This is a genomic window from Flavobacterium sp. LC2016-13, from assembly GCF_009707955.1.
Taxonomy (GTDB): Bacteria; Bacteroidota; Bacteroidia; order Flavobacteriales; family Flavobacteriaceae; genus Flavobacterium.
On record NZ_WMDQ01000007.1, the window covers coordinates 1 to 57,671 of the forward strand.

Genomic DNA, 57,671 nt, shown 5'->3' on the forward strand with positions numbered 1-57,671 from the left:
CATGATTTAACCCAAAGTGATTATAAATTCACGACCGCTGTGGGAACTTTCGCCGATCGTCTGGTATTGCGTTACACTAACAAAACACTTGGAACAGGTGATTTCGAGAATATCGAAAACGGATTATTGGTTACGGTTAAGGAGAAAACCATCAAAGTATTGTCTTCAAAAGAAAATATTAAGGAAGTAACTGTTTATGACGTGTCAGGCAAACTGCTTTACAACAAAAAGAAAGTAGCCAACACGGAATTGCAAATCCAGAACCTACAATCATCCAATCAGGTATTGCTGGTAAAAGTTACCCTTGAGAACAACTTTACAACAACTAAAAAAATTATATTTAACTAAACTTAAATAAGTTAGTTTTTAAAAAGACGCACAATAGTGCGTCTTTTTTTTGCTTTTATCTTTTTTTAATTGGTTTACATTTTATTGAAATATCACGGAAAGTGGGTATTGCATGAATTCAAAGCGAATCATAATTTTAACCAAATTCTTACAAATTAAAAATTGATATAAAGCTGATTTATTTTGATAAAAAAAATACTCTTTTCACTGGTTCTATTTCTAAGCATTACAACTTTAAAACTTTCTGCACAACAAGGCAAAGTTGATGTTACTTTTAACACACTTGACGACGGACTAAACGGAGACGGTTTCGATAATACAGTTCGAACTTTATCTTTACAAGCAGATCAAAATCTTATTGTTGGCGGTGATTATTTAAATCTTAACGGAATTTCTTCTCCATATCTAACCCGTTTAAATCCGGATGGAAATATTGATTCAACTTTCGATACCGGAACTGGATTTAATGGCAAAGTTTATTCTTCGCACATACAATCAGATGGGAAAATTATTGTTGGAGGAAGTTTTACCTCTTATAATGGAATTAATGCAGGAAGACTTATTAGATTAAATACAGATGGTTCGAATGATCCTTCATTTAATACTTCTACCGCAGCTACAACCGGAATTATTTACGCTATAGAAGAACAAGTTGATGGCAAAATTATAATAGTTGGCAGTTTTACAAAATACAATGGTATTACAGTAAATAGAATTGCCCGTATTTTACCAAACGGTGCTTTAGATCCTTCTTTTAATACAGGCACAGGTTCAACTTTAAATATTACAAATATTGTTATCCTGGCAGACGGAAAAATTTTATTGTCCGGTAATTTTACTTCATTTAATGGAACTGCAAGTAATAGACTAGTTCGATTATACCCTGACGGAAAAGTTGATACCAGTTTTAATATCGGAACAGGGTTCGACGATGATGTAAGCGCAATGGTTATGCAACCAGATGGCAAAATTATTCTTGGCGGAAAATTTACAACGTATAATGGAATGGTTGCCAATAGAATTATTCGAATTAATGAGGACGAAAGTAAAGACAATAGTTTTTTATCCGGCTCAGGAATTAATTCAGGCGCCGTTCAAACGATTAAACTAAGTTCTTCAGGTGATATTATGGTTGGAGGTTCCTTTACCGGTAATTATAATGGAACCGATATTAATAGAGTATTTCTTTTAAATCGCGATGGAATTATAAAAACAAATGTTGATTTTGGTTCCGGACCGGGATCGGCTCCCGTTTTGGCTTTAGAAAATGATTCAGAAGGATCTTGGTATATTGGAGGCTCATTTTCTATTTTTGATGGATTAAATCAAGGGAGACTGGCAAAAATTGATGCAGAAGGAGAATATGATACAGCATATTTATCGGCTGGAATTGGTTTTGATAATTCGGTTTATAAAGTTCTTCCATTAGAAAATAAAAAGACAATGGTCTTTGGGAACTTTAAAAAGTTTAATGGTGAATTTGCTTCAAAAATTGCCAGACTTTCAGAAGATGGATCATTAGATACAAGTTTTAATTCGGAACAAACTGGAGCTAATAATTACATAAAAACAGCGGTATTGCAAGCTGATGGGAAAATCATTTTTGGCGGAAACTTTACAAATTACAACGGAATAAATTCTAATCGTCTCATTAGGATTTTACCGGACGGATCAGTTGATACTACATTTAATATTGGTTTTGGATTTACTTCTTATGTATACACAATGGCGATCCAGCCAGATCAGAAAATAATTGTAGCAGGTAGTTTTACCAGTTATAATAAAGATTCATCTCTAATGCGTATCGTAAGATTATTGCCCGACGGAACGCGGGATACCAGTTTTAATATTGGTCGAAGTGCTGATGGCATTATTGAAACCGTTTTGATTCAACCTGATGGAAAAATTCTTTTAGGAGGACAATTTAATAATTTTGATGGACATTCATTTGCAAAATTAATTCGGTTAAATTCTGATGGAAGCATCGATTCAGGTTTTAATGTCGGATCTGGTTTTGATAAAAACGTGTATGCAATCGCATTGCAATCAGATGGAAAAATCATTGTTGGAGGAGCATTTTTAAACTACAACGGATCATCTCAAAAACGAATTCTCAGATTAAATAGTAACGGAAGTCTAGATACATCTTTTGATTCCGGAACAGGTTTTAGCAAAGGAGATGTTCGTAGTATTATAATACAACCGGATGATCGTATTTTGGTTGGCGGAACTTTTTCCGGAACCTATAAAAACCATGCATCTTTGCGACTAATTCGGTTATTGAAAACCGGTGATTATGATCTTGGTTTTGAAGCACGTTTAAATAATAAGCTTTTTTCAATGGGCTTTACATCAGATTACAGATTGATTATTGCAGGCGATTTTAATTCAATTTCAGGAATTTCAAAACATAGAATTGCGCGTTTAAAACTTTGTTTAGATTCAACAACCTGGAATGGCATTACCTGGTCTAATGGTTTTCCGTCAGGTGGAAAGCAAGTTTTTTTTAAAGACAATTATTCAGCTTTAACATCCGCAAATGTTTGTAATTGTTCTATTGATGAAGGTAAAACGGTTACTGTCTTAAATGGAAATACTTTAGGAATTGAATTTGATTACTCAGGTCTAGGAACTTTGATTTTAGAAGATACTGCAAGCTTATATCAAAGTGATGATGAAACAGTAAATACCGGAATCATTCATGTAAAAAGAAAGTCATCTCCAATATTAAAATTCGATTATACATATTGGTCATCGCCTGTAGAAAATCAAAAATTGATTGGCATTTCACCCTATACATCATTAGATAAATTTTTCTCCTACAGTATCGATTCAGATAGTTGGAAACAAGAAAACCCATCAGACAAAATGGTTTCCGGCAGAGGTTATATTATTCGGGGACCTCAATATTTTTCACCATCAGAACCCGAAAAATTTGAAGTTATATTTAAAGGAATTCCATTTAATGGAAAAGTTAGTTTAAGTTTTCAGAAAGCAGACGGATTTAATTTGGTTGGAAATCCCTATCCGTCAGCTTTGAATGCAGATATTTTTTTAACCAAAAACACATCAAATATCCAAGGAACCCTTTATTTCTGGACACACAATACACCATTTACTAATAATAAATACGGATCAGATGATTATGCAGTTTATAATTTATTAGGAGGAGTTGGAACTCACGGAGCATTATCTTCGGGAATAAACGAAAATATTCCTGATGGAACGATTGCATCCGGACAGGCTTTTTTTGTGAATAGCAAAAGATCACAAATTATTGATTTTGATGATACGATGCGTATTTCAGGAAAAAATACTACTTTTTTTAAACCACTTAAAACAAAAGAAAATTTTCCTGAAAAACATAGAATCTGGTTAAATCTTAAAAATAACGAAGGAATATTTAAGCAGATTTTATTAGGATATATAAACGGTGCAACCAATTTGTATGATGATAGCTATGATGCAGAATCCTTAAATGCAAATCAATTTGTAGATTTTTATAGTATAGTTGAAAATAAAAAATTAGTAATTCAGGGGAGAGGTTTGCCTTTTGAAAATACAGATTCTATTTTGTTAGGGTATTCAAGTAGTATTGATGGCGAATTTAATCTTAGTATTGATCATGATGATGGATTGTTTAGCACTTTGGATGTTTTTGTTGAAGATAAGAACTTGAAAATTAAACACAATCTAAAAGAATCTCCTTATTTGTTTTCTACAAAAAAGGGAACTTTTAATGATCGGTTTGAACTGAATTTTATTAGTAAAAATTTAAAAACAGATGATGAAAAGATAGAAGCAAATCAAATATTGGTTTTTGTAAACAATAATAAAATATTTATAGATGCAGCTAAAAATGAAATTAAGAATATTACAATTTTTGACATTTCAGGCAAACAGATTTATAGAAAAACTAACATAGAAAACTCCAAATTTCGTATTGAAAATCCTTCATTTAAAAATCAAATTTTATTAGTAAAAATATCATTGGAAAACGGACATCATGCAACACGCAAAATTTCAATTTAATAATTTTTTTCGCCTTCTTTTTGATGCTATTTCCGGTTTGGAAAACGACTAATTTTTGAAATAAAATTTCGGCTCAATATTCTTTTTCAGACGCTTTTTTTCATGTTAAATTTATTTTTAACATAATTTTTTTTCAAATTATTATAAATTTTAATAAAAAATGAAAAATGCATATTTGTTTAATCAGGTGATTTACATTTTTTATATGATGAATTACTTAAAAAAAAAGGATTCATAAGAAATAACTTAAAATAGAAAAACCACGCTTATTTGGTTGAAATATAAGGCATTGATTTACATTTAGTTAATGGAAAGTTGTAAATTGTTTATGGCGTTTTTGAGGAAAAAATGGGTTATAAAAACAGCATAAAAAATTCCTCTGGGATGGACTAAAAAAAGCAAAATTTTATAAGCTTTTTTTTGAAAATAATTTGCTAAAAAATCTATTGTTAAATTTAAATACCACATAAAATGAGCCGAAAATTACTTTTTATTTTTGCTATGTTATTTTGTTTTGGATTTTCAAATGGAGCTACCATAACAAGTACAGGAACGGGAAATTGGACTTCTACAACATCATGGATTGGCGGGATAGTGCCTACAATAAATGATGATGTTATTATTGCTGCCGGATCTACCATTACACTTACCACAAATATTTCGGTAAAATCTTTAACGATAAACGGAACATTATTGGTTTCAGGAGATTCAGTAGTATCAACTTCTGCAGGAAACATTCTAGTTGTGACTATTAATGGGTTATTGGATTTTAATACAAATCAGAGTTCTATTCGTTTTCCAGCCGGGACAGTCGTAGATATAAATCCACCAGGAAAAATTGATGACACAGGAGGAGGATGCTCAAATCAGGTTGCTTTATATATTGGTACAGTAAAGTTTGCCGTGTGTGTAGGTAGCGGTAATGCGGAATATACGTTTACTCAGCTTAATAATTTGGGAGGAACTTTACAATCAAAGCCTGCAAGTAATGCACCGCTTTGTGAAACCAATACTCTTAATTTTACGGCAGCAAAAGACGGTGCAGACGGAACATCATTGAATTGGCATTGGTCTATAAAAGTTCCCGGAGCTGCATCATTCGTAAACTATCCTGATAAACAATCAGTAGTATCTTTTGTAAATGCTGTATCAGGATCTTATGAAGCCAATCTTATCTATACCACAACCTACGGAGGATCTGTTTATACAAGTTCTAAAACTATTTTTGCAACGGTTAATGCCAAACCTGCGGTTCCAACAATATCTGCAAGCGGAACTACAACATTTTGTGAGGGAGGAAATGTTACACTAACGTCTGTTACCGGAACAAGTTATTTATGGTCAAACGGAGCAACTACAAAAAGCATAGTAGTAACAACATCAGGCAATTATTCAGTTCAGGTAACCAATGCATCAGGATGTCAAAGTCTTGCATCTACGGCGACTGCCGTTACGGTTAAAACGCTATTAGCTTCACCCAATGTTGGTACTATTACGCAACCAACTTGTGTTACTCCAACAGGAAGTGTAGTGCTTAACGGTTTAATGTCTGTAACAAATGGACAAATTAATCAAAGTGGTTCATCAAGTCAAACCTATTCAGCTTCAGGCTCTAATTATACAATTCTTAATTTAGCTCCGGGAACATATACTTTTACATTTCAAGATGGTGTAAACTGCCCTTCATTACCAACAGTAAGTATTGTGATAAAAGCGCCGGATGTAAATATATGGAATGGCACAACGTGGTCAAAAGGAACTGCACCAATAGCCTCAGATATTATTGAATTTGCAGAAAATTATCAATCAACAGGAGATTTAAACGGCTGCTCTTGTAAAATTAAAGCAGGAAAAGAAGTAACAATAAACGCTACTCATACCTTATTTATTGACAATGAACTTCGAGTAGAATCCGGAACAGGAGCGAAATTAATATTCGAAAATAATGCAAGCTTAATACAGCGTAATAATGTATTTAATACAGGAAACATTATTTACAAACGAACAAGCCCACAAATTCGTCAGGCAGATTATATATATTGGTCAACACCGGTAACACCACAACGCCTTTTAGATGTTTCTCCATTAACTTCTTATGACAGATTCTTTGGTTATAATGGAGATACTTGGGTATCGACTTTTCCGAAGAACAATATGGTTGTTGGAAAAGGTTATATTATTCGTGGTCCCAACGGCTACTCAAACACTACAAAGGTTGATTATACCGCTACATTTATTGGTGTGCCTAACAATGGTACTTTATCTGGTGAAACATTAACTGCCGGAAAATATTATCTAATTGGAAATCCTTATCCATCTGCGTTAGATGCAGATACATTTTTAAACAACAATCCATTTTTAGACGGAACATTGTACTTCTGGACTCACAATACACCAGTAGTTCTTTCTGGTGCATATCGTTATAATGCAAATGATTATGCGAGTTATAATATAACTGGAGGTGTTGGCGCTGTTAGTGGAAGCACAACCGGAAACAACAATATAAAACCAACAGGTAAAATAGGCGCAGGACAATCCTTTTTTGCTAAGGCCACAACTAATGGAACTGTAAGTTTTAATAATTTGATGCGATTGGGCGGAGTTAATAACACTCAGTTTTATAAATCTACAGCCAATTCGAAACAGGCCACAATCGAAAGAAATCGTGTTTGGTTGAATATGACCAATGCCGAAGGAGCTTTCAAACAAATGTTAGTGGGTTATATTGAAGGTGCTACCAATGGATATGAACCCAGATATGATGGACTAAGTTTTGATTCTAATCCTTATGTAGATTTTTATAGTATTGCAAACGGTAATAACTATGTCATTCAGGCACGTGCTTTGCCTTTTACAGATACAGATGAAGTTACTTTAGGATACCGTACCACAATTGCGGGCGATTTTACAATTTCTATTGATGAAGTAGACGGTAATTTAACCAATCAAACTATTTATTTAGAAGATAAAACAACCAATGTCATTCATAATTTAACAGCTGGCAATTATACCTTTAAAACTTCCATCGGTACATTTGATACTCGTTTTGTATTGCGTTATACCAATAAAATTTTAGGAACAGCTGCTATTGAAAATGTAGAACAGACCATTTTGGTTTCTGCAAAAGAGAAGATTATCAAAGTAAAATCAAGCAAAGAAAATATTACCGAAGTTTCTATTTTTGATATTACAGGAAAATTGCTTTATAATAAAAAGAAAATAGATAGTACAGAATTGCAGATATCCAATTTACAATCCTCAAATCAGGTTTTGTTAGTTAAAACAATTTTGGATAACGGAAATATAACGACTACAAAGATGGTTTTATAATAGTGGTTCAATAAAAAAGCCGTTGTAAAACTTAAAGGTTTACAACGGCTTTTTTTATAGTATCAGGCAGACTTTGCTAAATGTTCATTTGTGTTCTGAATCGCTTTTTCATTTTTATAATCAATCCACTTTTGACCTTTAAATTTTCGCATTAAAACATCAAAATGTCTCATGATAAATACATTGTAGGCAGCTTTTGATATATTGCTTATATTTCTTGGAAAAGCACGCAGGCTCATAGAAAATCCGGGAGTTAAATACTTCATATAATGCCAATAACCTTCGGGCATATATAAAGCTTCACCATGTTTTAATTTAGTGATATAACCTTCAGCATTTTTAAGTGCCGGCCATTTTTCGTAATCGGGATTATCAAAATCGATATCTTCTCTTGAAATTAAGGCATGAGGAATTTTGTACATATACTTGGATTGATCAGGCGCAAAAATCATACATTGTTTTTCTCCATGAAAATGAAAATGTAAAATATTCGAATAGTCAATATCAAAATGCATAAAAACTTTCGAATTCTCTCCTCCAAAAAATAACATTGGAAGTTGTTTTACTAATTTCAAACCAATATCAGGCCATAAAAAGTCATTTCTTAATACAGGCACCTGTTTCATTAAATTATAAAGGAAAATGCGATAGTTTGTAGGTTCAGATTCTAAAAGATTGATATAATCGCTCATTTTCATCTTCGTATGCGCTTCATTAAAGCCATCTTCATGATTCACATGTCTGTCGTCATACAAAGGAACAATAACATTGCCGGCAATGTCTTTCATATAGGATAATTTCCATTTATGATAAGCCGGCCAGTCTTCGGTTAGCTCCTCGATAACAACGGGAATTTGGTTTTTTACGTATTGGAAAATAAAATCTGATTTGCTGATTTTTTTTACCCTTTTTATTTCGTTTAATTTCATTTCTATAAATAAAAAAATTGCTTATAACTCTAGTTATAAGCAATTTAAAAATATTTATGGAGATGTTTTAACTCTTTTAATTAATTTTTTGACTTGATCGAAGCTTCAAGATTTCTTTCAATCGTATGTCCTGGTCTTGACCATTTTGGTTTTTCGCCTAATGGTGCAAATTGAGAATCAGCTGCTTCTACCGTTTGTGGTTGAGAAACTTTAACGAATGGCTTTTGAGGAATTAATCCTAAAAGATCAAACATTTTCATATCTTCATGAACATCAGGATTTGGTGTAGTAAGCAATTTGTCTCCTGCAAAAATAGAGTTTGCACCTGCGAAAAAGCACATTGCCTGTCCTTCGCGGCTCATATTAGTTCTTCCTGCAGATAAACGTACTTGCGTGTCCGGCATAACAATTCTTGTAGTTGCTACCATACGAATCATTTCCCAGATTTCAACTGGTTTTTCTTCTTCCATCGGAGTTCCTTCAACAGCAACTAAAGCATTAATTGGCACTGATTCCGGTTGAGGGTTTAAAGTAGAAAGAGCAACAAGCATTCCCGCTCTGTCTTCGATACTTTCTCCCATTCCAATAATTCCTCCACTACAAACCGTAACATTCGTTTTACGAACATTTTCGATTGTTTGTAAACGGTCTTCGAAACCACGAGTTGAAATTACATCTTTATAATATTCCTCAGAAGTATCTAAATTGTGATTGTAAGCGTATAAACCCGCTTCAGCTAAACGTTGTGCCTGATTTTCAGTAATCATACCCAAAGTACAGCAAACCTCCATGTCAAGTTTATTAATGGTGCGCACCATTTCTAAAACCTGATCAAACTCTTCACCATCTTTTACGTTTCTCCAGGCAGCTCCCATGCAAACACGAGATGATCCGCTGGATTTAGCACGCAAAGCTTGTGCTTTTACCTGACTAACGCTCATTAAGTCGTTTCCTTCAACACCCGTATTATATCGGGCAGCTTGCGGACAGTAACCACAATCTTCAGGACAGCCTCCGGTTTTGATAGATAATAAAGTCGATACCTGAACTACGTTCGGATCGTGTTTTTGTCTATGAATTGAGGCCGCTTCATAAAGAAGGTCCATCATAGGTTTGTTATATATGGCGATTATTTCGTCTTTTGTCCAGTTGTGTTTTGTAATGCTCATTAGGTACATTGTTTTTGAAGCTTCAAAAGTAACGAAATTGTTCTAATCAACCAATGCTGAAATCTGTAAATGAACAATTGACAGTTATTTTCAAAAAAGAAACACTCTAAAATCATTAAATTTTATAATTATATGATTTTAGAGTGTTTAAATTGTTGATTTATTTTGAAATATTAATCGGCAGCATATTTATTATTCCAGTACAACATCATCATTAAAGTAACAATTACCGAAGATGCAAGTCCTTCAAATAATAAACAAATACAATAAGTTGGTACAGATGGATTTCCGCCAAACATAAATGCTTCAGATAATGTTTTTACATAGGCATCTCCGCCTCGGGCATAACTATAAACTAATAATCCGAAAACACTCATTGATACCCCAACAACAGAAGTTGTCATTGCAGAAACTGCATTAGATACAAAATTGGTTTCGCCTTCATGCAGGTTCATTTGCATCGTTCTGTTTACGCCATAAAATATAAAAAAGACATTCAGCGTACGCAAATAAAACAAATCAGCGAGTCCTAAAAGATTCATCAATAAAAAATAAATGCCAATTCCGAGGAATATCAAAAAACCGTTGGTAATTTCTTTAGGTAATTTCATAATGCTTATTTTTAAAGAAGTTAATAGTATGTAATTGACAAACAGTGTTGTATATCAAATTTACTAAAAAAATAAGTACGATGATTTAAAAATAACGAAAAGTAATTTTTGAAAGTTTTAAAGTTGACTTACAAACTCAAGAGCAGTATTTCTATCGCGATTTAATTGTTCTTTCAACAAATCTACAGAACCAAATTTTTGTTCTTCACGAATGTATTCTAACAAAGAAATTTCAATTTTTTGACCATAAATATCTGCATCAAAATCAAAAAGATGCACTTCGATAGTTTGTTTTTCTCCGTTTACGGTTGGATTAAAACCAATATTCATCATTCCGAAAACTTCTTTTTCATTGATAATGGTTTTAACAATGTAAACGCCATTTTTTGGAATTTTTTTATAATCTTCCTCAATATTAATGTTGGCCGTTGGAAAACCAATCGTTCTTCCTAATTGTTTTCCCTTCACAACTTCACCACTTAAAAAATAAGCATAACCCAGATAATCATTAGCCAAAGCGATATTTCCTTCATCGAGAGCTTTTCTGATTTTAGTTGAACTTACTGAAACATCCTGAATTTCCTGTGCCGAAATTTGCTCAACTTCGAAACCGTATTCAGCTCCAAACGCGATTAAATCATCAATGTTCGCCGTTCTGTTTCTTCCAAAACGATGATCGTGACCAATAATTATTTTTTGAATATGAAATTGATCAACCAAAATAGAATGTACAAATTCTTCGGCAGTTAGTCTCGAAAAACTTTCATTAAAAGGATGAATAACAAGATTTTCTATTCCGGTTTCTTCTAAAAGTTTTGATTTTTCAGAAATAGTATTCAAAAGTTTAATTTCTGATTTTTCCTGCAAAACCATTCTTGGATGAGGAAAAAAAGTAAGTACTAAACTCTCATATTTTCCGTTCTCAGTATTTTGAGTAATTCGTTCCAGAATTTTTTTATGACCAATATGCACACCATCAAAGGTGCCAAGTGTTAAAATAGTTTTCTTGGTTGATCGAAAATCGTTTATAGAATGAAAGAGCTTCAAAGCAAATTGTTTAGGATGGTGCAAATTTATACTATCTATTTTAAATTTTATGCTAACGTGAATTGATTTTTTAAAGAGATAAGGTTACTTTTTGACATAAATGCCTCACTCGTCGATAAAAAACCATTAATTGTCGTATATATGTAAGATTTTGATTTAATTCTCTTAATTTTGATTTTTCTAAAGCCTTTGAGTATGAGTAAACAGCTACTATTTTTATTATTTATTTTTTGTTGTGTCGAAGTTCATGCTCAAAATGACGATTTATGGCAAAAAAGTTCCGGCTCATTTTTAAATAAAAGTGTAAATTCATCCAATTCGGATAAATTATACTATAAGTTAAACGCTGATTTTTTGAAAGCGAAACTTGCATCGACTACGAGTAAAACCTCACAAAGTAGCAGTACCGAAATTACAATTCCAAATTCAAATGGCGTTTTAGAAAGATTTTCAGTTTGGGAATCTTCAAACTTTGAACCTGAATTGCAGGCAAAATATCCGGAAATCAGATCTTATGAAGGAAAAGGTTTAGATGATAAATCGGCAAAAATACATTTTAGCGTTTCGCCAATTGGAACTCAGACAATGGTACTTCGTGCTGATAAACCTTCAGAATTTATAGAGCAAAACCCGGATGATAAAACGGAATATGTTTTGTTTACCTCTAAAAGTAGTCTTAACTCAACTTCTAAATTAGTTTGTAATTTAAAAGATGAAGCCGCAAATAAAAGTTTAACCAATAAAACAGGAAAGACTTCAGCTAATAATAAAATTTTCAAAACCTTACGATTGGCTTTGTCATGTACCGGTGAATATGCAACTTATTTTGGCGGCACAAAAGCTGGTGCATTAGCAGGAATGAATGCAACAATGACAAGAGTAAACGGAGTTTTGAATAAAGATGTAGCAGTACAATTAATTTTAATTGCAAATACTGATGCCGTAATATATACCAATTCAACAACAGATCCTTATTCTAATGCGAGTAAAGGAACTACTACAGATACAGATGGAAATGATTTTTGGAGTAAAGAAGTTCAAAGTACGTTAACAAGTGTAATTGGAGAAGCGAATTATGATATTGGCCATTTATTTGGCGCCTCGGGCGGAGGAGGAAATGCAGCTTGCATAGGTTGTGTTTGTAACAGCCCAACGCCATCTGATGTTATAGGAAAAGGAAGTGCTTACACTTCTCCGTCAAACGGAAGACCGGAAGGGGACACATTCGATATTGATTTTGTAGTTCACGAATTAGGACACCAATTAGGAGCTAATCATACTTTTTCTTTTGATGGAGGAGAAAGAACAGGAGTAAATGTTGAACCTGGAAGCGGATCGACTATAATGGGATATGCAGGAATAACAGATTATGATGTTCAAAACAACTCTGATGATTATTTTGCTTATGCCAGTATTTTACAAATTCAAAACAATCTTGCCACAAAAAGTTGTCCGGTTAGTACGGCTTTAACCGATAATAATCCTCCGGCAATTCTTGCCGGACCAGATTATACAATACCAAATAGTACTGCTTTTATTTTAACCGGAACAGGTTCTGATCCTGAAAGCGATACAATTACCTATACGTGGGAACAAAACGATAGTGCAACATCAACTTCAGGAGCAAACAGTTTGGCTTATCCAACAAAACCAGACGGGCCTTTGTTTCGATCTCTTGCCCCTACAAGTTCTCCCGTTAGATATATGCCAAGTTATAATTCAGTTCTTCAAAATAGATTAACCACAACCTTGGAATCTGTTTCATCTGTTGCAAGAACGTTGCATTTTGTTTTAACCGGAAGAGATAATGCCGCTTTAGGAAAAGGACAAACAAATAGTGACGAAGCCGTTATAACCGTTGCTTCGTTAGCCGGACCGTTTGCCGTTACTTCTCAAAACACAACTGATTTAGGTTTGTTGCAAGGATCAAATTATGCTGTAACCTGGAGCGTAAATAATACCAATACATTGCAAGGTTCTACAGCTGTAAATATCAAATTATCGACAGATGGAGGTTTAACCTTTCCAATAATTTTAGCAGCGAATACTCCAAATGATGGTTCTGAAACCGTTACGATTCCAACAAGCGTAGTTTCGGCTACAAATTGCAGAATCCTGATTGAACCTGTAGCAAATATTTATTACGCTTTAAATAGTAAGCCATTTGCAATTGGATATACACCATCAACCGTTTGTAATGATTATAGTTTTGGAAATTCTTTTAGTATTCCTTTCTCAACAACAACTTATACCTCAAAAACAGTAAGCGTACCAGCATCAACAGGAACAGTATCTGATGTAAATGTTAGTATTAATGTAACACATGCAAGATTTTCTGATCTTGAAATTCAAATCGTAAGCCCTCAGGGAACCGTTGTACGTTTGTTTAATAAAGGATGCGGAAGTACAAATGGTACATTAAATCTTCAATTTGATGATTCTGGTGTCGATTTAGATTGTTCTAAAACAACATCTCAAATCGTAATTCCAACAGATTTCTTAAGTGCTTTTAATGGTGAAAATCCGGAAGGAAATTGGACTTTAAAAGTTCGTGATGCAGTTAGCGGAAGTTTTGGAACCGTAAATTCAGCCTCAATAAATATTTGTAATCAATCATTTACGTTAGGAGTTCCCGATGTAGAAAATCTTGAGTTTGTATTGCACCCAAATCCAACGAAAGGGAATATTACAATAGAATTTACAAGTGAGTCAAAAACAGGAGTTGAAGTTTTTATACATGATAGTTTAGGTAAAAGAGTTTATACAAACACCTTTGCAAGTGCTACCAATTTTAGTCAGACAATTAAATTAGAAGATCTGTCTAAGGGAATTTATTTTGTAACCGTTATCGACGGAAGCAAAAGAACCGTTAAGAAGATAATATTGTATTAAATATCAATAATTAAAAATTCCAAATTCCAAACTTAATCAGTTGGAATTTGGAATTTCAATTTACGAGTTCGCCATTGCCATACAAACAATGCTAATCTTAGTTCCGGGAATTTTTAACAATGCACGTGAACAAGCCTCGAGCGTTGCGCCTGTGGTAAGTACATCATCAACAATTAAAAAATGTTTGTTTTGATTTTCTTCTGTTGAAATTACATCAAATATATTTTCGATGTTCTCGGATCTTCCCAAAAGATTCTTTTTTGATTGCGTTTTAGAATATTTCTTTCGATATAAAATAGAAGCATCATAAGTAATATTGAGCCCTTCTGCCAAAGCTTTTCCAAAAGTAGTAACCTGATTATAACCTCGTTCTTTAAATTTTCTTTTATGAAGCGGAACAGGGATTATAATATCAAAAGGAGTTTCTAATTTTAACTCTTTTAGATCTTCTACATACCAGTTTCCTAAAACGGTTCCAACTTCTTCCAGACCTTTGTATTTTAGATTGTGAATGAGTTCCTGTACGATTCCTTTTTTATTAAAATATAAAAATGCCGACACATATTCGATCTCAATTTTACCATAAAACTTTTTGACAGCTTCATTTTTAGTGTCTAAATGATATTGGGTAAGAGGCATTTCGTGACGACAATTGGTACACAAAATAGTTTCATTACTCATTAAAATAGTTCGGCAACCGGCACAAACTTTAGGGAAAAACAGGTCAATAATATAATTAAACACAAATAGAGAGAATTTAGTTACAAAAATAACGAAATCAATCCTGCAATCTTTATAATTTTTCTTTTTTTTAAACGTACTTTTTATATTTTTGCATCACTATGGCAAAACAAGAAGATTTATTTAAGAATGTGGTTTCGCACGCAAAAGAGTACGGATTTATTTTTCCGTCAAGCGAAGTTTACGACGGATTAAGTGCAGTATATGATTATGCACAAAATGGTGTCGAATTAAAAAAGAATATCCGTGAATATTGGTGGAAATCAATGGTTCAGATGAATGAAAATATTGTCGGCCTTGATGCTGCAATATTGATGCATCCAACGACTTGGAAAGCTTCAGGCCACGTTGATGCTTTCAATGATCCGTTAATAGACAATAAAGATTCGAAAAAAAGATATAGAGCAGACGTTTTAGTAGAGGAATATGCTGAAAAGATCAATCAAAAAGCTCAAAAAGAAATCGAAAAAGCAAAAGCCCGTTTTGGTGATGCTTTTAATGAAGAAGAATTTGTTACCACGAATGCACGTGTTGTAGAATATCTTTCAAAGTATAAAGAAATTTTAGCAAGACTTGCAAAAGGTATGACTGATGATCTTCAGGATGTAAAAGCATTAATTGAAGAGCTTGAAATTGCTGATCCTGAAACTGGTTCTAGAAACTGGACAGACGTAAAGCAATTCAACTTAATGTTCGGAACTAAACTTGGAGCTTCTGCAGATTCTGCAATGGATTTATATTTGCGTCCGGAAACGGCGCAAGGTATTTTTGTGAACTTTTTAAATGTTCAGAAATCGGGTCGTATGAAAGTTCCTTTTGGAATTGCTCAAACCGGAAAAGCATTTAGAAATGAAATTGTTGCAAGACAATTTATTTTCCGTATGCGTGAATTTGAACAAATGGAAATGCAATTTTTTGTACGTCCGGGAGAAGAAATGCAATGGTACCACCACTGGAAAGAAGCACGTTTAAACTGGCATTTATCTTTAGGATTAGGAAAAGAGAATTACCGTTTTCACGATCACGAAAAATTAGCGCATTATGCAAATGCTGCGGCTGATATCGAATTTAATTTCCCTTTTGGTTTCAAAGAGTTAGAAGGAATTCACTCTCGTACTGATTTTGATTTAAAAGCACACGAACAATATTCTGGTAGAAAACTACAATATTTTGATCCTGAACTGAACGAAAACTACGTGCCATACGTAGTAGAAACTTCAGTTGGTTTAGATCGTATGTTCCTGGCAGTTTTTGCAACTTCATTAAAAGAAGAAGTTTTAGAAGACGGTTCAACAAGAACAGTTTTAAAATTACCAGCGGTTTTAGCACCAACAAAAGTGGCTATTTTGCCATTAGTTAAGAAAGATGGATTGCCAGATATTTCTAAAAAAATCATCGAAGATTTAAAATGGGATTTCAATGTGGCTTATGATGAAAAAGATGCAGTAGGTCGTCGTTACAGAAGACAAGATGCACTTGGAACTCCGTTTTGCGTTACAGTAGATCATCAAACAATTGATGACGAAACCGTAACCATTCGTCATAGAGATACAATGAAACAAGATCGTGTAAAAATCTCTGAATTAAGAGCAATTATCGAAAACGAAGTTTCAATGAAAAACTGGTTGATGAAAATGTAATTTTCTGAAATATCAATATAAAAAATCCCAAATTCCAATCCGGAGTTTGGGATTTTTTCGTTATAATCGTATACGATTTACCGGTAAAATCACCGCTTCTGATAATGTGCAAATATTTGTTCATAACGTCTTAACAATGAATTTTTTAAATGAATTGAAATGCGTAATTTTAGTTGCATTCACAATATCAAAAACACATTATTTTGAAAGTATCAACAACACCAAAGAAATAGTTCGATGAGATTCATGAAAAACTAACAGATTTAATATTGAAAAAGTATTCGTATATTATTATTGACGACGACAGCGAAAGCATTTTGAGAACCAAAACAATTGCAGATGGTTTTTCAGAATTGACTTTTATTGCATCGGCCATGAATTACGAAGAAGGATTGAATTTAGTTTTTGAACATAAACCAGCGATTATTTTTCTGGAAATTGCTCCGGAAAATTTATCCAGTAATTTATCACTTTCTTTTATCAGCGAATTATATCGGTATTTATTGGTTATACCTAAAATCATAATTACCACATCTAAAAAAGATTTAGCTTTTGATGCAATTCAGTACGGTGTTTTTGATTTCGTTTTAAAACCCATTCTTCAAATTGATCTTTTAAAGGTAATGTTGAGGCTGGATAAATACACAATGACAGAATTAAAAAATGAGATTAGTTCATTGGTAATTCCGCCCTTAGAAACTGCACAAATTGTCGATAAACCACTTATTTTATGCATTAAATCTTATGGAGACTATCGTTATATAAATGCGGCTGATATTTGTTATTTTCAGGCAGATAATAATTCGACAGATATTTATTTGAGTTCCGGTGAAATGATAACCGCTTTCAAAACATTAAAACACTTTGAATTTGTTTTAATGCATCCGTTTGTAAGAATTCATAATAGTTATATCATCAATAAAAATTTTATTTCGAGAATTCATAACGGACATTCAGTTTGTTACATCAAAAACTCTTCAAAGAAAATACCTTTTTCTAAAACCTACAAATCAAATGTAGACTCCATTATTTCTGATTTTTCTGCAGGAAATTACTTAGAACTCTAAAAACTAAGTATTTACGCTAATTTGATGGCCATTGACTACCAATTGGGCATGTTCTACCACAAACTAATTTTTTCGTGTTCTTTTTTTGGATTACAAGGCTAGCTTTGTCATATGATTTTGCATCAAAGCTAAGTCATAACGCCCCAAATAAAAATCAAAAACTTAAAACATCTCAAACATGAAAAAAGCAACTTTAACAATCGGATTATTTTCTCTAGTAATGGTAACAACTTCATTCACTACTCCTGAAACTTTAAATAATATTGGTAATGAGGAATTAAGTATTATTTCACCAATTGATGGAGTTGGTGCCAGAGATGGTAGACAAAAGCATGATTATGTAGGAACAGAAACGCAAGCAGATATAAATTATAATCAATCTAGTAACCTAAATGCTGATCGTCAATCATTACGAATGACGGTGAAATTAGACTAATAAAAAGATAAATATTTAAGAAAAGGCTGTCAATTTTTTGGCAGCCTTTTTTTGCGTCTATAGTTTTAGTATTTTTGATGAAACTCAAAGAAAGCTGTTGAAAAATAACTACTTAATATTATTCTTTTTATGTGTTGTTTTTTCTGGTTGTACCAAAAAAGTACAGAAAGATAAAAATGTAAGTTTGTCAAATGACAGTCTAACTACTTATTTGTCATTAGCAAGTGATATAAATTTGCCTTTTAAATATAGACAACAATATAATGAAAAAGCATTAGCTACAATTATAGAACAGAAAGACGATTCGCTTAATAAGGTTAATCTTTTCAAAGTTGCCAATCGCTATTATAATATGAATGACTGGGCTTCTTATCTAAAAACTACAAGATTAATTTTAGAAAGATCAAAGAACTCGAGAGATTCTATCCACATGGCTAAAGCATATAGTTATTTAGGAGACTATTACAGATCTCAATCAATATCTGACAGTGCTTTTTTGAATTATTTTAAAGCTGAAAAATTTTATCTAAAAATAAATGATAGGAATAATTTAGCTAAAACCTTTTTAGATAAAGCTAATCTTCAGTACAATGGAGGAGATTATTTTGAAAGTGAAATCAGTGTTTTTAAAGCACTTCGTATTTTAAAAAAAGAAAATAATGTCAATGATGTACTCTACGATTGTTATAATTTATTAGGGATATTATACAATGAACAAGAAGAATTTGATAAGGCTCTCGAGTTACACCAAACAGCACTAAATACTCTTGAAGATAAATCTATCCCGGAAGATTATCAATTAAAAGCCACATCACTAAACAATATAGGATTTGTTTATTTAAGAATGCAGAACTACAGAAAAGCTAAATCGTTTTTTCAAAAAAGTTTAGATCAAAAAAATTTATATGAACAAAATACTACACTATACGCCATTGTGTTAGATAATTTAGCATATTCTAAATTTAAATTAAAAGAAGCTGACGGTCTGCCAAAACAATTTTTTGAGGCTTTAAAAATAAGAGATAGTCTAGGCCTGAAATCAGGAGTTGTTTTAAATAAAATACATTTGTCTGAATATTATGCTTTTAAGAAAGATACCTTCAAAGCAATTCAATATTCAAAGCAAGCACTGTCCTTGTCCAAAAATTCAGATAAAATAAGAAATATATTAGAAGCTCTAAAACAAATTGCGATTGTTGATCCTAAAAATGCTTCTGGCTACACAAGAGAATATATCCGTCTTAATGATAAAATGCTTAAAGCAGAACGAAATATGGGCGAAAAATTCTCCCGTATAGAATATGAAACCAACGAAATAAAAGATCAGAATTCGAACTTACAGGAAAAAAATAAAACCTTAGTTTATGTTTTTAGTATTTGTACTTTGGTAGGTTTGTTTTTTTATGTTTACAAAACACAGCAAGCCAGAAACCGGGAATTGCTTTTTAAACAACAACAACAAATCGCCAATGAAGATATTTATAATTTGATGATTTCTCAGCAAAATGAAATTGAAGCAACACGAATTAAAGAAAAGAAAAAAGTTGCCCAGGAATTGCACGACGGAGTTTTAGGCAGAATGTTTGGAGTACGGATAAGCCTGGATAGTCTGGATAAAATAGACGAAGTTGAAGCTGCAGCGAAGAGAAAAAAATATCTAACAGAACTAAAACACATCGAAGAAGATATTCGTGAAATTTCGCATGATCTAAATCGGGAAAAGTCAGAATTAATTAATAATTTTATTGCGATTTTAAACAAATTGTTTGAAAATCAACAAAACATTTACGATTCTAAATTAATAACCACATTCGATTCTCATATAAAATGGGATTTAGTAAGCAATGCCGTTAAAATTAATTTATACAGAATTGTTCAGGAGGCACTTCAGAATTGTAATAAATATGCAGATGCAGATACTATTACAGTAGAATTTAAAAGCGAGATAAACTATTTAGTTTTATCCATTTTTGATGACGGAATTGGTTTTAATACCAAAAATAAAAACGGAATTGGGCTTCATAATATCGAATACAGAGCCGCAGAATGTAAAGGTTCTGTAACCATAAAATCCGGTAGAGGAGAAGGAACTTTATTAATCGTAAAAGTACCTATAGATCAAAAAATTAACCTGCAACATAATGACAATTGAACAAAACGCCCCAGTTTCTCAATTAATCAAAAGCAACATTTTGATAGTTGACGATCATCCTTTCATTATCGAAGGATACAAAAATGCCATAACACGCTACAACCCTAAAAAATATGATTTTGTAATTGCACAGGCGCACGATTGCAGATCAGCTTATGATTTACTCGAAGATGAAGCAACACCAGATTTTGATGTTGCTTTTTTAGATATAAGTATGCCGCCTTACGAAGAAAAAGAGATTTTTTCAGGAGAAGATCTGGCGAAGTTAATTTTGAAAAAAACGCCCAATTGCAGCGTTATTTTGTTAACGATGTATACAGAACTATTAAAAATCAAAACAATCATCAGAACAATAAATCCGAATGGTTTAATTATTAAAAATGATTTAACTTTTGATGAATTACTGGTTGCTTTTGATAAAGTAATGAAAAACGATAAATATTACAGTCAATCGGTTCAAAAGATGCTGAATCAGTCGCCTCATAATTCGATAGAAATTGATGAATTCGACAAACAAATTTTATTTCATTTATCAAAAGGAACACCCATAAACGAAATGCCTCAATATATTCCGATATCCTTAAACGCCATAGAAAAAAGAAGAAGCAACCTAAAAGAGTTGCTCAAAATAAAATCAGGTTCTGATGAAGAATTGGTGAAAGAAGCCAAAAGCAAAGGCTTGTTTTAAAGAAAAAGCCACGAATTTCACGAATTAGCGCAAATTTATTAATAAAAATAATTTGTGTAAATTCGTGAAATTCGTGGCAAAAAAATAATTTATTCACTCAAAGCATCCCAGCCGCGAGCTTTTAAAGGAATTTTTGTATTGGCACGAGTTACCAAATGAATTCCTTCGTTTTCTTCGGCCATGTGGCCAATAATAGAAAAGTTTGGGTTTCCTTTTATTTTGTCGAAATCGTTAATATCAATCGTAAACAACAATTCATAATCTTCTCCGCCATTAATAGCAACCGTTGTGCTATCAATATTAAACTCTTCACAAGTCGAAATAAATTGCGGATCTAACGGAAGTTTATCTTCATATAAATTACAACCCACTTTTGATTGCTTGCATAAATGAATAATCTCAGAAGAAAGTCCGTCTGAAATATCAATCATCGACGTTGGTTTTATTTCCAAAGCATGCAATAAAGTACGAACATCTTTTCGTGCTTCAGGTTTTAATTGTCTTTCAATTAAATACGTATAAAGATCTAAATCCGGCTGACTATTTGGATTAACCTGAAAAACCTGTTTTTCACGTTCTAAAACCTGTAATCCCATATAAGCAGCACCAAGATCTCCGGTAACAACTAATAAATCAGTTTGTTTCGCTCCGTTTCTGTATACGATTTCATTTTCATCAGCTTCACCAATAGCAGTAATGCTAATAATTAATCCTTTTTGAGATGAGGTTGTATCCCCGCCAATAACATCTACTTTGTATTCTTTTGAAGCCAATGTAATGCCTTCAAATAACTCATCTAATGCTTCCAGAGGAAAACGATTAGAAACAGCCACAGAAACCGTTATTTGCGTTGGTTTGGCATTCATTGCGCAAATGTCAGATACATTTACGACAACAGCTTTATAACCTAAATGTTTTAATGGCATATAAGCCAAATCAAAATGCACGCCTTCAATTAGTAAATCGGTTGAAACGACTACTTTTTTATCCTTAAAATCAAGAACTGCGGCATCATCGCCTATACTTTTTAAAGTAGATTCCTGAGTAACATCAAAATTTTGGGTTAAATGTTCAATTAAGCCAAATTCACCTAATTGCGCTATACTGGTACGTTGCGGATTTTTATCTTCGATCATTTCTTTTTAAGTTCCAAAGTTTCTAAGGCGCAAAGGTACAAAGGTTTTATCGAATTCAATGGGATGTTATCTCTGAACACCTTATTTATATGTAAAGAAAGAATAGTACAGGTTTCTTTCTTTAGCATTTGTGTTAAACCCGACAGGTTTAACTTGCGCTGGAAAATGATCATAATTTTAAAATTGATATTTTTTTTCGGATCTTTAATAGAAATAAAAAGCAAAAAAATGAAACCATTTGATATAGTTACCTTAACCGTAAATCCTTCTGTAGATAAAAGCACCCACTTTTCAGGTTTAATTGCAGAACAAAAAATAAGATGCAAAGACCCGCAATTTGATGCAGGCGGTGGCGGAATAAACGTTTCTAAAGCTATTGCTCGCTTACGCGGAAGTTCATTAGCCGTTTTTGCTTCGGGTGTACCCATTGGTGAAATGTTGAAAGATTTGATAAAACAAGAAAAAATAGAATCTGAAGTAATTGAAACCAAAACACCAACCAGAGAAAATTTTATTGCTGTTGATGATCACACCAATTCACAATATCGTTTTGGATTTTCAGGCGGATCATTATCTGAAGATGAAAGTAAACAAGTATTAGAAACGATTTCGAAATTAAAACCAAAATTTTTAGTCGCCAGCGGAAGTTTAAACGAAGGCTTAGATGATAATTTTTATCAAAAAGTAGCAGAAATTGCCAAAACCTCAAACTCAAAATTAATTGTTGATACTTCCGGAGAAGCTTTAAAGAAAGTTTTAGAAACAGGTGCTTATCTTATAAAACCAAATGTGGGTGAATTGGCAAAACTAGTAGGAGTTGAACGATTGGAAATGGAAGAAGTAAATGAAGCTGCTAAAAAAATTATAGCAAATGGCGGTGCCGAAATTGTAGTAGTTTCACTTGGACCGCAAGGTGCAGTTTTGGTGACCAAAGATGATTACGAATATGTTCCTGCGCCTAATGTTGCCAAAAAAAGTACCGTAGGAGCCGGAGACAGTATGGTAGGCGGAATGGTTTGGGCATTGTCGCAAAATAAAAGCCTCAAAGAAGTTATTCGTTGGGGAGTTGCCTGCGGATCTGCTGCAACAATGAATGAAGGAACTCAATTATTTAAATACGAAGATGCTAATCGTTTGTTTGAATGGTTGAAGAATAAATAAAATGCTAAACGAATATCTAAATTAAGACAGAGATATATCCACAATGTATATCGTAGAGACGCACAGCAGTGCGTCTAACGTTCCAGCATATCTCTAAAATAAAAAATGGGGTTACGTTGTGCGAGATGCACTGCTGCGCGTCTCTACGTTTGTCAGCAGGAAAAAAAAATATTTATTTTTTTTTCCTGCTGACAAACTGTTGTCACCGACCCTCAATAATTTTGAAGTATTAAACAAATTAAAACTTTAAAATCATGAAAACATTAGCAGCCCAAGTAATTACTCCAGAAGATTTGTTGAAACATTGGCAAGGACACCGCGCACTAACACGCCGTGTAATCGAAGCGTTTCCTGAAAAAGACTTTTTTGAATTTTCGATTGCAGGAATGAGACCTTTCTCTAAATTAACTGATGAACTTTTAGCGATTGCAGTTCCGGGCCTTAGAGGAATTGTGACTAAAGAAACCAAACCATTTGCTGAAGAAGGTGAAAAGTTAATCTTTAAAGCGCAATATCTTGCAAAATGGGATGAAGCAACTGCCGAAATTAATCAATATTGGGAAAAATTATCGATTGAAGACTTTAATGAAACCTTTAATCTTTTTGGTCAATATGAATTTCCGGTTATTCAGAATATCTTATATTTTATTGATAATGAAGTACATCACCGTGGACAAGGATATGTGTACCTAAGAGCTTTAGGAATTGAACCTCCTTTTTTCTGGGAAAGATAAATTTTTGTAGTTTGTCCAAATAAAAAAACGCCTAAAATGAAATTCAGTTTCATTTTAGGCGTTTTTTTATAAAAGTCTTTTTCTATTAATTTCAAGCAATTCCAGCGTTCGAACTTTAAGACTTTCAGGTTCGAGAATTGTGGCGTAATCACCAAACATTAAAAACCAGCGCGGAAAACCGCTATCGATATCACGGCACATAAATGTCATTTCTATTTGTCCGTCTATTTCTGTTTCAGAAACGCAGCCATGATATTTTTTTTCAAACTCAAGATAACGGGCAATTTTTTTGTCTACTAAAATCCGAACTTTTGTTGTTGGTATTGTTTCGTTTTTATTTAAATAAGTTTCGAGAGAATCGTGTTCTATAGTAAAATCCAATTCTGTTTTTTGAATTCCCTGAATCCTGTCAGTTCTAAATTGTCGGTAATCTTTTCGTAAATGACAATAACCAAGAAAATACCAATTGTTATGATCATGAAAAACGCCGACAGGTTCTATGTTTCTTCTCGTAGTTTCTTCTTTGTCAAAAGTTTTATAAGATAACAGAATTTGCTTTTTCTCGGCAATACTTTCAAAAAGAACTGCTAAGGTATTGGGAGATTGATCATTAAAAAGAGGTTCAGCAGTTTGCATCACAACGCTGGATTCAATATTTGAAAGATAATCTTTATCTGTACCTCTCAAAACTGATTTCAATTTAAACATCGCCGATGCATAATGCGTTCCTAAAGCAGGATCTGTAAATTTCTGCATTAGTTTTTCAGCTGCAATAAAACTGCTTACTTCTTCGCGGGTAAACATAACGGGAGGTAATCTGTAACCTTCCATCAAAGCATAACCAACTCCGGCTTCACTGTAAATAGGAACTCCCGAAGCTTCAAGAGTTCGAATATCCCGATAAATAGTTCGTAAACTAACTTCAAAACGATCCGCCAATTCCTGAGCTTTTACAATTTTTTTAGATTGTAATTGAATCAGGATTGCGACAATTCGGTCAAATCGTTTTGGGGTTTCGTCCATTTTTTTTGAAGGTTCAGAGGTTCAAAGATACAAAGGTTCAGAGTTTAAATAAATAAGAAATTTGTCCCAAATTAGGACAGATTAATTGGTTAAGAAATTATTCGCAATCCGAATCTGTAGAGGCGCACAGCAGTGCGTCTACACAAGTCACATCCATATTGTAACCACATCAAATAAATAAAAATAAAAAACCCGATAACGTAGTCATCGGGTTTAAATCTATATTCTTTCCTCTTTATTCTTTCTTCTAAAAAAAGACTAGTCGTTCAATTTCAAAACAGCCATAAAAGCTTCTTGCGGAATCTCAACATTTCCTACTTGTCTCATACGTTTTTTACCTTTTTTCTGTTTTTCAAGAAGTTTACGTTTACGGGAAATATCTCCACCGTAACATTTTGCGGTAACGTCTTTACGAAGTGCTTTAATCGTTTCACGAGCAATAATCTTAGCTCCAATTGCAGCTTGAATCGGAATATCAAATTGTTGTCTCGGAATCAATTCGCGTAATTTCTCGGTCATTTTTTTACCGATATTATAAGCGTTGTCTTCGTGAATCAATGCAGAAAGCGCATCAACAGTTTGTGCATTCAAAAGAACATCCAGTTTTACTAATTTTGAAGTTCTCATTCCAATCGGAGAGTAATCGAAAGAAGCATAACCTTTAGAAACCGTTTTTAAACGATCGTAAAAATCGAATACAATTTCCGCCAAAGGCATATCAAAATTCAATTCAACACGTTCTGTAGTCAAATAGGTTTGATTGGTAATTTGACCACGTTTTTCGATACATAAACTCATTACGTTTCCAACAAAATCAGCTTTTGTAATGATTGTTGCTTTAATATAAGGTTCTTCAACTCTGTCTAAACGAGAAGGTTCAGGTAAGTCAGAAGGATTATTTACAACAAAAGCAGTTTCAGGATCTTTTTTGGTATAAGCCAAATACGAAACGTTAGGAACTGTAGTAATTACAGTCATATCGAATTCACGCTCTAAACGTTCCTGGATAATTTCCATGTGAAGCATTCCTAAGAATCCGCAACGGAAACCAAAACCTAACGCTGCAGAGCTTTCAGGTGTAAAAACTAGCGAAGCATCATTCAATTGCAATTTCTCCATAGAAGAACGCAAATCTTCATAATCTTCCGTATCAACAGGATAAATTCCGGCGAAAACCATTGGTTTTACATCCTCAAAACCTGTAATCATATTGGTTGTAGGCGTTTTAGCATCAGTTAATGTATCACCAACTTTTACCTCTTTCGCTTCTTTAATTCCTGAAATTAAATAACCAACATCTCCTGCTGAAATGACATTTTTAGGAACCTGATTTAATTTTAAAGTTCCAATTTCGTCAGCAAAATATTCATTGCCAGTAGCCATGAATTTAATTTTTTGCCCTTTTTTGATTTCACCGTTTACAACTCTAAAAATAACCTCAATTCCACGAAACGGATTATAAACCGAGTCAAAAATCAAAGCCTGTAAAGGTTCGTCTTTATTTCCTTTTGGAGCAGGAATTTTTTCGATAATGGCAGCCAAAATATTTTCAACACCAAAACCGGTTTTTCCCGAAGCATGAATAATATCTTCTAATTTACATCCTAATAAATCGATAATATCATCACTAACTTCTTCAGGGTTAGCACTTGGTAAATCTACTTTATTCAAAACCGGAATAATTTCCAGATCATTTTCAAGAGCCAAATATAAATTAGAAATCGTTTGTGCCTGAATACTTTGAGCAGCATCTACAATTAAAAGTGCACCTTCGCAAGCAGCAATAGAACGAGAAACTTCGTATGAAAAGTCAACGTGACCAGGAGTGTCAATTAAATTTAAAATATATTCTTCTCCTTTATAAGTATATTCCATTTGAATGGCGTGACTTTTAATGGTAATTCCACGCTCACGCTCCAGATCCATGTTGTCAAGCAATTGTGCTTTTTCTTCACGGGCTGTAACGGTTTGAGTAGCTCCCAATAGTCGATCTGCCAATGTACTTTTACCGTGGTCAATGTGTGCAATAATGCAAAAGTTACGTATCTTCTTCATTTTATGATATCAATTCTCTATCCGAGTTTTAGTAATTTTTGGGTATAAATTTGCTCTTGAGCAATTGCCTTAGAGCATGTTATTAATGGGCAAAGATAGCGCAAAGTTTTGGATTCTGGAATGTTGAAGGGCGATAGTTAGATTCTGAAATTTAAAACAACCTTTAAAACTCAAAATTAAATCCTTTTTCAGTCAGTTTTTTGTAGATTTCGGGATCAAATTTGTACAATTTAGCGGCACGGTGCGAAACATCTTGTTGTTTTTCATCGAGTGCAACCAGTAACTTCATGTGCAAAATTTTTCTGCGGAAATTCGATTTATCCAATTCAACCCCTAATATTTCCTCATAAAGATGCATTAGTTGCAATAAGGTAAATTTTTCAGGCAAAAGATTAAAACCAATCGGTGCCTGACGAACGCGATTACGCAATTGCATCAAGCTGAATTCAAGAATTTCGTTATGGTCAAAAATTAAATCCGGAATATCTTTTATTTTATACCATTTTGCTTCAATTACAGAATTGCTCGCCTTAATGTTATAATCTTCCCGATTTACTAAAGTATAATAGCCAACCGTTATAACTCTGGTGCTTTTTACACGATCAGGATCCGTAAATGCTTTTAGCTGTTCCAGATAAATATTGTCCAGACTTGTAAGTTCATATAATATTCGCAGCGCAGCATTGTCAACACTTTCTTCCAGATATAAATCTCCACCAAGAAGTCCCCATTTTCCAATACTTGCCCCTTCGGCATGTTGCACCAAGAGAACTTCAAGATTTTTTTTATCAAAAGAAAATATAACGCAGTCGATCGATATACCGTCTATAACTAATTTTTTATCTGTAGTTATGTTGGTATTCGTTTCCTGAATATGTTTAGAAGGAGAAAAAGTCATTAAAATTCAAAATTAAAACCTTTCTCCGTCAGTTTTTTGTAAATATCGGGATCAAACTTATATAGTTTTGCGGCTCTGTGCGAAACATCTTGCTGTTTCTCATCTAAAGCAACCAATAATTTCATGTGAAGAATTTTTCGTCTGAAATTAGATTTGTCCATTTCGATTCCAAGAATTTCTTCATATAAATGCATTAACTGCAGCAATGTAAATTTTTCAGGCAATAAATTAAATCCGAGCGGAGCCTGACGAACCCTGTTGCGAAGATGTTTTAAACTATAAGCAAGGATTTCGTTATGGTCGTAAATTAAATTCGGAATACTATTTATTTTATACCATTTGGCATCAGAAGCTGTAAAACCGGCCTTAATGTTATAATCTTCACGTTTTACCAAGGCATAATAACCAATCGTAATAACGCGTCGAAGCGGGAAACGGTCCGGGTCTCCAAATGCTTTCAACTGTTCAAGGTAAATATTGTCAAGGCCTGTAAGTTCGTTCAATAAACGATGTGCAGCGTTATCAGTACTTTCTTTTTTATAGATCCATCCTCCGGGAAGACCCCATTTTCCTTTACTAATTCCTTCTCCGTGTTGTACCAACAGCACTTCAAGACTTCCTTTATCAAAACCAAATATAACACAGTCAATCGTGATCGCATTCATTGCAGTTTGCTCGCTCTTTAAAACTGAATCTTCATCTACATTTTCAACCATATCCTTCTTAAAATTTTGACAAATTAAATAAATAAAATGAATAATTGCTTTCGTAAAAGCTTTATATTTTTTTTAACGTAACAATTTTCTGATAATCAGTGTTTTATTTAATTGCTGATTTTTGGGTTTTGTGCTTTTTATTCTTAAATGTCTGATTGTCAAATTGCTAATTCGCTATTTTTTCAATAATTTTTATTTCACTTTAGGCACTTATTTTATTGTATCTGTAAAAATGCATATCGATTAATCTGAATAGCCAAAAAAAACACCTAATATTTTGTTAATATAGAAAAAATGTTTTACACTTGTAGTCAAAATAACCATAAGATAAGTTCAATCTGACTATAAGTTTAAAAGAACAAAGATAATTCTATAATTAAATAAAATACCACAAATGCTATTTTTAGGAATTGATTTAGGAAGCTCTTCGATAAAATTATCAGTTTTCGATCCGGAAAACGGAACGACAATTGGTGCGGTTAGTGTTCCTGATTTTGAAATGCCAATTATTGCTCAGGAATTTGGCTGGGCAGAACAAGATCCTGAATCCTGGTGGCAATTTGTAAAGGACGGAATCAAACAATTAGGTTCAAAATCTAATATTGATTTAAAGAAAATTGCCGGAATCGGAATTGCGTATCAAATGCACGGTTTGGTTTTAACCGATGAAAATCTAAATCCGGTTCGTTCTTCCATTATTTGGTGCGATAGTCGTGCCGCGATTATTGGAGATGCAGTTTATGCTGAGATTGGAGCTGAAAATTGTCAGCAGCAAATTTTAGGAAGTCCGGGAAATTTTACCGCTTCAAAACTAAAATGGGTAAAAGATAATCAGCCGGAAGTTTTTGCAAAAGCAAAATACATGATGCTTCCGGGCGATTTTATTGCGGCCAAATTATCGAAAGTAGCTCAAATTAGTACTTCAGGATTATCAGAAGCAGCTTTATGGAATTTTTCTAAAGGAGAATTAGCAACAGAAATCCTTTCTCAAATGGGATTACCATCTGAAATTGTTCCTGAAATTGTTTCAAACTTCGGAATTCAGGCTACAATTCATGCTGAAATTGCTCAGGAATTAGGATTAAATCCTGATGCAAAAATAACGTACAGAGCCGGAGATCAACCGAACAATGCATTGTCATTGAATGTTTTAAAACCGGGTGAAATTGCTACAACTGCCGGAACATCTGCAGTTGTTTACGCCGTAAGCGATCAGGATGCTTACGACAAACAAAACAGAATCAATACTTTTTTACATGTTAATAATACTGAAACCGAAAAACGTAACGGAGTTATGTTGTGCATAAACGGTTCAGGGATTTTATATCAATGGTTACGTAAAATCATGTCAGTTGACAGAACTGAATTAATTGCGTATGAAAAACTAAATGCCGAAGCTGCAAAAGTAGAAGCGGGAAGCAACGGACTTCGTTTTTATCCTTTCGGAAATGGCGTTGAGCGTATCTTCAATAATAAAAATGCAACTTCTGGAATTCAGAATTTAAACTTCAATATTCATCAACCGTCACATTTAGTTCGTGCGGCTTGCGAAGGAATCGTGTTTGCGATGAACTACGGTTTTGATGTTATGAAAGAAGTTGGAGTTTCAGGAACTGTGGTTCGTGCAGGAAATTCAAACCTGTTTTTGAGTCCGGTTTTTAGAGAAATCTTCACCAATACAACACAAACTACTTTAGAATTATACAATACTTCAGGAGCCGAAGGTGCTGCAAGAGGCGCTGCTTATGGTTTTGGATATTACAATTCACTAGACGAAGCTTTCCAGGGATTGCAATGTTTAGACAGAATTGAACCGAATAAAATCCTGACAACTCAATATCAGGATTTATATCAAGAATGGAAAAGTCAAATTAAAATAGAACAATAACAATGAGCACAACGAATCAATATTTTAAAAACGTCGACAAAATTAAGTTCGAAGGAAGAGAAAGTGATAATCCATTAGCGTTTAAATGGTACGATGAAAATCGTGTTGTTGCAGGAAAAACATTGAAAGAGCATTTGCGTTTTTCAATGGCTTACTGGCATACGCTATGTAATACTGGTGGAGATCCGTTTGGAGCTTCGACTGAAACTTTTGCCTGGGATAAAAATGAAAATGCAATTTTAAGAGCTAAAGACAAAATGGATGCGGCTTTTGAATTCATGACAAAATTAGGTTTGCCATATTATTGTTTTCATGATGTTGATGTTGTAGATGATGCACCAACGTTGGCAGAATTTGAAACTCGTATTCAAACAATGGTTGAATATGCAAAACAAAAACAACAGGAATCCGGAATTAAATTATTGTGGGGAACTTCAAACTTATTCAGCAATCCTCGTTACATGAACGGTGCTGCAACCAATCCAAACTTTGATGTTTTGGCTTACGCCGGAGCTCAGGCAAAAATTGCTATCGATGCAACTATTGCACTTGGTGGAGAAAATTATGTTTTCTGGGGAGGTCGTGAAGGATACATGAGTTTGTTAAACACAGACATGAAAAGAGAATTAGACCATTTAGGCAGATTTTTGAATACTTGTAAAGACTACGCTCGTAAAGAAGGTTTTAAAGGAAACTTCTTAATCGAACCAAAACCAATGGAACCAACAAAACATCAATATGATTATGATGCTGCGACTTCATTAGGTTTCATCAATAAATACGGACTTCAAAATGATTTCAAATTAAACCTTGAAGTAAACCACGCAACACTTGCCGGACATTCTTTTGAGCACGAATTGCAAGTTGCAGTTGATGCAGGAATGTTAGGAAGCATTGATGCAAACCGTGGTGATTACCAAAATGGTTGGGATACAGATCAATTTCCAATTAATCTTCAGGAAGTAACGCAAGCAATGTTGGTTATTCTAGAAGGTGGCGGAATTCAGGGTGGTGGAGTAAACTTTGATGCTAAAGTGAGAAGAAATTCAATCGATTTAGAAGACAAATTTATCGCGCACATTTCAGGAATGGATGTTTTTGCAAGAGGATTAATCTGCGCAGATCAAATACTACAAAATACAAATTACAGAAAATTACGCACAGAGCGTTACAGTTCGTTTGACGGTGGTAACGGAGCTAAGTTTGAAAAAGGAGAATTATCTCTTGAAGATCTTAGTAAAATTGCCCGTGCAAGCGGAGAGCCTCAACCATTAAGTGGTAGACAAGAATTATTCGAACAAATTATTTCGAATGCATACTAAATTAAATTATAAGGTAACTAACTATAAATTTAACCAATCTTAATTATTATGAAAAGCAATTATTGTATAAAAACAACACTGCTTCCGTTTTGTATGGCGCTACTGCTAAGCGTTTTTGCAATGCAATCAGGTTTTGCTCAGGATCAATCCAAATTCGTGAGCGGAAATATAACATCAGCAGATGATAATATGGGAGTTCCGGGCGCGACTGTTTTAGTGCAGGGAACAAATATTAGCACTGCAACTGATTTTGACGGATTATATAAAATTGAAGCTAAAACCGGAGACGTACTGGTTTTTAGTTTTATGGGATATAAAACGCAAAAAATTACTGTTGGAGCCAATAGAAAAATAAATGTAACCATGCAGGCTGAAACGGCTGAACTTAAAGAAATTGTGGTTATCGGTTACGGTACACAAAAGAAAAAGGTAAACACGGCAGCAACTTCATTAGTATCTGGAAAAGACATTCAAAATGTTGCCAGTCTTGATGTAGTAAACGCTTTGCAAGGCCAGGCTTCAGGAGTAAATGTTACTTCAACTTCAGGACAACCCGGAGCTGGAATGGCAGTAAACATTCGTGGAGTAGGAACGGCAGGAAACAGCACACCGCTTTACGTAGTTGATGGTGTGGTTGTCGATAACGGAATTGGATATCTTGATCCTTCTGCTATAGAAAGAATTGACGTTCTTAAAGATGCTTCTGCAGGATCTATTTATGGTGCAAGAGCAGCAAACGGAGTTATTTTGGTAACTACCAAAAAAGGAAAAGATGGTAAAATGAATGTGTCGCTTAACTCTTATACAGGTTTTCAGCAAGTTGCTAAAAAACTGGATTTATTAAACACACAGGAATATACTACAATTATGAACGAAGCTCGTGTAAATTCTGGTTTAACACCTTTATATACACCGGCGCAAGTAGCAGCAATGCCAAACCATGACTGGCAGGATGATTTATTTAAAGATGGTGCAATAAAACAAAATCACTCGCTTACGATTAGTGGTGGAGATAAAAAATCTACAATTGCTACAGGATTGTCTTATTACGGACAAGAAGGTATGATTGGTGGTGCAACAAGTCAATCGCAATACGATCGTATTACATTTAATGTAAACTCAACATCTGAAGTAATTGAAAATCATTTGAAAATTGGAGAAAACTTTTCATTCGCCAATATCAAAAGTTCAGGGGTTGCAGATCAGGGAATTTACAGCAACGCTATCAGAAGCTTCTTAAACGCGGCACCAATTGATGCAGTTTATGATGCAGACGGAAATTTTGCACATTCAGTAGTTGCACCAGACGTTAGTAATCCGGTTGGATCATTATATTACAACAATTTTAATGAAACTAAATCAAACCGTTACGTAGGAAACATTTTTGCAGAATTAAAATTCTTAAAAAACTTTACTTACAGAACTAGTTTTGGTGTTGATATGACAGACAGTAACTACCGTTCATTCAGACCGGTTTATTCTCTTTCAACAACAGATAATAATACGGTTTCAAGCGTAACTCAAAATGCTACTAAATCATTAGGATGGATTTTTGAAAACACGTTACAATACAAAGCGACTCTTGCCGGAGTACATAATTTTGATGTTTTGGTAGGTACTTCTGCTAAAAAGAATACATCAGATTTTATGGAAGGTACAGGGAAAAACCTAACTTTTGATGATTTTGCACACGCTTATTTAAGCAATGCTACAGATCAGACATCAAATACTGTAAAAGGAAATCGTGCAGATTATGCGATTCAATCTTATTTCGGACGTTTATTGTATGACTATGATAACAGATATTTATTTACAGCAACAATAAGAAGAGACGGTTCATCAAACTTTGCACGTTCAAGCAGATACGGAAATTTCCCGTCACTTTCTGCAGGTTGGAATGTTGATAAAGAAAGCTTCTTTCCGGAAAATAAAGTAGTAAACAATCTTAAAATTAGAGCAAGTTGGGGACAAAATGGTAACGATCAGATTCCTGCTTTTTCTTATTTATCAACGATTAGCACTTATAATAAAAGCTACCATTTCGGGACTGGAACAGAAACATTGCAAACAGGAGCAAGCCCTGACCAACTTTCTAATCCTCGTTTAAAATGGGAAACTTCAGAACAAACCGATTTAGGTTTTGATGCTACATTGTTCACTAATTTTACTTTAACGTTCGATTATTACGATAAAAAAACAAAAGACTGGTTAGTACTGTCATCTATTCCTGTTTATGCAGGAGCAACAGCTCCATATATTAACGGAGGAGATATTCAAAATAAAGGTTTTGAAGTTGCTTTGGCTTACCGCACGAAATTTGGAAAAGACTGGAATTTTTCTGTAAACGGAAACATTTCACACAATGAAAATAAAGTACTTAGAGTTGCCAACAGTGAAGGAATTATTCACGGAGAAACAAACTTATTGTTTCAGGGAACAGATGAGATGAACCGTGTTGAGGTTGGACAGCCAATTGGTTATTTCTACGGATTAAAAACAGCAGGAATTTTTCAAAATGCTTCGGAAGTTGCTGCAGGCGTACAACCAAATGCACAACCTGGAGATGTTCGTTTCGTAGACTTAAACAATGACGGAAAAATAGATGCAAACGATAAAACTAAAATCGGAAATCCAAATCCTGATTTTACGTACGGTTTAAATTTTGATCTTTCATACAAAGCATTCGATCTTTCGGTTTACACGTATGGAGTAGCAGGAAACCAAAACGTTTTCGCAGTTCATGATCCAACGCGTCCATACAGTAATAACACTACAGAAGTTTTAAACAGATGGACAACAGAAGGAAGTTCTAACACAGTTCCAAGAGTTACTTACGGAGCAGATACAAACGGGAACTATACAAAATTCTCTGATTTATATGTTCAAAATGCAGATTTCTACAGAATTAAAAGTGCTACTATAGGATGTGATTTTACAAAATTAACAAACAAGTTAAACTTCTTTAGTAAATTCAGAGTGTATGTAGCAGCTAATAACCTGTTTACATTTACTAAATACCAAGGAATGGATCCTGAAATTGGATTTGGAAACAGTAACAGAGATAGCAGCGGTAACTTGACTCAACCATGGGCAAGAGGAATTGATGTTGGATATTATCCACAGCCAAGAACGTATATGATGGGTCTTAATGTTAACTTTTAAATTATGAAAACGATGAAAAAATATATAAAACTATTAGCTCTTTCAAGCTTACTTGTTTTAGGAGCTTGTTCAGATGATTTTCTGGATACAGAATCTTCTACAAACAAAGATGAATCGAACTTTTATAAAACACCAAATGATGCTTACGAAGGTTTAGTTGCCGTTTATGATGTATTGCAACGTGAAGCTTACGGAGGACCATTATTAATTAGCGAACAAGCATCTGATGATTGTTTTGGAGGCTACGGAACTGCGGACGCTCAGGCTGATATCGAATGGGACCGCTTTTTATATGTAAGTAATAAAGACATGAACTCTGATGTTTGGAAATATGCTTACTTAGGAATTTACAGAGCCAATATTCTATTAGAAAATCTGGACAAAGTAAACTGGGGCGCTAACACAGCATTAAAAACAAGATACGAAGCAGAAGCTCGTTTTTTAAGAGCACACTTTCACTTTACAGCTGCGAAAATGTTCGGAGATATTATTCCTCTTGATCATACAGTGACTACAAGTGAGTTTCAATTGCCAAGACAAGCGCCAGAAGTTACTTATGCTTTAATTGCAAATGATTTAAAATTTGCTATTGATAATTTAGGTCCTGAAAACTATTCACAAACAGGAAACGCAAATTACGGTCGTATCACAAAATGGGCTGCCGAAGCTTATTTAGCAAGAACATTTTTATTCTACACTGATTATTACGAAAAACCAGATTTAGCCGGTGTAATTACAAAAGCACAAGCTACAACTTATATCAATGATGTAGTAAGCAATAGTGGACACGGATTAGTGGCTGATTTTGCTAATCTTTGGCTTGCAGCTTCTTTCGCAAATTTTGCAGGAGAAGACAATACAGAAATGGTTTGGGCGGTTCGTTTTAACGGTTCAGGAAAAGGAGATTGGGGTTTAAATGAAGGAAACCGTTTTCAGGTAAATATTGCTCCCCGTGGAGGTAATATCGGACCTTATGCTACTGGCTGGGGAGGAGCAACTGTAAATCCTAAACTATACCAAGAATACGCGACAGGTGATACCCGTAGAGATGCTACAATTATCAGTTACAATACAGAACAGTATAAAGGTGCACCTCTAAATTTTGATCCGGAAGCAAGAGATCAACGTCAATATACAGGATATTCATGGAAAAAATATTGCCCAATTACTAACGATGCAGGAACTGCAATTGTAGAAGCAAACGGAGGAAATTTCCAAATTGATAACTATCAGGATTATGCTATAATTCGTTTTGCAGATGTATTGCTTATGGCAGCTGAATTAAATCTAACTTCCAATTCAACTTTAGCTATTGATGATTTTAACAGAGTTCGTGACAGAGCCTTTAAAGACACAACGCATAGAGCTACAACTCTTGATAAGGATGCCATCATGGAAGAGCGTCGTTTTGAACTAGCTCTTGAAGGACAACGTTATTTTGATTTAATCAGACAAGATATGACCATTGCAAAAAAGGCAATTGACAATAATACTGGCGCAGAATTTAATATAACTTTTAGACCAGAAACTCTAGGTTGGTTCCCATTGCCACAATCACAGGTAGTACTTTCAAACGGTACAATTAAACAAAACCCAGGTTGGAATTAATTAAAAAACAAATGATTATGAAACGTATATTATATATATTAATAGCTATAGTAACCATAGGCTCATTATTATTTTCATGTGAACCTGTTGAAGATCGAGAAAGTTTAGATGCTGTTACATTAACGCCAGCAGATGTTAAATTTTCAGTTACCCCAAATCCTGCAAACGGAAATGAAATTTTGATACAAAATGGAGATCCAGATGTACTTCCTTATTGGAGATATGTTGATGCAACCGGAACGGAATTAGGGCATTCTAATAAATCATCAGATAAAATTATTTTTCCTTTTCCAGGAACCTATACTTTTTATTTTACTGCCTTTGCAAGAGGAGGTTCTGTACAAGCTGCAACATCAAAAAGTGTAACAGTTACTACAACAGATTTGTCTTCTATTACAACAGATCCTAAATGGGCAATGTTGACTAACGGTGCTGCTGGTAAAACATGGGTTCTGGATATGACTAGTCCAATTGGATGGGGAGGATTAGATTTTCCTGGTAAAACAGGTGACAATTGGAACTGGTATCCTGATTACGCTAGTAATAGCTGGGTTATGCCAAATAAAGATTGGGGAGAAATGACTTTTAACTTAGACGGAGGATATAATGTTTCTGTAAAACAAACAGCTCAGACTACAACAAGTCAAACTGCTAAAACAGGACTTTTCTCTTTTGATATTGTAAATAATAAAATGGCATTGAACAATGGCCCTGAATTGCTGTATGGAGGTGATTATTATCCTGATGCAAGCAGCTGGACAAGTTTAAAAGTGGTTGAACTTACTGCGACTTCATTACGTTTATCCGTATTACGTGATCAAAGTAGAACGGGTGAAGGAAAAGCACAGATTATTTTCCACTACAAACCAAAACCATAATTTGGCTTATACATTAAAACTACCGATAGGTGATCCTAAAAATCACTTATCGGTATATTTATATTTTTTTCAATAAAATAATTCCTGTATGAAAAAGAAAAGAAATAATTTAAGTAACAAATTATCATTATTAATGATAATTGGAATCCTGTTTTTTAGCTCTTGCAGCAAAAAAGAAGATGCTTTTGTGAACCGTAAAGTTTCTTTTAATTCAGATTGGAGTTTTCATTTAAATGATAACATTCAAGATCATGACACGATTGGAACTTCAACCAAATGGAGAACCTTAAATGTACCGCATGATTGGAGTATTGAAGGTAAGTTTGATGAAAAAAGTCCGGCCGGATATGGCGGTGGATCACTTAACGGAGGATTAGGTTGGTATAAAAAAACATTCAGAATAGAATCTAAAGATATAAATAAAATAATATCAATAACCTTCGACGGCGTTTACAAAAACAGCGAAGTTTGGATAAATGGACATTATTTAGGAAAACGTCCAAACGGATATATTGGCTTTCAATATGAGATTTCTTCCTACTTAAGTTACGGAGAAAAAAGCAACGAAATTATTGTTAAGGTTGACAATTCAAAACAACCAAACTCACGTTGGTATTCAGGATCAGGAATTTTTAGAAACGTCTGGATCGAAACAACCGATAAATTGCACGTTGCACAATGGGGAACTTATATTACAACCCCAAAAGTTACTGCAGAAAAAGCTTCAGTTAATTTTGAAACGATAATTCAAAATCAAAATTCAGCATCAAAAAAAGCAACAGTAACAACTACTATTTTTAAAGAAGATACCAAAGTAACATCCGTTACTCAAGACATAACGATTGGTGCAAATTCAAATCAAGTATTAAAACAAGAAACTCAGGTTGAAACTCCAATTTTATGGTCTGTAGAAAAGCCGGAACTGTATACTTCAGTTACTGAAATTTCAATAGATGATAAAATTGTAGATCAATACAAAACGAATTTTGGAATCAGAGTTTTTAAATTTGATCTTGACAAAGGTTTCATTCTTAATGGAAAACAAGTAAAAATAAAAGGAGTTTGTTTACATCATGATTTAGGCACGTTAGGTTCTGCGATTAATACACGTGCGATCGAACGTCAGTTGGAAATTTTGAAAGAAATGGGCGTAAACGGAATCAGAACCACACACAATCCACCAGCTCCCGAACTTTTGGATCTTTGCGATAAAATGGGTTTCATTGTAATGGATGAAGCATTTGACATGTGGAAACAAAACAAAACCAAATATGACTATGCAAATGATTGGGACAAATGGCACAAAAAAGATTTAGTTGATCAATTACGCCGTGACCGTAATCATCCAAGTATTTTTATGTGGAGTATTGGAAATGAAATTCCGGAACAATGGAATGAAACTGGTGTTGAAATCGCAAAAGAATTAGCTGCAATTACACGTGAATACGATAAAACGCGTCCGATTACAGCAGCAATGAATCCGCCGGTAAATATGAATCTTGATAGTATTGATTTACAGTTTGATAAAGCAAATGTTCAATACAATAAAATTGCAGCCTCTGGTGTATTAGATATTATTGGCTACAATTATGCACATCAAACCTATGAATATCATAAAAAGAATTTCCCTAACGTACCCTTTATTGCGACAGAAACAACTTCGGCTTTAGAAACTCGCGGTTATTATGACAACAATTCCGATTCAATTAAAAAATGGCCGGTAAGATGGGATCTTAAATTTACAGAAGGAAATCCGGGCAACACCGTTTCGGCTTACGATCAGGTTCAGGCGCCTTGGGGTTCAACACACGAAGCAACCTGGAAAGTAATTAAAAAACATGATTTTCTTTCCGGAATGTATATCTGGACAGGTTTCGATTATATTGGAGAACCAACTCCATACGAATGGCCGTCGGTAAGTTCGTATTTCGGAATTGTTGATTTAGCCGGTTTCCCGAAAGACGTTTATTATATGTACCAAAGCGAATGGACGAACAAAACCGTTCTGCACATTTTTCCGCATTGGAACTGGAAAGTCGGACAAACTGTTGACGTTTGGGGATATTATAATAATGCCGATGAGGTTGAACTTTTTCTTAACGGAAAATCAGTTGGCGTTCGCAGTAAAAAAGGAGAAGATTTACACGTAATGTGGAAAGTTCCTTTTCAACCCGGAACACTAAAAGCTATTTCTCGTAAAAACGGAAAAACAGTTTTAGAAACCGAAATCAAAACAGCCGGAAATCCATCAAACCTAAAACTTACGGCAGACAGAAGCACCATAAAAGCAGATGAAAATGATTTGTCATTTGTAACCGTAACTATTTTAGACGACAAAGGAACTTTAGCACCAAATGCCAATAACGAAATCAATTTCTCATTAAAAGGAAACGGAAAAATAGTTGGCGTTTGCAGCGGAGATCCGGTAAGTCACGAATCATATAAAGGCTTAAAACATACTGCCCTTAACGGAAAATGTTTAGTCATTGTTCAATCCGGCAATAAAACCGGAAGACTTGAATTAACCGCCAAAGCAAACGGATTAAAACAAGCCACAATTGTAATTACAATAGAATAATAAACCACAAAGTCAACGTTCCTAACAGGTTTTGGAAACCTGTTAGGAGAACTAACATTTGAATAAAACAAACAATGAAAAACTCACAATTAACCACATTGCTTTCAATCTTTATGTTTGGATTTCTTGTTATGCCAAAAGCATCAGCACAAATCCAAAATGCAGATGTATTAAACGCGCCAATAGATATCAGCAAAGATTTTCAGAATTACCTGAACACGTTTTATTTTGCTGATGAATTAACAAATTTTGATCCTGCAACAGGAAAGGGAACCATAAAATATCTGAGATACAATTATAAAACACGTCAGGCATTCAACAACATGATGATGAAGCCGGATACTGTTGAAGCAAACGAATTTCCAACAACAGAATATCAGGTTTCACCGGAATTGCCTTTCCAGATTCAATTTGTTTCAGACAGAACAATTCGAATTAAAACTACTTCAGGACCACAATTTCATCCGGAAAAAGAATCCTTAATGTTGATTAACGGCGTTGCGCCAAATCATCCTGAATTATGGAAATATTCTAAAATCGAAGGCGGTCATAAATACACCAGTAAACACGGAGTTGTAGAAATTTTATCAAAACCGTGGCATGTAAAAATTTACGATGAAAAAGGAAAATTACTAACCAGTACACTTCACGATTCTGATTTTAAAAACACTTATACGCCAACACTTCCGTTCTCGTACGTGCGCAGAAACAGCGATTATTCAAGAAGTATGGGAGCAGCTTTCAGCCTGGAACCGGACGAAAAAATATTTGGTTGCGGAGAATCATTCACACAATTTAACAAACGCGGACAAAAAGTGGTTTTGTGGACCGATGACGCCAACGGAATTCAAAACGAAACGATGTACAAACCCGTTCCGTTTTATATGAGCAGCCGAGGTTACGGAGTTTTCATGCACCATTCAACACCAATAACAGTAGACTTTGGAAGATATTATTCAAGTGCAAACGAAATGTATATTGGAGATGACGAAGCCGATTTGTTTTTCTTTATCGGAGAACCAAAAGACGTTTTAGATCAATATACAGATTTGACAGGAAAAGCCGCAATGCCACCACTTTGGTCATTTGGTTTCTGGATGAGCCGAATCACTTATTTCACAGAAAAAGAAGGACGCGAAGTAGCAAAAGATTTGCGTAAATATAAAATTCCAACAGATGTAATTCACTTTGATACAGGTTGGTTTGATGTAGATTGGAGAAACAATTACGAGTTTTCTAAAGAACGTTTCCCGGATGCTCAAAAAATGATGTCAGATTTAAAAGACGACGGTTTTCATGTGTGTTTATGGCAATTACCATACTTCTCACCAAAAAACACCTTGTTTAACGAAATCATGGACAAGAATTTAGCCGTAAGAGATCGCAAAGGAAATCTTCCGTATGAAGATGCTGTTTTAGATTTTTCAAATCCCGAAACCGTATCTTGGTATCAGGCAAAATTGAAACATTTATTCGATCAGGGCGTTTCTGTTTTCAAAGTTGATTTTGGAGAAGCAGCACCACCAGACGGAATTTACCATTCAGGTAGAACAGGATTTTACGAACATAATTTATATCCGCTAAGATATAATAAGGCTGTAGCCGAAATTACGCAAAAAGAAAAAGGATATACTTTAATCTGGGCAAGAAGTACTTGGGCAGGATCACAACGTTACCCATTACATTGGGGAGGAGATGCTGAAACTACAAACGGAGCAATGTCGGCAGAATTACGTGGCGGACTTTCATTAGGATTAAGCGGATTCAGTTTCTGGAGCCATGATGTTGGAGGATTTGCAACAAAATCACCAGAGAATTTATACAGAAGATGGGCACCTTTCGGAATGTTTACATCACACGTAAGAAGCCACGGAGAACCTCCGCGCGAACCTTGGTTATACAGCAAAGATTTCTTGGAAGGATTTAGAAAAGCAGATAATATGCGTTATGAATTGATGCCATATATCTACGCTCAGGCCAAAGAAAGTTCTCAAAAAGGATTACCAATGATGCGTGCCCTATTTGTAGAATATCCAAATGACCCGGGTGCCTGGTTAGTAGATAATGAATATTTGTTTGGATCAAGCATTTTAGTTGCGCCGCTTTTTGAAGAAGTAACAGAAAGAGACGTTTATCTTCCGGAAGGAACATGGATCGATTACCAAACTAAAAAAGTATACCAATCAGGATGGCATAAAATTAAAGCAGGCGAAGTACCAATTGTAGTTTTGGTAAAAGACGGAACCGCATTGCCTCACATCGCTTTAGCACAATCTACAAAAGATATGGATTGGAGCAAATTGACTTTAAAAGTATACGCCAGCGACAAAACAACTTCGGCAACAGCCAAAGTATTTTTACCAAACGGCGATGCGGTACAAGAAATAAAAGTGACAAAAAACGGAAACAATTTTGAAGTAGCACCAAATGCATTAAACGGAAAAACCACTTTCAAAACAGAGTGGATTAAATAAAAAATAGTCGCCACTGATTACTCAGATTAAAAGGATAATTACTCTCGCAGATTTAGCAGATCATGCAGATTTTTTTTTAATCTTAAAATCAATAAAAGAATTTAAAAAAAAATAAAATCTGCTCAATCTGTCAAATCTGCGAGAGAAATAAAAAAATCATTTAAATTCTTTTATCTCGATAGCTATCGGGAGTGACAAAAAAATAACCCTCAAAGGGATAAAAATAAGGTTTTAGTTTAGTTTTAAATCGGGTGAAGTTGAGCAACGTCATCCGATTTATTTAAGAAGATTCAACAAAAGTACCATGAAAAATAATATAATACTCTCCGCTGTTTTACTGTCAATTACAATTGGTTACAGTCAGAAAAACAAAAACGCTTACGAATTAGCTTCACCAAACGGACAAAATAAAATCAAGTTTGAGTTGGTAAAAAACGCTCCAAAATATGCAGTTTCACACGGAAAAACCGAAGTGATTACAGCATCAGATTTGGGTTTTGTTTTAAAAAACAATGAAAACTTAAGCACAGATTTCGAAATCAAAAATGTAAAAAATACTTCTTTTGATGAAACCTGGGAACAAGTTTGGGGAGAAAAGAAAAACATCAGAAACCACTACAATCAGTTATCAGTTGAATTACAGCAAAAAAGCGGAAACAAACGTAAGTTAGAAATTCAGTTTCGTGCGTTTGATGACGGAGTAGCTTTTAGATATGTTTATCCAAAACAAAATGTAAAAGACAGTATTTTCATTATAGATGAAAAAACGACTTTTAACCTAAAAGAAGATGGAAAAGCATGGTGGATTCCGGCAAACAGAGAAAACCGTGACGAATATCTTTTTAAAGAAGCTGCCGTAAGTACGCTTGATACCGTTTTGACGCCACTTACAATCGAAAGTAAAAGCGGATTAGCATTGAGTTTTCACGAAGCAAACTTAATAGATTTTGCAAGTATGACTTTGGTAAATACAACCGGAACGCAACTTAAATCTGATTTAGTGCCGTGGGCTGATGGTATAAAAGTGCGTGTAAAAGATACATTTACGTCTTCTTGGAGAACCATTCAAATTGGAGAAAAACCAGCAGATTTAATTACATCTTATTTAATTTTAAATCTAAACGAACCAAATAAATTAAAAAACACAAGTTATTTTAAACCATACAAATACTTCGGAATTTGGTGGGGAATGCACATTGGAAAATACACTTTTTGGGAAAGTGACAAACAAGGTGCAACAACCAAACATGCCGAAGAATATATTGACTTTACAGCAAAAGAAGGATTTCATCATTTATTGATCGAAGGCTGGAACAAAGGCTGGACACCACAATGGTATGAAAACCACATGCACATGTTCAGTTTCACAAAAAGCGCAGACAATTTCGACTTAGAAAAAGTAGTTGAATACGGAAAGAAAAAAGACGTAGAACTTATTGGTTATCATGAAACAGGTTCAAACTTAATCAATTACTTAAAAGAAGTTGACGAAGGTTTTGCGTTGTACAAAAAAATGGGAATTCACTCCGTTAAAATTGGTCACGTAGGTTCTAAATTAAACATGAAACAAATGCACTTTGGGCAATTTGGAGTAAATTATTTCAGATATATTTTAGAAAAAGCAGCACAATATGATTTAGCCGTTTTATATCACGAATCAATAAAAGATACCGGAGAACGCAGAACTTTTCCAAACATGGTTTCGAGAGAAGCAGCGCGTGGACAAGAATACAATGCATGGAGCGAAGGAAATCCGCCAAATCACTTAACGATTATTCCTTTCACCAGATTACTTTCAGGACCAATGGATTTTACACCTGGAATTTTTGATGTTGAGGTAAAACAAGGTTATCCTGGAAAAAGAGTTCACGGAACAGCAGCACAGCAATTAGCATTGTACGTAACCATTTATGCGCCAATACAAATGATGGCCGATCTTCCTGAGAATTATGAAGGAAAACCAGCATTACAATTCTTAAAAGATGTTCCAACAGATTGGGAAGATACTAAAGTATTAGAAGGAAAAATTGGAGAATATATTACAACAGCACGTAAAGACAGAAATAGTGCCGATTGGTTTTTAGGAACAATTACAAACGAAAATGCAAGAGACGTAAATGTTTCATTATCATTTTTAGATCCAAATGCAACTTACGAAGCACAAATTTATGCTGATGCCGAAGGAACAGATGAAACACATAATCCATCAGAAATTGCAATTTCTAAGAAAACAGTAAAAGCTTCAGATTCACTAAAATTACATTTAGGAGGCGCTGGAGGAACAGCAATTAGATTTAAGAAATTGTAATTATTTAGATGTTTATCCTAACAGGTTTCCAAACCTGTTAGGTATTATTCAAGTCATATTTAGTTTCGGATATAAAACAATACCTAACAGTCCCGAAGCCTCAGGATTGGAAACCTGTTAGGATATAAAAAAATCAAATGAAAATAAAATCAGCAATACTATTTCTTTCATTAATTCTAATCAATATTAATTTGTTTGGACAAAATGCTGTTGCTGAAAACAGAATCATAAAAGTAGATTACAATAAAACTGCAGGAAAACTGAACGCTATGTTCAAAGAATGCATCGGTGCAGGAAGAGCAAACGAAGGTTTACGTGCCGATTGGCAGCAGCAATTGGCAATGACCAAAAAAGAATGCGATTTTAAATACATCAGAATGCACGGTTTATTGTCTGATGATATGGCAGTTTACCGGGAAGATTCAAAAGGAAATCCGGAATACAATTATCAATATATCGATGTTTTGTATGATTTTCTAATAAGCATTAAAATCAAACCTTTCGTAGAATTAGGTTTTATGCCTAATGCATTAGCAAGCGGAAATCAGACTATTTTTTGGTGGAAAGGAAATGTAACGCCACCAAAAGATTATAAAAAATGGGAAGATTTAATTAGAAACCTAACCCAGCATTTTAAAGAACGTTACGGGGACGAAGAAGTAAAAACATGGTATTTTGAAGTTTGGAACGAACCCAATTTATCACCGGGTTTCTGGGCAGGAACGCAACAAGAATATTTCAAATTATATGAATATGCAGCACGCGGAATAAAAAGCGTAAATCCGGCATATAAAGTTGGTGGCCCCGCAACAGCAGGAGCGGCGTGGGTTCCGGAAACAATAGATTTTTGTGCTAAAAATAATGTTCCGTTAGATTTTATTTCGACACATACATACGGAGTAAAACAAGGATTTCTGGATGAATTCGGAACTTCGGGAACCGTTTTAAATAAAGACGAATCAAGTATAAGTGGCGATGTCATAAACTCACGCAAACAGATTTCGAATTCGGCAAAGCCAAATTTAGAATTGCATTATACCGAATGGAGCACATCGTATACGCCCGCAGATCCAGTTCACGACAGTTATCATTCAGCAGCTTACATACTTCAAAAACTAAAACAAGTTGGCAATGCGGCGAACTCCATGTCATATTGGGTTTTTACCGATATTTTTGAAGAAGCAGGCCCGAGATTTACGCCTTTTCATGGAGGTTTCGGATTATTGAATACGCAGGGAATTAAAAAACCGGCTTATTTCTCTTATGCTTTTCTGAATAAATTAGGAGAAACTGAACTTCAAAATAAAGATACCTCTTCATGGGCAACCAAAAATGCAAAAGGAGATGTTCAGTTATTATTTTGGGATTTCACCAATACACATCCGGGAGATTCGATTAATAATCAAACGTATTATATAAAGGATTTACCATCTAAATCAAAAGGAAACTTAAAGATTGAAATAGATGGTTTACAAAAAGGAAAATATACTTTAGAAATCTATAAAACAGGTTATAAAGTCAATGATGCTTACGCCGATTATTTGGCTTTAGGAAAACCAAGTCAGCTAACGCGTGAACAAGTAAATAAAATCAAAGAAAAAAATAGCGGAGCCTTGATTGCAACAGAAAAAGTAACGATCAATGCCAACGGAACTTTTAGCAAAGATTTTAAAATCAATGAAAACGATGTTGTATTGTTCAATTTTGTAAAGCAATAAAACCTTAAAAAGAACTATTCAAAAAACTAAAACTAAATTATTAAGCATGAAAAATAAAATTATATGCCTATCGGCTGCATTTGCATTTTTAGCATTTGCATCTTGTAAAAATGATGCAAAAACAGCAGGTTCAGATACAGCACAAACGGAACATCTGGGAAAAGAAATCGGAACTGAATTTGATGCACAAATCGACAAATTGGTTTCTCAAATGACATTAGAGGAAAAAATCGGAATGCTGCACGGTAACAGTATGTTTACCAGTGGTGGTGTAAAACGTTTAGGAATTCCCGAACTAAAAATGGCCGATGGACCATTAGGAGTTCGTGAAGAAATTTCTCGTGACAATTGGGCTCCGGCAGGATTAACCAATGATTTTGCAACCTATTATCCTGCAGGCGGAGGTTTGGCCGCAACCTGGAATACTGAAATGGCGTATACTTTTGGAAATAGTGTAGGGCAGGAATTACGTGCCAGAGATAAAGATATGTTGCTTTCGCCAGCCATAAATATTGTTAGAACGCCACTTGGAGGAAGAACATATGAATATATGTCTGAAGACCCGTTTTTGAATAAAAAAATTGCAGTGCCGTTAATTGTTGGTTTACAGGATAATGATGTTATGGCTTGTGTAAAGCACTTTGCAGCAAATAATCAGGAAACAAATCGTGATTTTGTCGATGTACAAATTGACGAGCGTACACTTCGCGAAATTTATCTTCCGGCATTTGAAGCTTCTATAAAAGAAGGTCACGCGTATAGTGTAATGGGAGCTTACAATAAATTTAGAGGAGAATATTTATGTGAGAATGATTATATGCTAAATAAAATCCTTCGTGAAGAATGGGGATTTAAAGGCGTTGTGGTTTCAGATTGGGCAGCAGTTCATTCAACAGTAAAATCGTTAAACAGCGGTTTAGATATTGAAATGGGAACACCAAAACCATTCAATGAATTTTTTCTTGCCGATAAATTAATCGCTGCAGCAAAAAACAAAGAAATTACAGAAGCAGAAATTGATGTTCACGTAAAAAGAATCTTGCGTACTTTATTTCAGGTAAAAGCAATGGGCGGAAAAGACCGTGCAAAAGGAAGCATCGCAACCGAAGCACATTATCAGGACGCTTATAAAATTGCTGCAGAAGATATCGTTTTATTGAAAAACGAAAATAATGCATTGCCATTAAAATTAGACGGAGTAAAATCTATCGCAGTAATTGGAAACAATGCAACCAAGAAAAACGCGCTTGGCGGTTTTGGTGCAGGAGTTAAAACCAAAAGAGAAATTACACCACTTGAAGGTTTAAAAAACAGATTGCCATCATCCATTAAAATTAATTACGCCGAAGGATATTTAGAGCGTTATGATGAAAAAAACAAAGGAAATTTAGGAAACATAACTTCAAATGGTCCGGTAACAATCGATCAGTTAGATCCGGCAAAAGTATTAGAAGCAGTAGAAGCTGCTAAAAAATCTGATGTTGCTATCATTTTTGCAGGTTCAAACCGTGATTATGAAACAGAAGCTTCAGACCGTAGAGATTTACATTTACCATTTGGACAAGAAGAATTAATTCAGAAAGTATTAGCCGCAAACCCAAGAACAATTGTAGTTTTTGTTGCAGGAGCACCATTTGATATTGAAAATATCAGCAAAAAATCTTCAGCTGTGGTTTGGTCTTGGTTTAATGGTTCTGAAGGAGGAAATGCTTTAGCCGATGTACTATTAGGAAAAGTAAATCCGTCAGGAAAATTACCATGGACAATGCCTAAACAAATCATGGATTCTCCGGCGCACGCTACAAACAGTTTCCCAGGTGGAAAAGTGGTGAATTATGCTGAAGGAATTTTAGTTGGATACCGTTGGTTTGACACTAAAAATATTGAACCGTTATTTCCTTTCGGATACGGATTATCATATACAACTTTTGCTTTCGAAAATGCAAAAGCAGATAAAACTTCTTATGCCGTAAATGAAACAATCGAAGTTTCTGTTGAAGTTAAAAACACCGGAAAAGTCGATGGAAAAGAAGTAGTTCAGTTATATGCTGCAAAAGGAGATTCAAAAGTAACACGTGCAGCAAAAGAACTAAAAGGATTCAAAAAAGTATTGGTAAAATCAGGAAGTTCAGAAACAGTTACCATTCAGATTCCGGTAAAAGAATTAGCATATTATGATGTAACGGCTAAAAAATGGACAGTTGAGCCAGGAAAATATACTTTGAAAGTTGGAAATTCTTCAAGAGATATCAAAAAAGAAATTGTCGTAACAATCAAATAATACATTGAAACAGTAATGCTCTTTGATTTTATTAAAGAGCATTATTTTTAATCCTTTGGTTGTAATTATTTTTAATACATAGAAATATAGAATTTATTGAACTCAAAAAGGCGTTTCACTTGCATTGACAAACATAGCTATGTGTGAGAAACGAGTTTCTTTTTAATTTACTTTTTTCAAAATCATAAAATCTATGTTTCTATGTGTTTAAATATTTTTATGCATTACACCCACGGGTTATTTTAATAAATAGAAATGAAGCTACCTGAATAAAACTTAGAACTAACTATTAAAACCAAACCAAATGAAAAATACTGTAAAAGGTTATCTGTTAAGCACCGCTTTATGTTTTTCTTTTTTAAGTCTTTGGGCTTGCAGTTCTGATAAAGAAGAAGAAAAACAAGAACAAAAAGTAGAAATTGCCGGTTTATATCCAAGTTATAACACAAACCCAATTGCAGCCGATGCAACCGGAATGTCAAGTACAGCTGTACAATTAGCCGCAAAAATAAAATTAGGCTGGAATATCGGAAATACATTGGAAGCCACTGGCGGAGAAACTGCCTGGGGAAATCCAAAAGTAACCAAAGCACTTATTGATGCCGTTAAGGCAAATGGTTTTAATGCCATTCGAATTCCGTGTTCTTGGAATCAGTATTTAGAAAATTCAGCTACAGCAAAAATAAAAGCAGACTGGCTAAATCGAGTAAAAGAAGTTGTTCAGTATTGCGTTGATAATGACATGTATGTCGTCGTAAATATTCATTGGGACGGTGGTTGGCTGGAAAATAATATTACCGAAGCTAAAAAAATAGAAAACAATGCCAAGCAAAAAGCTTTTTGGGAACAAATTGCAACACAATTACGTGGTTTCGACGAACATTTGCTTTTTGCAAGTGCCAACGAACCAGCTGTTGAAGATGCTACACAAATGGCAGTTTTAACATCTTATCATCAAACCTTTATCGATGCAGTTCGTTCTACAGGAGGCAAAAATGCTTACCGCACTTTGGTCGTTCAGGGACCAACAACCGATATTGAAAAAACAAACAAGCTAATGTTGACTTTGCCAACAGATAAAGCAGCAAACCGAATGATGGTAGAAGTGCATTATTATGCTCCATGGAATTTTGCAGGTTTAACCAAAGATGAAACCTGGGGAAAAATGTTCTATTATTGGGGAGCAAATTATCATTCGACAACAGATACAGAAAGAAATGCAAGTTGGGGAGAAGAAGCCGATTTAGAGAAAAACTTCAAATTAATGAAAACCCAATTTGTAGATAAAGGAATTCCGGTTTTGTTAGGAGAATTTGGCGCCATTCGCAGAACAACTTTAACAGGCGATGCGTTAACTTTACATTTGGCTTCAAGAGCATATTATTTAAAAACGGTAGTAAAACAAGCCAAAGCAAACGGATTATTACCTTTTTATTGGGATGAAGGAAATTTAGGAAACAATGGTTTTGGAATCATAAACAGAACCAATAATACAGTTTCAGACACTCAGGCGTTAAATGCATTAATCGAAGGAATACAATAAAAATGTTTTTAAAACCATATAAGTGATATAAGATAATTTAAGTTCAATATTAATTTGCATTTATATTTACTTATATCACTTATATGATTAAAACTAGTAAAATTAGAGAAAAATGAAAAAGTGTACAATCTTTATTTTGTTGATATTTAGCATAATGTCAAATGCTAATGTCAAAATGCCTTTACTGTTTTCTGACGGAATGGTGTTGCAGCGCAACAAAGAAATTCCGGTTTGGGGTTGGGCAGATGCAAATGAAAAAGTAGAAGTTCATTTTAACAAACAAATTAAAATCGTTCAAGCCGATAAAACCGGAAAATGGATGGTGAAACTTTCTGCTGAAAAAGCAGGCGGACCTTTTGAGTTATCCATTACAGGAAAAAATAAAATCGTCATTAAAGATGTTTTGGTTGGTGAAGTTTGGATTTGCAGCGGACAATCAAACATGGAATTTCAGATGTATAAAACCATGAATGCTGAAAAAGAAATGGCCGATTCAAATTATCCAATGATTCGTCATTTTGGAGTAGCGCAAGATTTAAGCGGAACTCCAAAAGAAGATTTAAAACAAGGAAAATGGGCAGTTGCCAACAAAGAAAATATTCGTGATTTTACAGCGGCAGGATTTTTCTTCGCTAAAAAATTATACGCAGAATTAAAAATTCCAATCGGAATCATCAATACTTCCTGGGGCGGAACAAATGTTGAAACCTGGACAAGCCGTGAAGCTTTCGAAAAAAGCGATGACTTTAAAACCATGATTGCAGATGTTCCTCAAGTTGATATCGATGCCGTTTTTGAAGTATATAAAAAATCAGTTTTAGACAACATAAAGAAAAATCAGGGTTTTGATGTTTCTATGGAAAATGAAAACCAATTTGCAGCATTCAATTTTGAGGATAAAAACTGGCCCGAAATAAAAGTGCCATCTTTATGGGAAAACCAGCAAATTGGCAATATTGATGGCGTAGTCTGGATGCGAAAAACAATTATTTTAACGGCAGAACAAGCCAAAAGCGAAGCCGTTTTGCATTTATCAAAAGTAGATGACGAAGATATAACCTATGTAAATGGAGTTGAGGTTGGAACCAATAAAATTTGGGAAGCATTAAGAGTTTATAAAATTCCTGCGGGAGTTTTAAAAGAAGGTAAAAACGTAATTTCCCTTAGAATTGCTGATTATTCAGGCGGCGGCGGAATTTACGGTGATACTGCAGATTTAAAAATTCAATTCAAAGATTCAAATTTAGCACTCGAAGGACTTTGGAAATTTAATGTAGTTCAGGTAAAAATTGCGGTTTCGCCAAACAGTTATCCGTCATTGTTATACAATGCCATGGTAAATCCGTTAGTTCCGTACGCGTTTCAAGGCGTTTTGTGGTATCAGGGCGAAGCCAATGTTTGGAGAGCAAAACAATACAAAAAAGCATTTCCATTAATGATTACAGATTGGAGAACAAAATTTAAACAAGGCGATTTTCCTTTTTACTTTGTTCAATTATCGACTTTCAACGAGTTTGGCGGAAACAGTAAAGTTGGCAGCCGTTGGGCGGAACTTCGCGAAGCACAATCAGAAACGTTGAAGTTGAAAAATACCGGAATGGTTGTAACCACAGATATTGGTAATGCAAAAGATATTCACCCAACAAACAAACAAGACGTTGGATTACGTTTAGCGGCAATTGCATTGAACAATGTTTACGGAAAAAAACAAGTTTACAGCGGACCAACTTTTAAATCTCAGGAAATAAAAGGAAACGAGATTATCCTAACATTCGATAATATAGGTTCAGGTTTATCAACTTCAGATAATTCAGAAAACGTAAAAGGTTTTGAAATCGCCGGAGCTGACAAAGTTTTTCATTCCGCTAAAGCGATCATCAAAAACAACAAAATAATAGTTTCAAGCGAAAACGTAAAAAATCCGGTTGCAATTCATTACGGTTGGGCAGACGATGATACAGAAATCAATCTTTTTAATAAAGAAAAATTCCCGGCATCACCATTTAGAACCGATAATTGGGAAATGATTACGGCAAACGAAGTTTACAAGGTGAGTAAATAATACATTGGTTGCGATTAGATTCTTCTCCTAACAGGTTTTTTGAACCTGTTAGGTATATATAATTTCAGTCAGGTTAATAAATACCTAACAGGTTGAAAAAACCTGTTAGGATACATAAATAAACCGAGCGATCCATATTTTATAAATTAAAATTATGAAAAAAAGCATTCACTTATTGATATTTTTCATTGCGTTTTTCGGTAATGCACAGCAACAGAAAACGAATACTGAATCCTATCAAAACCCCATATTTGCCGGAGATTATCCAGATCCGTCCATACTGAGAGATGGTGAAGATTATTATATCGTACATTCATCCTTCAATTATTATCCTGGATTATTAATCTGGACTTCTAAAGATTTAGTAAACTGGAAACCCGTTACACACGCACTTAAAAAAAGCGTAGGTTCAGTTTGGGCGCCGGATTTGGTAAAATACAACAACAAATTTTACATCTATTTCCCTGCCAACGAAACCAATTATGTAGTTTCGGCAGATAATATAAATGGCCCGTGGAGCGATCCTGTAGATTTAAAAATTGGCAATATCGATCCCGGACATTTTACAGACGAAAAAGGGAATCGCTATCTCTATTTTAGCAATGGTAATTATGTGCCGTTGTCTAAAGACGGACTTTCAGTTTCCGGAGAAGGCAAACATGTTTACGACGGTTGGAAAATACCTGCAGAATGGTCTATAGAATGCTTTTGTATGGAAGGACCAAAAGTTTCAAAGCGTGGAAATTATTATTACCTTACCGTTGCAGAAGGTGGAACAGCCGGTCCGGCCACAAGTCATATGGTAATATCGGCAAGATCAAAATCGCCTTTAGGACCTTGGGAAAACTCGCCGTATAATCCAATTTTAAGAACGAATGACAGTTCAGAAAAATGGTGGTCAAAAGGTCACGCCACAATAATCGATGATGTTAACGGAAAATGGTGGATGGTTTTTCACGGTTACGAAAACGGATATTACAATATGGGACGCCAAACACTTTTGCAACCTGTAGAATGGACAAATGATGGCTGGTATAAAATTCCGGAAAACAGTAAAACCGAAAAATCAATAAAAAAACCGGCAGGAAAAACTTCAAAAAGCAATTTCACACTTTCAGATACCTTTTCAGGAACAGAACTTCAACCGCAATGGCAGTTTTTTGATCATTTTGACGCTGAAAGATTTAAGCTTACCCAAAACGGAATTCAGATAAAAGCAAAAGGAAAAGGCATTGGCGAAAGTTCTCCGTTATTATGCACGCCTCCCGATCATTCGTACACAGCCGAAGTTGAAGTAGAAATAGAAGGCAATGCCACCGCAGGACTTATTCTTTTCTATGACAGCAAAATTTATACAGGAATCGCCGCAGACAAAGAAAACGTTTTGGCGATATTAAGATCGTGGCAATTTCCAACGCAAAAAGGAGTAAATAAAACACATTTATTCCTGCGACTCGAAAAGAAAGAACAACTCGTAAACATGTTTTACAGCATTAACGGAAACGAATGGATCAAGATTGAAAACTCTGCAGAAGTTTCTTCATTTAATCACAATGTATTAAGCGGTTTTATGAGCCTTCGATTGGGGCTTTCGGCAGTTGGCGAAGGTCAGGTTGCATTTAAAAATTTTGTTTATAAAGCGACGAATTAAGTTCTAAAGAATTAAATTTAGAACCAAAATAATATTTGCGTTTATCATTAGGGCGTGACCGTATTTACAAAAGGCGCTATGTAACAAACCGCTTATGTGCGCCTTTTGTAAATACGGTCGGGCTATCCATACTACTTCGGTAGTTTATTCCTATCCCTCACGCGCGCAAATTGGGTTTCGATATCCTAACAGGTTTTTTCAACCTGTTAGATATAATTGTCAAAACAGACTAAAATATAGAATACCTAACAGGTTGAAAAAAACCTGTTAGGATATTATAAAAAAAGAATAATTCATGAAATCAAACGTCACGAAAACAGCTGCCATTTTACTATTCACCTCTTTCTGCATCAACATGTCGGCGCAATCCAGCAATGTTTTGTGGTACAATCAACCCGCAGATTTTTTTGAAGAAAGTTTAGTTTTAGGAAACGGAAAACTGGGCGCAACCGTTTTTGGCGGCGTAAATTCAGATAAAATTTATCTCAACGATGCCACACTTTGGTCAGGTGAACCCGTAAACGCTAATATGAATCCGGAAGCTTACAAAAACATTCCGGCAATTCGTGAAGCACTCCAAAACGAAAACTACAAACTAGCCGATGAATTAAACAAAAAAATTGAAGGCAAAAACTCCGAATCATTTGCGCCTTTGGGAACATTAGAAATCAATAATTCCGAAAAAGGAAAAGCAGTCAATTATTACAGAGAACTGAATATTTCGAATGCAGTATCAAAAGTGAGTTATGATATGGATGGCGTGAAATTTACGCGGGAATATTTTGTTTCGGCACCGGACCAAATCATGGTAATAAAATTGACAAGCAGTAAAAAAGGAGGTTTAAATTTTGATGTTAATCTAAAGGGTTTATTAAATTCAAATGTTGAAGTAAGAAATAATATTCTGGTAATGAATGGTTTTGCTCCAATTCATGAAAATGCAGGATATACAGTTTTGCCAAAATACCTACAAGTAAAAGAAAGAGGAACAAGATTTACAACTTTAATCCAAATCAACAAAACAGACGGACAAGTTACAAGTTCCAGATCTACTTTAACATTAAAAAACGCAACCGAAGCTTATGTCTATATATCTGTTGCCACAAGTTTTAATGGTTTTGACAAAAATCCGGCAACAGAAGGATTAGATGACATATCAATTGCATTGCAAAACCTGAACAAAGCATTTGCAAAACCATTCGATAAATTAAAAGAAGCTCACATTGCCGATTATCAGAAATTCTACAATCGTGTTGATTTAAATTTAGGCAAAACAACTGCACCGGATTTAGCAACAGACGAACGTTTATTAAGATATTCAGATGGAAAAGAAGATAAAAACCTTGAAATTCTCTATTTCAATTACGGACGATATTTGTTAATAAGCAGTTCAAGAACAATGGGTGTTCCGGCCAATTTACAAGGTATTTGGAATCCGCATTTAAATCCGCCGTGGAGCAGTAATTATACCATGAATATCAATCTGGAAGAAAATTACTGGCTGGCAGAAAACACCAATCTTTCAGAAATGCATTTGCCGCTTCTGAGCTTTATAAAAAACCTTTCCGTTACAGGAAAAACTACAGCGAAGACTTTTTATGGCGTAAAAGAAGGTTGGGCTGCAGCGCACAATTCAGACATTTGGGCAATGACCAATCCTGTTGGGCAATTTGGAAAAGAAGATCCGAGTTGGGCTTGCTGGCCAATTTCAGGTGCCTGGTTAAGTACGCATATTTGGGAACATTACATTTTTACCCAAGATAAAAATTACCTGAAAACAGAAGGATATCCAATTATGAAAGGCGCAGCGCAATTCTTTTTAGGCTGGATGATTTTGGATAAAAACGGAAATTTAATTACATCGCCATCTACTTCTCCTGAAAATAAATACATTGCGCCAGACGGTTTTATTGGTGCAACAATGTACGGAGGAACAGCAGATTTAGCCATGATTAGAGAATGTTTCGATAAAACAATCAAGGCTTCAAAAGCGCTAAATACCGATGCTGATTTCAGAGCAAAATTAGAAGCAGCACTTTCTAAATTTCATCCCTATCAAATTGGTAAAAAAGGAAACTTGCAGGAATGGTATTTCGACTGGAATGATGAAGACCCGAAACACCGCCATCAATCACAATTATTCGGACTTTTTCCCGGCGATCATATTACTCCTGAAAAAACGCCGGATTTAGCCGAAGCCTCTAAAAAAACATTAGAAATAAAAGGCGATGAAACAACTGGTTGGTCAAAAGGATGGAGAATTAATCTTTGGGCAAGACTTTGGGACGGAAATCGTGCTTATAAAATGTACAGGGAATTGCTTCGTTATGTAGACCCGGATGGAAAGAAAACCGCAACGCCAAGAAGAGGAGGAGGAACTTATCCAAACTTATTCGATGCGCATCCGCCATTTCAAATTGATGGAAATTTTGGAGGAGCCGCAGCCGTTGTCGAAATGCTGGTGCAATCAAATGAAAATGAAATTAGATTATTGCCAGCTTTACCGGACGCTTGGGAAACGGGTTCTGTAAAAGGAATCTGCGCCAGAGGCGGATTCGAAATTGCAATGGAATGGGATAATAAAACCTTAAAAAAAGTTACAATATCTTCTAAAATTGGAGGAAATACAATTTTAATAAGCGGAGACAAAAAGCAAAACATCACTTTAAAAAAGGGAGAAAAATCAGAAATAATCTGGTAAAAAAAGGGAAGACAGTTACAGAAACAGTCTTCCTTTTTTTTAATCATAAAGTATTAAAATTCAATAAAATGGGTTATTAATAAAACAGTACCTTCTGTAATTGTAATTCAATCTATTTTAATAACTTTGAAGAATAATATTCATAATTATGGCTTACAATCCAACAACAGTTGCTAATTATTTCATTGATAAGTATTCTAAAACCGGAAACCTTACTCCAATGAAAATAATAAAGCTTACTTATATTGCTTACGGCTGGTATTTAGCCTTAACCAATAAAAAAGACAGATTACTTGATGAAAATCCTATTGCATGGGATTTCGGGCCGGTTTTTCCATCTTTATATTATAGCATAAAGCAATATAAAAAAGAAAAGATAACGGAGAAAATTCCGAATGCTGTAAAAGATGAAAAAGTCACCAGCGATGACGGAAAATTTTTAGATAAAATATGGGAAGTTTACGGAAGATTTGACGGGATATATTTAAGCGCTTTAACACACAATGAAGGAACGCCGTGGAGGAAAGTATATCGCAAAGATTCTAATGCTGTTATTTCTGATGATGATATTTACGAACATTATAAAACGAAACTAAAACCAATTTCAGCTTAATATGTCGGCCCTAAACCTAAACCTTAACCGAATTTCTATTGAAAATAATTCTTCATTAACCCCTGAAGACATTAGCAGC

The 57,671-nt window shown here is 34.4% G+C and carries 37 protein-coding genes (1 of these 37 running past the window's edge); 27 read left to right on the forward strand and 10 right to left on the reverse strand.

What is annotated here, in order from left to right:
* From GKZ86_RS14760 to GKZ86_RS14770, 3 genes are all read left to right on the forward strand, one after another.
* A partial coding sequence (locus GKZ86_RS14760) for a T9SS sorting signal type C domain-containing protein (RefSeq protein WP_154783853.1) occupies positions 1-348 on the forward strand: 348 nt, incomplete at its 5' end.
* Positions 349-531: 183 nt separating this feature from the next.
* Complete coding sequence (locus GKZ86_RS14765) at positions 532-4,380, forward strand: T9SS sorting signal type C domain-containing protein (protein ID WP_154783854.1); 3,849 nt, start codon at positions 532-534, stop codon at positions 4,378-4,380.
* Between the two features lie 471 nt (positions 4,381-4,851).
* Positions 4,852-7,710 (forward strand): T9SS sorting signal type C domain-containing protein, encoded by a 2,859-nt coding sequence (locus GKZ86_RS14770; RefSeq protein WP_154783855.1) that lies wholly within the window; start codon positions 4,852-4,854, stop codon positions 7,708-7,710.
* 62 nt (positions 7,711-7,772) lie between these two features.
* Here the strand turns inward: GKZ86_RS14770 and GKZ86_RS14775 are convergent, their stop codons facing one another.
* The 4 genes from GKZ86_RS14775 to GKZ86_RS14790 form a co-directional block, all read right to left on the reverse strand.
* Positions 7,773-8,639 carry a cupin-like domain-containing protein gene (locus GKZ86_RS14775; RefSeq protein WP_154783856.1) on the reverse strand — a complete coding sequence of 289 codons (867 nt, stop codon included), beginning with the start codon at positions 8,637-8,639 and terminating at the stop codon, positions 7,773-7,775.
* An 80-nt stretch (positions 8,640-8,719) separates the two neighbouring features.
* On the reverse strand, positions 8,720-9,808 hold the full coding sequence (bioB, locus tag GKZ86_RS14780; RefSeq protein WP_133506400.1) for a biotin synthase BioB: 1,089 nt from the start codon (positions 9,806-9,808) through the stop codon (positions 8,720-8,722).
* Positions 9,809-9,981: 173 nt separating this feature from the next.
* The gene (locus GKZ86_RS14785) at positions 9,982-10,419 is read right to left on the reverse strand and encodes a hypothetical protein (protein WP_073397377.1); all 438 of its coding nucleotides are present in this window, start codon (positions 10,417-10,419) and stop codon (positions 9,982-9,984) included.
* Between the two features lie 117 nt (positions 10,420-10,536).
* Positions 10,537-11,466 carry a bifunctional riboflavin kinase/FAD synthetase gene (locus GKZ86_RS14790; RefSeq protein WP_154783857.1) on the reverse strand — a complete coding sequence of 310 codons (930 nt, stop codon included), beginning with the start codon at positions 11,464-11,466 and terminating at the stop codon, positions 10,537-10,539.
* Between the two features lie 195 nt (positions 11,467-11,661).
* On the opposite strand from GKZ86_RS14790, the gene GKZ86_RS14795 reads away from it, so the two are divergent.
* Complete coding sequence (locus GKZ86_RS14795; RefSeq protein WP_154783858.1) at positions 11,662-14,358, forward strand: reprolysin-like metallopeptidase; 2,697 nt, start codon at positions 11,662-11,664, stop codon at positions 14,356-14,358.
* A gap of 60 nt (positions 14,359-14,418) precedes the next feature.
* Here GKZ86_RS14795 and GKZ86_RS14800 read toward each other — a convergent pair whose 3' ends face one another.
* Positions 14,419-15,039 carry a ComF family protein gene (locus tag GKZ86_RS14800; protein WP_154784109.1) on the reverse strand — a complete coding sequence of 207 codons (621 nt, stop codon included), beginning with the start codon at positions 15,037-15,039 and terminating at the stop codon, positions 14,419-14,421.
* A gap of 161 nt (positions 15,040-15,200) precedes the next feature.
* On the opposite strand from GKZ86_RS14800, the gene GKZ86_RS14805 reads away from it, so the two are divergent.
* From GKZ86_RS14805 to GKZ86_RS14825, 5 genes are all read left to right on the forward strand, one after another.
* Positions 15,201-16,739, forward strand: a complete 1,539-nt coding sequence (locus GKZ86_RS14805; protein ID WP_154783859.1) for a glycine--tRNA ligase — start codon at positions 15,201-15,203, stop codon at positions 16,737-16,739.
* 269 nt (positions 16,740-17,008) lie between these two features.
* A complete protein-coding gene (locus GKZ86_RS14810) occupies positions 17,009-17,806 on the forward strand; it encodes a LytTR family DNA-binding domain-containing protein (RefSeq protein ID WP_154783860.1) in 798 nt (265 codons plus the stop codon).
* Positions 17,807-17,984: 178 nt separating this feature from the next.
* Complete coding sequence (locus GKZ86_RS25245) at positions 17,985-18,242, forward strand: hypothetical protein (protein ID WP_194632517.1); 258 nt, start codon at positions 17,985-17,987, stop codon at positions 18,240-18,242.
* 97 nt (positions 18,243-18,339) lie between these two features.
* A complete protein-coding gene (locus GKZ86_RS14820) occupies positions 18,340-20,394 on the forward strand; it encodes a tetratricopeptide repeat-containing sensor histidine kinase (RefSeq protein WP_154783861.1) in 2,055 nt (684 codons plus the stop codon).
* Positions 20,384-21,082 (forward strand): response regulator transcription factor, encoded by a 699-nt coding sequence (locus GKZ86_RS14825; RefSeq protein WP_154783862.1) that lies wholly within the window; start codon positions 20,384-20,386, stop codon positions 21,080-21,082. The genes GKZ86_RS14820 and GKZ86_RS14825 overlap by 11 nt, the downstream gene beginning before the upstream one ends.
* 89 nt (positions 21,083-21,171) lie before the next feature.
* Here GKZ86_RS14825 and thiL read toward each other — a convergent pair whose 3' ends face one another.
* The gene (gene thiL / locus GKZ86_RS14830) at positions 21,172-22,218 is read right to left on the reverse strand and encodes a thiamine-phosphate kinase (protein WP_154783863.1); all 1,047 of its coding nucleotides are present in this window, start codon (positions 22,216-22,218) and stop codon (positions 21,172-21,174) included.
* 228 nt (positions 22,219-22,446) lie between these two features.
* On the opposite strand from thiL, the gene GKZ86_RS14835 reads away from it, so the two are divergent.
* A complete protein-coding gene (locus GKZ86_RS14835; protein ID WP_154783864.1) occupies positions 22,447-23,379 on the forward strand; it encodes a 1-phosphofructokinase family hexose kinase in 933 nt (310 codons plus the stop codon).
* A 254-nt stretch (positions 23,380-23,633) separates the two neighbouring features.
* Entirely contained in the window at positions 23,634-24,113 is a 480-nt protein-coding gene (locus tag GKZ86_RS14840) for a DinB family protein (protein ID WP_154783865.1), read from the forward strand.
* 66 nt (positions 24,114-24,179) lie between these two features.
* On the opposite strand, the gene GKZ86_RS14845 is transcribed toward GKZ86_RS14840, so the two are convergent.
* From GKZ86_RS14845 to GKZ86_RS14860, 4 genes are all read right to left on the reverse strand, one after another.
* Positions 24,180-25,136, reverse strand: coding sequence for a YafY family protein (locus GKZ86_RS14845; RefSeq protein ID WP_154783866.1), 957 nt, complete (start codon positions 25,134-25,136; stop codon positions 24,180-24,182).
* Between the two features lie 258 nt (positions 25,137-25,394).
* Complete coding sequence (gene lepA, locus GKZ86_RS14850; protein ID WP_154783867.1) at positions 25,395-27,191, reverse strand: translation elongation factor 4; 1,797 nt, start codon at positions 27,189-27,191, stop codon at positions 25,395-25,397.
* A 163-nt stretch (positions 27,192-27,354) separates the two neighbouring features.
* Complete coding sequence (locus GKZ86_RS14855; protein WP_154783868.1) at positions 27,355-28,089, reverse strand: NUDIX domain-containing protein; 735 nt, start codon at positions 28,087-28,089, stop codon at positions 27,355-27,357.
* Positions 28,089-28,805 carry an NUDIX domain-containing protein gene (locus tag GKZ86_RS14860; RefSeq protein ID WP_154783869.1) on the reverse strand — a complete coding sequence of 239 codons (717 nt, stop codon included), beginning with the start codon at positions 28,803-28,805 and terminating at the stop codon, positions 28,089-28,091. The genes GKZ86_RS14855 and GKZ86_RS14860 overlap by 1 nt, the downstream gene beginning before the upstream one ends.
* Before the next feature lie 394 nt (positions 28,806-29,199).
* Between GKZ86_RS14860 and GKZ86_RS14865 the strand changes: the two genes are divergently transcribed.
* From GKZ86_RS14865 to GKZ86_RS14940, 16 genes are all read left to right on the forward strand, one after another.
* Positions 29,200-30,693, forward strand: a complete 1,494-nt coding sequence (locus GKZ86_RS14865; protein WP_154783870.1) for a xylulokinase — start codon at positions 29,200-29,202, stop codon at positions 30,691-30,693.
* 2 nt (positions 30,694-30,695) lie between these two features.
* Entirely contained in the window at positions 30,696-32,015 is a 1,320-nt protein-coding gene (xylA, locus tag GKZ86_RS14870) for a xylose isomerase (protein ID WP_154783871.1), read from the forward strand.
* Positions 32,016-32,063: 48 nt separating this feature from the next.
* Entirely contained in the window at positions 32,064-35,177 is a 3,114-nt protein-coding gene (locus tag GKZ86_RS14875; protein ID WP_154783872.1) for a TonB-dependent receptor, read from the forward strand.
* Between the two features lie 12 nt (positions 35,178-35,189).
* Entirely contained in the window at positions 35,190-36,785 is a 1,596-nt protein-coding gene (locus GKZ86_RS14880; protein ID WP_154783873.1) for a RagB/SusD family nutrient uptake outer membrane protein, read from the forward strand.
* Positions 36,786-36,802: 17 nt separating this feature from the next.
* The gene (locus GKZ86_RS14885) at positions 36,803-37,663 is read left to right on the forward strand and encodes a hypothetical protein (protein ID WP_154783874.1); all 861 of its coding nucleotides are present in this window, start codon (positions 36,803-36,805) and stop codon (positions 37,661-37,663) included.
* 88 nt (positions 37,664-37,751) lie between these two features.
* Positions 37,752-40,241 carry a glycoside hydrolase family 2 TIM barrel-domain containing protein gene (locus GKZ86_RS14890; RefSeq protein ID WP_154783875.1) on the forward strand — a complete coding sequence of 830 codons (2,490 nt, stop codon included), beginning with the start codon at positions 37,752-37,754 and terminating at the stop codon, positions 40,239-40,241.
* A gap of 74 nt (positions 40,242-40,315) precedes the next feature.
* Positions 40,316-42,715 (forward strand): alpha-xylosidase, encoded by a 2,400-nt coding sequence (locus tag GKZ86_RS14895; RefSeq protein ID WP_154783876.1) that lies wholly within the window; start codon positions 40,316-40,318, stop codon positions 42,713-42,715.
* A gap of 304 nt (positions 42,716-43,019) precedes the next feature.
* Complete coding sequence (locus GKZ86_RS14900; protein WP_154783877.1) at positions 43,020-45,023, forward strand: glycoside hydrolase family 97 protein; 2,004 nt, start codon at positions 43,020-43,022, stop codon at positions 45,021-45,023.
* Positions 45,024-45,160: 137 nt separating this feature from the next.
* Entirely contained in the window at positions 45,161-46,741 is a 1,581-nt protein-coding gene (locus tag GKZ86_RS14905) for a glycoside hydrolase (RefSeq protein WP_154783878.1), read from the forward strand.
* A 46-nt stretch (positions 46,742-46,787) separates the two neighbouring features.
* A complete protein-coding gene (locus tag GKZ86_RS14910; protein WP_154783879.1) occupies positions 46,788-49,022 on the forward strand; it encodes a glycoside hydrolase family 3 C-terminal domain-containing protein in 2,235 nt (744 codons plus the stop codon).
* A gap of 304 nt (positions 49,023-49,326) precedes the next feature.
* Positions 49,327-50,565, forward strand: a complete 1,239-nt coding sequence (locus GKZ86_RS14915; protein WP_194632518.1) for a glycoside hydrolase family 5 protein — start codon at positions 49,327-49,329, stop codon at positions 50,563-50,565.
* Positions 50,566-50,677: 112 nt separating this feature from the next.
* Positions 50,678-52,627 carry a sialate O-acetylesterase gene (locus tag GKZ86_RS14920; RefSeq protein WP_154783880.1) on the forward strand — a complete coding sequence of 650 codons (1,950 nt, stop codon included), beginning with the start codon at positions 50,678-50,680 and terminating at the stop codon, positions 52,625-52,627.
* A gap of 154 nt (positions 52,628-52,781) precedes the next feature.
* On the forward strand, positions 52,782-54,278 hold the full coding sequence (locus GKZ86_RS14925) for a family 43 glycosylhydrolase (RefSeq protein ID WP_154783881.1): 1,497 nt from the start codon (positions 52,782-52,784) through the stop codon (positions 54,276-54,278).
* 295 nt (positions 54,279-54,573) lie between these two features.
* Positions 54,574-56,979 (forward strand): glycoside hydrolase N-terminal domain-containing protein, encoded by a 2,406-nt coding sequence (locus tag GKZ86_RS14930; RefSeq protein ID WP_154783882.1) that lies wholly within the window; start codon positions 54,574-54,576, stop codon positions 56,977-56,979.
* A 148-nt stretch (positions 56,980-57,127) separates the two neighbouring features.
* A complete protein-coding gene (locus tag GKZ86_RS14935; protein WP_154783883.1) occupies positions 57,128-57,592 on the forward strand; it encodes a Panacea domain-containing protein in 465 nt (154 codons plus the stop codon).
* A gap of 1 nt (position 57,593) precedes the next feature.
* Positions 57,594-57,671: the 5' portion of a hypothetical protein gene (locus GKZ86_RS14940; RefSeq protein ID WP_154783884.1), read on the forward strand. Its footprint extends 288 nt past the window's final position; the window shows 78 of its 366 coding nt (coding positions 1-78); its start codon is at positions 57,594-57,596; its stop codon lies off the right edge, out of view.

Coding starts and splice junctions, on each gene's coding strand:
- GKZ86_RS14770 (WP_154783855.1), top strand. CDS start 4,852: ATGAGCCGAAAATTACTTTTTATTTTTGCTATGTTATTTTGTTTTGGA.
- GKZ86_RS14775 (WP_154783856.1), bottom strand. CDS start 8,639: ATGAAATTAAACGAAATAAAAAGGGTAAAAAAAATCAGCAAATCAGAT.
- bioB (WP_133506400.1), bottom strand. CDS start 9,808: ATGAGCATTACAAAACACAACTGGACAAAAGACGAAATAATCGCCATA.
- GKZ86_RS14785 (WP_073397377.1), bottom strand. CDS start 10,419: ATGAAATTACCTAAAGAAATTACCAACGGTTTTTTGATATTCCTCGGA.
- GKZ86_RS14795 (WP_154783858.1), top strand. CDS start 11,662: ATGAGTAAACAGCTACTATTTTTATTATTTATTTTTTGTTGTGTCGAA.
- GKZ86_RS14800 (WP_154784109.1), bottom strand. CDS start 15,039: ATGAGTAATGAAACTATTTTGTGTACCAATTGTCGTCACGAAATGCCT.
- GKZ86_RS14805 (WP_154783859.1), top strand. CDS start 15,201: ATGGCAAAACAAGAAGATTTATTTAAGAATGTGGTTTCGCACGCAAAA.
- GKZ86_RS25245 (WP_194632517.1), top strand. CDS start 17,985: ATGAAAAAAGCAACTTTAACAATCGGATTATTTTCTCTAGTAATGGTA.
- GKZ86_RS14825 (WP_154783862.1), top strand. CDS start 20,384: ATGACAATTGAACAAAACGCCCCAGTTTCTCAATTAATCAAAAGCAAC.
- thiL (WP_154783863.1), bottom strand. CDS start 22,218: ATGATCGAAGATAAAAATCCGCAACGTACCAGTATAGCGCAATTAGGT.
- GKZ86_RS14835 (WP_154783864.1), top strand. CDS start 22,447: ATGAAACCATTTGATATAGTTACCTTAACCGTAAATCCTTCTGTAGAT.
- GKZ86_RS14840 (WP_154783865.1), top strand. CDS start 23,634: ATGAAAACATTAGCAGCCCAAGTAATTACTCCAGAAGATTTGTTGAAA.
- GKZ86_RS14845 (WP_154783866.1), bottom strand. CDS start 25,136: ATGGACGAAACCCCAAAACGATTTGACCGAATTGTCGCAATCCTGATT.
- lepA (WP_154783867.1), bottom strand. CDS start 27,191: ATGAAGAAGATACGTAACTTTTGCATTATTGCACACATTGACCACGGT.
- GKZ86_RS14855 (WP_154783868.1), bottom strand. CDS start 28,089: ATGACTTTTTCTCCTTCTAAACATATTCAGGAAACGAATACCAACATA.
- GKZ86_RS14860 (WP_154783869.1), bottom strand. CDS start 28,805: ATGGTTGAAAATGTAGATGAAGATTCAGTTTTAAAGAGCGAGCAAACT.
- GKZ86_RS14865 (WP_154783870.1), top strand. CDS start 29,200: ATGCTATTTTTAGGAATTGATTTAGGAAGCTCTTCGATAAAATTATCA.
- xylA (WP_154783871.1), top strand. CDS start 30,696: ATGAGCACAACGAATCAATATTTTAAAAACGTCGACAAAATTAAGTTC.
- GKZ86_RS14875 (WP_154783872.1), top strand. CDS start 32,064: ATGAAAAGCAATTATTGTATAAAAACAACACTGCTTCCGTTTTGTATG.
- GKZ86_RS14880 (WP_154783873.1), top strand. CDS start 35,190: ATGAAAAAATATATAAAACTATTAGCTCTTTCAAGCTTACTTGTTTTA.
- GKZ86_RS14885 (WP_154783874.1), top strand. CDS start 36,803: ATGAAACGTATATTATATATATTAATAGCTATAGTAACCATAGGCTCA.
- GKZ86_RS14890 (WP_154783875.1), top strand. CDS start 37,752: ATGAAAAAGAAAAGAAATAATTTAAGTAACAAATTATCATTATTAATG.
- GKZ86_RS14895 (WP_154783876.1), top strand. CDS start 40,316: ATGAAAAACTCACAATTAACCACATTGCTTTCAATCTTTATGTTTGGA.
- GKZ86_RS14900 (WP_154783877.1), top strand. CDS start 43,020: ATGAAAAATAATATAATACTCTCCGCTGTTTTACTGTCAATTACAATT.
- GKZ86_RS14905 (WP_154783878.1), top strand. CDS start 45,161: ATGAAAATAAAATCAGCAATACTATTTCTTTCATTAATTCTAATCAAT.
- GKZ86_RS14910 (WP_154783879.1), top strand. CDS start 46,788: ATGAAAAATAAAATTATATGCCTATCGGCTGCATTTGCATTTTTAGCA.
- GKZ86_RS14915 (WP_194632518.1), top strand. CDS start 49,327: ATGAAAAATACTGTAAAAGGTTATCTGTTAAGCACCGCTTTATGTTTT.
- GKZ86_RS14920 (WP_154783880.1), top strand. CDS start 50,678: ATGAAAAAGTGTACAATCTTTATTTTGTTGATATTTAGCATAATGTCA.
- GKZ86_RS14925 (WP_154783881.1), top strand. CDS start 52,782: ATGAAAAAAAGCATTCACTTATTGATATTTTTCATTGCGTTTTTCGGT.
- GKZ86_RS14930 (WP_154783882.1), top strand. CDS start 54,574: ATGAAATCAAACGTCACGAAAACAGCTGCCATTTTACTATTCACCTCT.
- GKZ86_RS14935 (WP_154783883.1), top strand. CDS start 57,128: ATGGCTTACAATCCAACAACAGTTGCTAATTATTTCATTGATAAGTAT.